We start from the raw sequence: 52799 nt of genomic DNA on the forward strand, positions 1-52799 counted from the left end.
TCACATCAAATTTATCTTCCATTTCTACCCTTTCAATAAATTTTTTCTAACCTTGCCAGTTGAAGTTTTAGGAAGTTTGTCGTAAAACTGCACTATACTTGGCACTTTAAACTTTGCAAGCCCCTTTTTACAATTCGATTGTGCCCTAAAATCGTAAATCGTAGGGAAATGATTGCTTAAATTTAGGCTAAATTTCCTAACTGCAAGGCTTGTTAAATTTAGCCTAACAACTGCCAATAGTTTTGCGGATAAAATAGCTACTCTACGTATTGTAGCTTTATCTCTTTTGCGCCCTTTGCTGGCGTGAGATAGCCAACGCCTTTGCTAAAAATAATCTTGATGCCATCTTTGCTTACAAGATATACTCCACTTGCATCACGCTTTAGGCTGTGCTTTTTGCCATTTGCATCGATCAAAACGGCAGTTTTAAACAGATCTTTTGATGTTAGCGTTATTTTATAAGATGCATCTTGTGTGGCGGTAAATAGTATTGTTTGAGGCTGTTGTAGCATCTTGGTGGCTACGCTATTTGTCTCTTGCTCGCTTGTGTCCATGGTGCAACCTGTTAAAAACGCAAGCGCACTTAACGCGATCAGAAATTTTTTCATACATTTTCCTTATTTTTATTTAAAATTATGTCAAAATATTATACATGAAGAGCAAATTTTGTCTAGGCTTGTTGTAAAATTTTTCTCACCGCAAGACTTGCAAGATTTAGCCCAAAAACTGCCAAGCTTTACACACCTTGGAAGTTCAGTGCTAAATACAACGTCAAAATCGCACAAAATTCAAGGTACACTGGAGTGCTTATTTGCTAAAATTATTTTAAAAATTTATTAAATTCTAAAATTATAAACTCGGATACATTATCCCATAATGTGATACTATCATTACGTATATTAAAAACTTTCCCATGATTTTTCTGTGATATATTTACCATTTGCGCAAAATTTTGTTTAAAAGTCTTTAGATTACAATGTTTTTCTAGTGTTGAAAACGAAACAGGTATTTGATTACAATTAGATAACCTCATAAATGTAATCAAAATTTTTGAGTTTATTTGGTTTGGATTTTTAAACCATTTTGGAATTCTGATATGTATTTTTTCTATTTCATCTTTCATGCTAAATCCTTTAATATCTAATTTTATTGGATTGTAAAAAATCTCTTAAGTCCTCGTATTCGCTTGTACTAAAGTATCGCCATTTGCCCTCTTTTAGCATGCCAAGCTCAACACGTCCAAATGCGACACGCTTTAGCTCGACAACTTCAAGGTCAAAATATCCAAAAAATCGCCTTAACTCGCGGTTTTGTCCTTCGTTTATTATCACGCGAAATTTAGTATATCCGCCACTTGAACCAAATATATCAAATGCAACAAATGGCTTAAAGTTCATCGACTTTATCTTGCTTTTTGCGTGAGCGCCCTTACTAGCATCAGCCGCAAAAAACCCCTCTCTCATCGCACTTTTTACCTCCTCGGTTATCTCACCCTTTACTTTTAAGTAATACTCTCGCTCGATGTCACTTTGCATAAGTGCCGTAGCAATCGCTGGAGCGTCAGTTAATAAAAGCAAACCTTCACTAGCAAAATCAAGTCGCCCAATGCTAATAAATTTTGAAAAACCACGTGGCAAGTTATCATATATCGTTTTTCGTCCGCGGTCGTCTTTTTTAGTTACTAGCTCGCCTTTTTGTTTGTTATAAACAATCATTGTAAAGTCCTTTTTAAGCTTTACAAATCGCCCATTTATCTTAACCTTGTCATCTTCACTAACACTAACACCCATGTCACTAACAACCCTGTTATTTAGCGTAACTTTGCCATTTTTTATAAGCTCGTCCGCTTCACGGCGTGAGTAGTTTGTGTTATGAGATATAAATTTATTTAGACGCATTTTTTGCATTATTTTAATCCTAACTCAAGTAGCTGATGAATGTGCAAATAGCCCTTGATTTTATTTTCATCATCGCATATTACAATGCTTTGAATTTTATATGTTTCTAGTAGTTTAAGAGCATCTATAGCAAGCATACTGTTATCTGTAATAACACGTGGATTTTTAGTAGCATATTTTAAAGCCACATCATCGATGCTAAAACTCTCACTTCCTAAAGCACGTCTTAAGTCTCCATCGCTTAATAATGCAGCTAACGTGTTAGTTTGCTTGTTAGTGATTAAAACAGAGCCTAATTTGCCATGAGTCATTGCATTTATCGCTATTTTTAAACTAACATCATCACTAACAATAGGCAGATTGTTAGTAAGCATTATATCTTTTACTTTTACAAATAATCTTTTACCCAAACTACCACCTGGATGGAAATTTGCAAAGTCTTCTACCTTGAAATTTCTCTTTTTCATCAAACAAACGGCTAACGCATCGCCTAACGCTAACGTTAGTGTTGTTGAGCTTGTCGGAGCCGCATTTAACGGACATGCCTCTTGCTTGATATTTAGCATGATAACGATATCACTAAAACTTGCTAAAGTGCTATTTTTATCTCTAGTCATACCTATTATTTTCACGCCAAATCTCTTAATATGTGGCAAAATTTTACTAAGCTCATCGCTCTCACCACTAAAACTTATAGCTAAAACAACATCATCTATACCTATCATACCAAGATCGCCATGCATGGCTTCTGTAGGGTGCAAAAAAAAGCTTGACGTGCCAGTACTTGCTAATGTCGCAGCTATCTTTGCTCCAATATGACCACTTTTGCCCACGCCAGTTACGACTACTTTACCTTTTGTAGCGTATATTAAATTTACCGCTTTTTCTATACTATCATCTAAATTTTGTGCATTTTGCAACAATTCGTTTGCCTCTAGCCTTAAAACATCTTGTGCAATTTTTATAAACTCACTCATTTTATTCCTTCAAGCCATAAAGGCTCTCGCTCAAACTTACATCTTATCACTATATTTTACTTTAATCAACCAACAAAAATAGTAAAAACTAAGTGAAATATAAAATTTCACCAAATTTAAATCCGCCAAACACTCTTTTACATTATGTATATTATCGGAACAATTGTTGGGTGTTTTTTAACTTTTCTAAAGATATGCTTACGTATCGCTTGTCTAATTTGACTTTCAAGCATTCTATTATCTTTTAAAAGCTCCTCTTTTACATTGCTTAAAAACTGAACTAAAATTTCTTGCATCTCACGACTAAACTCAGCATCTTGTCTATCTGCAACAAGTCCGTAGCTTATAACACGCGGTTTGCCAATTAGTTTATGTTCATGACTTGAAATTTGTGCGATTATCATCACGACACCAGCTTCGGCTAAATTTTGACGATCTATTACGACATCATCAGCGATTTGTTTGTTTATTTGATTATCTATAAATACCTTGCCAGTTTTTACAGTGCGAATGCGTTTTAGATATTTTTGACAAAGCTCCATCTGATCGCCATCGCTCATTAAATAGATATTTTTTTCATCCACACCACAGCTTATCGCTGTATCTTTATGCTTGGCTATGTGATTGTATTCACCATGAACTGGAAGGAAAAATTTCGGCTTTATTAGGCGAAGCATTAGCTTTTGCTCCTCTTGTGCAGCGTGTCCTGATACGTGAATCTCGCTAAATTCTTGATGTGCAACATTTGCACCTGATTTGATTAAGAAATTTAGCACTCTTGAAACGCTACTTTCATTACCAGGGATCGCTTTTGAGCTTATGATTATCTGATCGGTTGGCTTTATTTTTATATATTTATGCTCATCAGTTGCCATGCGATAAAGTGCTGACATTGTTTCGCCCTGAGAGCCAGTTGTCACGATAAGTACTTCATTATCTTTAAATTTACTAACTTCATTTGCATCGATAAAAATTTTCTTATCTAGTTTAATGTAGCCAAGCTCAATGGCTGTAAATAAATTTCGCTCCATCGATCTGCCTATGACACAGACTTTGCGATTATATTTTAAACCCCACTCGATAGCCTGATAAACTCTATGGATATTTGAGCTAAACGTACTCATTATCACACGCCCTTTAGACTTTGCAAATATCGTATCAAACGTCTTACCCACGCTACTTTCGCTTTTTGTAAAGCCATCTTTATAACTATTTGTGCTATCACTCATCAAGCACAATACGCCTTTTTCGCCATAGTGTGCCAAACGCCCCAAATCAGTCGGATAGCCATCTATTGGAGTGTGATCTATCTTAAAATCTCCCGTGTGAATTATCGTCCCAGCCTTTGTTGTGATAGCAAGTGCTGAGCTATCGATAACTGAGTGAGTTATATGTATCCACTCTATCTCAAAATCCCCTATTCTGTATGGCTTTCGTTTTTCAACTGAACGGAAAAAAGAGCGTTCGTTTTTTAAGCCATGCTCTTCAAATTTATTATTTATCATGCCAAGTGGAAGTGGCGTAGCATATATCGGAAATTTAAACTCTTTAAAAAAATATGGCACCGCACCGATGTGATCTTCGTGTGCATGAGTGATGATTATGCCATCAATTTTGTCTTTTATCTTTCTAACATAGTCAAAATCAGGTATAAGTATATCTACCCCATGCATTCCTTCACTTGGAAAACTCATACCGATATCTACTATGATGGCACTCGTATCTGTTTCAAACACAGTCATATTTCCGCCGATCTCGCCCAGTCCGCCAAGTGGTGTTATTCGGATTTTATGTTCGCTTGAGTTTAGATATTTTAGTGGCTCTAGTATTAGCTCGTGTGCCGCTTCGTTTGCTTTCATTGCACTTGCGATATCTTGTTGCCATGGTTCGTTGCCGTTTAGTTTGGCTGGCAGATTTCTCTTTGCTTTTTTGCTTTTCTTTTTTGACTCTTTTGTTTCACTGTTAGTTTCTGTGTTAGTTTGTTGTTTTGTGTTGTTAGTATTTTGATTTTTGTTATTTTGCTTATTGCCCTTGTTTTGATGATTTTGCTTATTTGAATTAGGTTTTTTGTTAGTGCTTGGTTTGTTAGTGTTAGTCTCTTGATTATCTGGTGCAAAAAAATTATCTATTACGCCAGATAAACTACTAGTATTAGCCATGTTTTTACTTTTATTTTTTGGACGAAATCTCTTTTTTTGTTTTTCACTATTATTTGATTTTGTCTCGTTGTTTTCGTTCATTGTCTTTCCTTATTAACTTATAAATTTCTAAATATAAGGCGACATTTGACTCATGTGGACGGATAGTGGCACTAAGATTTAGCTTTAAAAATATATCGCTTAATAAATTTTTATCAACACGTGAGCTTAAATTTTTAAACAATGTCTTTCTGGGACTACCAAAACAGACCTTTAAAAAGCTTTGAAATTTCTCATATTCGCTTAAACTATCAAACACTCCATCTTGTGCGATTAGCTTTTGCGTTTTGCTTATCTGAAAAACTGATGACACTACTTTTGGGGTCGGCTCAAAACACTCAGGGGCTACATCAAAAAGTAATTTGGCTAAGCCATTAAGATGTGCTAAAACACCAAGTGAGCTAAACTCACTCTCACCACCTTTACAGGTAAATTTAAGTGCAACCTCTTTTTGCACCATAGCTATCACACCGACACAAAGGTCATCTTTAAGTGCATTTAGCACCATTTTTGTCGCGACATAATACGGCAAATTTGCAACAATCATATAAGGCTTATCAAGCAAACTTCCCTGCTCTTGCCACGCTAAATTTGCATCTTTATGTATCAGTTTAAATCTCGCACCTTCTAGCTCATTTTTAAATTTTGCCTGAAGTTTTGGCACAAGCTCACCATCTATTTCGTAGCTTGTCAGTTCAAAACCGGCATTTAAAAGCCAAGAAGTCAAATCACCTAAGCCAGGCCCAATCTCCACAACTCGCCCACCAAAATCAGGCGTGGTTTGCTTGGGAATCGCTTGGATGATCTTTGCTAAGACGGAGCTATCTTTTAAGAAATTTTGCCCGAACTGCTTTTTTGCTTTTACTTTTTCCATGAAGCACGGATTGTATCTAAAAAATACTTACATAATAATTAGATAAGTGAAATTTGGATATTATAAAACCATAAAAGGATTAAAATGAACTATTTTGCAAAACGCATTATCCCCTGCCTTGATGTCAAAGACGGACGTGTCGTAAAGGGCGTAAATTTTGTAGGACTTGTCGATGCTGGTGATCCAGTCGAAGTTGCCAAACGCTACAACGCCGAGGGTGCTGATGAGCTGTGCTTCCTAGATATTACTGCCACGCACCTTGGAAACAAAACGATAGTCGATGTCGTGGCTCGTGTCGCAAAAGAGCTGTTTATACCACTAACCGTTGGTGGTGGCATACGCTCGGTCGATGATATCTCGGCTTTACTAAATGTCGGCTGCGATAAAGTAAGCCTAAACTCAGCCGCCATTCACAATCCAAAACTAATCGACGAAGCCGCGAAAAAATTTGGCTCTCAGTGCGTAGTTGTGGCTATCGATGCGAAAAAAATGGCTACGAAAAATTTAGCCCAAAATGCATTTGTAAAGCAAAATTTTACTGAAAATTCTGACTTTAAAATGGGATTTAATGAGTGTAAAAATTTAAATGAAAAAACCAGCAACTTAATAGCTAAAAGTGCCGTTTTAAATGGAGAAAATTCCGAAATTTTACTCACCCAAAATCTGGTAAAAAATTTAAGCAGTATGGACAGTAAAGCACAGCAAAAAAACAAACAAAATACCTATCACGTCTTCATAAACGGCGGTCGTGTAGATACTGGACTGGATGCCTTTGCGTGGGCAAAAGAGGTGCAAGAGCGAGGGGCTGGAGAGATCTTGCTAACCTCGATGGACGCAGACGGTACAAAGGCTGGATTTGAGCTAGAGCTTACAGGACAAATGAGCCGTGAGCTAAATATCCCAGTCATCGCAAGTGGTGGCGCTGGGAGTATGGTGCATTTTAAAGACGCATTTCTAGCTGGAGCCGACGCAGCTCTTGCGGCAAGTATATTTCACTTTAAAGAGATTGAAATTTTGGCTTTAAAGCGATATTTGAGCGAAAATGGCGTGAGTGTTAGGATTTAGCTTTGGGCTAGTTTTCGCATTTGAAACTTAAATTTCAGACGCTAAACGCCTAGGCAAAACTTCAACAAGGAAAAATATGAAAAAAATCGGACTTATCGCTGGAATGAGCTATGAATCAAGCGTGAGTTATTACATCGGCATAAACAGGCTTATAAACGAGCGTTTAGGCGGTTTAAATAGTGCTGAGATCTTGCTAAGTAGTCTGAATTTTGAACCTATAGAAAAAACCCAAAGGCAGAACGAGTGGCAAAAAGCAGGTGAAATTTTGGCAGGTCACGCGAAAATTTTAGAACTTGGCGGAGCGGATTTTATTCTTATATGCACCAACACGATGCATAAAGTCTATGACATAGTCCAAAACAGCGTAAAAATCCCCATCTTACATATCGCCGCAGCTACATTAACAGCCCTGCAAAATGCCAAAGTAAAAAGCGTTTTGCTACTTGGTACAAGCTATACTATGCGTGAAAATTTTTATAAAGAGGTGCTTATAAATGGCGGTGTAAATGTGGTAGTACCAAATGAAAATGATATGAAATTTATAAATGATACGATTTTTAATGGGCTTTGCAAAGGCGAGATCTCGCAAGTCGCCAAAAATCGCTTTTTGCAAATTATAAGATCTCACTCAAATGAGATTGGCGGAGTGATTTTGGGCTGCACTGAAATTGGACTTTTGATAGAGCAAAAAGACAGCGAAATCTTGCTTTTTGATACTACACAAATCCACATAGAGCAAGCTGTAAATTTGGCGTTGTCGTAAGTTTGGATTTATTTATACGATCCGCTTTTAGTTTTAGTTAAATTTCATAAAATGCCCTATTTTGCGAAATGAAAGACTAGCGCGCTCCTAGTGCGAGTATTTTTCACTTTAAGCAGATAGAATTTTTGGCTTTGAAGCGGTATTTGAGCGAAAATGGCGTGAGTGTTAGAGTGTGAAAATTTAGTGGATTTATAATTTTTTGGGCTAAAACTAGCCCAAAATCATTTTAGTATATCATACATATCGCAGACTTGTCTGCACTTATTTGCATCTGCTCCAAGGTCTAATACACTACCCATATCACATGCCTTTTTAAAGTATTCTTTTGCTCTTGTATTATCTTTGGCGAAGTAGTAATTTAAAATTATCACACACCAGCCACGCCTAATATCACACGCTCCACAAAAATAAGCAACATCTTTAACATGATTTATTTTACACTAAACCCATACTCATACATAATACCAATGTTACTACAAGCCACAGCATCTTTGCCATCACGCTTTGGCGTATAGCTCTAATGCCTTTTTATAGTCTTGTTTTACTCCTTGTTTATTATCATACATAAGTCCAAGATTAATACAAGCCTGAAATTTACCTTAATCATCTCGCTTTGCATTACACGCCTTTGTGAGATATTTAAAGTTTTTGCATAATATTCCAATACCTTGTTGATATACTAAACCAGCAAATAGGTATGGATGCGAAGTCACTCCATCCCATATTAAACATAAATTTTCTTAAAAAGGCAGCATATTGATTTGTACCAAAAATGCCAAAATAGGCAAAATAGCCAAACTCAAAAATATTTTTTCATTTTTTATCCTTATTGTTTTTTATTCATAATTAATAGTAATGCTTTTTATTTACTTTTCAGTCCTTTTCTCATTTAGTTTTTCTTTTTGATTTGTTACGAAAAATATAATCAATATACCAAACAAACACAAAATCATAAAAACCCATGTTATTATTTGCGTATCTTTTTCAGATATATAAATAGCAGTAACTATACTAGATAAACAACTCGTAAAAAACGATAATACATATTTTTCATACTTATCCATACGCTCTCCTTTATAAAATTTATAGTCTATATTTTACTCCCCCCCCCACTTAAAAATCACTAAATTTTTGTTTTTATTTTGTTTATGATTTGAGCTAAAAATTTGCGAAATTTATATTTAAATTTAGCCGCTTTCTATCATTTACAAAATAAATTAATAGCAAAAACCACTAGGTTGATAGCTAGAAGAGAGATAACTTTTAGTTTGTGTAACGTCAATCACACCAAAGTGATGTGTAATGCGATAAGACTGAGCGAAATTTTAATCTTAAAGTGATATTAAAATTAAGATTTAATTTAACAAAAAAATTTATACAAAATCGGACTTATAGGCGTAATGAGTTATGAATAAACCGTAAAATAAATGAACAATTAGGTGGGCTAAATAGTGCAGAAATTTTACTAAGTAGCGTGAATTTCGAAGAAATAGAGATATGTCAGTGAAAATAAATGGGATAGAGCTGGTAAATTTTTAGCTCATCATGTAAGGATTTTAGAGTTTGCTGGGACTAATTTTGTACTGATTTACACCAACACTATGCATAAGGTCTATGAAAATGTGAGCCAAGCTGTAAAAATCCAAATAATTCACATAGCTCGCTACACTAAAAGCATTACAAGCATAAGACGTCGATAAAGTCGGTCTTCTTGGCACAATACAATGAAAGGCGTTTTATAAAGATAGACTTACGCAAAACGGCATACAAGTTATTTTGCCAAATAAAAGCGAGATGAAATTTGTAAATGACATAATCTTTAATGAACTTTGTTTGGGCAAAATTTCAGCTACTTCGCGTGAAAATTTTTACAAATAATCTCAAATTTAAGCAAAAATGGTGCGAAGGGTGTGATATTAGGTTGCACTAAAATAAGGCTTGTGATAACACAAAACGACACTGACATAAAGCTTTTTGACACAACGATGATACATATAGACGAAGCGGTTAATTTGGCTTTGCTATCGGACTAAAATCATTTGCTTTATTCCTTAAAAATACGATGAATTTTACTTAGTTTTAGCCACTTTTTGCTATCATTGACTAAATTTAAGACGAAAGATAAAAATGAAAAGATTGATAGTGTGTGCTGGAGAGAGTGAGAGTTTTGATTTTGCTGTGCCAATCGGCATAGGGCTAGTGCAAAGTGGCATAAATCTGAGTGAAATTTTAACTAAACTCGCCCTTTTTGATGAGCTAAAAAGCTTTAAAAATAGTGATGAAAACTTAGCAAAAATAATACAAAGAGAGTGCGAAGCTGATACAAATATGGCTAAAATTTTAGCTGATTTTACCCCTAAAAACACAAAAAGTGAGCGAAATTTCTTGCCTAGTGAGATCATTTTCGTTGGCTCTGCTGGGCTGTATCAAAAGGGCGAGTTGTTTGAAATTTTTGAGAGCAAAAATGCTGCAAATATTGAAATTTCGCTACTTGACGATAAATCTTATGTGCCTGTTCCGCAAGATATTTTTAATGATGTTTCACAAGAAACATTCATAAACTCGTCAAATTTCATAACCAAAAACAAAGAGAGTGCCAAAAAGCTTTTTGAACTTGGTGCATATGCGGAAAATATGGAGTTTTTCGCTGTTCTTGCCACTGCACAGAAATTTGGTATAGATGCAAAAGGGATTTTTGTAGCGACAAATTTCTGTGACACAAACGCACATACCGAATTTGTGAAAAATCACGCCCTTGCAAAAGATATGCTACATAACTATCTTGAAGAGAAGGGCTTGATATGAAAAATATACTTGATCTTACTTTAAATGAGTTAGAAACGCTTGTAACGCCTAAATTTCGTGCAAAGCAAATTTATGAGTGGATATATAAAAAATACGCCGATAGCTTTGATGAGATGACAAATTTACCAAAAGAGTTGCGTGAAAATTTAAAAGAAAATTTCCACTTCGAGCCACTAAAATGTGTGCGAAGCGAAACTAGCCTAGATAAAAGCATAAAATATCTTTTCGAAGCGACCGATGGCTCACGCATAGAAAGTGTCCTGCTACCGATGAAAGAGGAGCTAACACACGAAGACGGCGGTATCAAACGCCACGCTCGTTACACTATATGCGTTAGCTCGCAGGTTGGCTGTCGCATGGGCTGTAGTTTTTGTCTGACGGCAAAGGGCGGACTTACGCGAAATCTAACTCCAGGCGAGATAGTAGGTCAAATTTTATGGATAAAAAAAGCAAACAACATACCATACGAACGCCGTATAAACATCGTCTATATGGGTATGGGTGAGCCACTTGACAACTTAGCAAATGTCGCAACAGCGATTAAAATTTTAAAAGAAAATGACGGGCTTGCTATCGCTGCGCGTCGCCAAACTATCTCTACAAGCGGTCTAGCCACGCAGATAAAAAAACTTGGAGAGCTAAACCTAGGTGTGCTTCTTGCCATCTCACTACATGCCACAACCGATGAACTACGCACAAAGCTAATGCCTGTGAATAAGGCGTATAACATCGAAGCCGTGATGCAAGCTGTGCGTGAGTTTCCAGTGGATATGCGTAAGCGAGTGCTGTTTGAGTATCTAGTCATAAAGGGGCTAAATGACAGCATAAGAGACGCCAAAACGCTTGTGAAGCTACTGCACGGTATCAAAGCTAAGGTAAATCTCATCTACTTTAACCCGCACGAAGGCAGTCCATACGCTCGTCCAGATACCCAAACGATGATAAAATTTCAAGACTATATGTCCGCTCATGGCGTTAGTTGCACAATCCGCCAAAGCAAAGGACTTGACATATCGGCGGCTTGCGGTCAGCTAAAAGAGCGAAGCAAGGAGCAGATAAACCCAAACGCTGTTAGTGCAAATCAAGCTAACATTAGTAAAAATGTTAGTAAAATTTCATCACAAAAAACTGCTAACAAAACAAGCCAAAAACAAAACTCACAAAAAGATAACTCCGTTAGTAAAAACTCAGCTAAAACATCTAAATTAACGCCAAACATTACTGCTAACAAAAAGTCTAACAAAGTCACTAGTGTTAGTAGTTTAAAAACAGCAAAAGATAAAATATCAAACAAAGCTAACACTAACAAAAGCGTAAGCAAAAGGAGCAAGGCGTGAGCGTTTTAGATATAGCACAGGTTGCGTTTTTAGCAGTTGTGGCGTTAGTAGGAGTTGGCTTTATAATAAAAGTCGTGCGAGATGAGAAAAAAGTTTAGCTACGCAAATTTAATCCTTATGAGTTAAACACAATTTTGTAGCCATAAAATAAAATGGCTACAAACCAAATCTACTAACATTTTCATGAACCATAAAATTATTTTACCAAACAAAAATACCAACAAAACCGATACAAATGAACTAAATTTATAATAGTGTCAAAAAACTACACCAAACAATAACCAGTAACAAGATACATCATGATGGTGTTTTACACAAAACTAAACGTTACTTTTTTGTTTTATCTCATCTAAACTATTTACAATAACAGCCACAATTAAATTTAACACAACAAAAGAAACTATAAAAATATAGCTAACAAACAATATCCATGCATATGGATAAAGCTTCATTATAGGTCTAACAACGCTCTCAGACCAACTTTCAAAAGTCATAATTTGAAAAAGTGTAAAAAAACTACTGCCTAAATCCCCAAAATACTCTGGAAACTCAGCTCCAAATAAATTTACGCACAATAATGCATACACGTAATAAAATACCATCAATACAATAATAACCGAAAACATAGCTGGTATAGTGTGTAAAATAGCACTGGTAACAAGTCGCATAGAAGTAAAATGAGAAAAGATTTGCAAGAGCCGTAAAACACGAAAACTTCGCAGTATTATATAACTTATAGAAAAAATACTAACACCAATAACAATTAAATCAAAAATATTCCAACCACGCTCTACTTTATCTGTAAAAAACTCAAGTCTATAAACATACAAACGTATAAAAATTTCAATCGTAAAAATAGTTAAACAAACATTATCTATCATGGCAAATAAAAACTCATATTTTCCAAGACTAGGTATGGTTTCAAGCCCAAAAACAACAGCATTTAGCATAATTACAGCAAAAATAAAGCTATTCCATAAATTTGATGATACGATTGTTTTAATATTTTGCATATAACCTCATTTTAATATTTATTTTTAATATTTTTATTTCCCAAAACAATAGCAAAAAGCATAATATATGGTATATTTTCTCCTTCAAAAGGTAAAATTTTATCGCCATATATACACTCACGCATATCAAGCGTAGCACACAATACACTAGAATTTCTCCGACCATCGAGCCAAGTAGCAATATTATCCAATAATTTTTTAGGCAAATTTGTATTATCAGTTTTTAATTTATCCAGTGATTTTTTGGATTTTTTGACCCATATGGGACAGATTACAAAAAGAATTTTAAAGTCATAGCTAAAACGAATGCTTTTTGTTTTTTGCATATCATAAAGTTGTAAAAAGCCATTAGATATAATATTTAAAGTGTTATTGCGTAAATTTTTATCATATTCTAAATCGATGCGTTTAACTTCCATGGCAATACTAAGATTTTCATTAAAAGCGACAAAATCGATAAATCTTTGATTAAATTTACAGTCTGATTTATATGCAAACTCACTAATCACGCAGTCAAATTGCTCGTATAACGCATATGAAATAGCACTATAATTGTATTTTTCACTAGGATATATAAGTGGAAAAACTATACTTTCTTCATTCATTTTATGAGATATTATGGCGGATTTTAGGTTTATTTTGAAAATTTTTTCAGTAAAAATAGTAAAAAATTTCTTAAAACTTCGCCCCTTATTTAATAAATCAGATGCAAATATCTATCATCTAGGATATATTTGGCTCCCCAAAAATCCTCCATAAAGCTCACCTAAAACAATCTTAATGCAACTTTACCAGCGATTATAGGTAGCGGAGCCCCATTTGCATCATAGGTATTTGATGAGTTAGCACCATTTTTTGGCTTAACCTTATCTCCCTGGACTATCCATGTGTTACTTAAGGTTGCTCCATTTTTTGGTTTTAGCTCATTTCTTTCATAAATCCAAGTATTGTTCGAGGTTGCACCATTTTTTGGCTTTAATGTTTTTCCATCATACACCCAAGTATTACTTGCATTTGCACCATTTTTTGGTTTCAATTCTCTACCATCCCACACCCAGCCGTCACACTCTCTACCATTCCAATTTATTTTTGGCATAACTTGCTCCTTTAAAAAGTTTTATAAGGAAATATTACATTCTATATCCTTAATAATTAATAAATATAAGTAATTATTACTTATATATTATATAAGTAAAGAAATATTTACTTTGTTGAGAGTTATAAATTCTTAGTCTAAAATCATACAAAAACAAGGTAAGTAAAATGGTAAATTTATCACAACGAGATATGGCTGGAATTTTGAAAATTGATACAAAAACTATCTATAATTGGCGAAAAAATAAACCGGAACTTTATCGTATTGTGATGTTAGGATTTAAATTTGACGAGCTTTTAAATCAAAATCGTAAAAATCTAGCAGAACTAGAAATAATAGCAGAAGAAAATAAAAATTTTAGGCTAAAATAAAAACTACTTTAAATTTTTATAAAAGTCCATTCTCACATCAACCGCACTTTTTATCAGAAATTTTTCGCCTTTAAACTCAAACGAAATTTCATCCGCATGAAGCAAAAGCCGACTTGCACCAGTGAGTTTTATCCGCTCATCTTCGCTCATCTCGCCGTCTAAAATTCTCACCACATCATCTCGCTCAAGCCCGTAAAGTGGTTCACCTAAAATGCAATGTTGCACGTGAAACAAATGCAACCTTATCTGATGTTGCCGTCCAGTTAGCGGATAGCACCGAAGCAAACTAGCGTCTGCCCTTTCATCATAACACAGCATTTCAAAGACCGTCACGGCACTCTTTCCGCCCTGAGTCACACTGCAAATCCGCATTCTAGTTTTTACATCATCGTAGTTTTTCGCAAGTCCCATACTTGCATTTACGATAAAAACTTCATTATCAAAATTTATCCTATCGCAGAGTAATGAGCTAAAACTACTTTTTAGAAATTCTCGCTCCGAATTTTCATCAAATTTTTCTGCTGATTTTTCGCCCTGCTTTAAAGCTAATTCATCGCCATTTTTAACACACTCAAGCTCATTGGTGTAAATTTTCTCATCATCACTTAAAGCCTTAAATTCCATTGCCAAACCTTGCCTTACAAGCTCACTCGCACACACCTTGCCTCGCACCATCGCTAGATAGCTCTTACTCACCGCCCTACTCTCAAACAGCCCTTTTAGCTTAATTTGCGAAGCCTTATTTTTTGCCACGACGATAAGTCCGCTAGTTTCTTTATCCAGCCGATGAGCCACGGCAGCCTCACGCCCAAAAAGCGAGTAAATTTCATCATTTAGCGAATATTCGCAGTGTCTGCCGTTTGGATGACTTAGCACTCCACTTGGCTTGTCAAACACCGCAAATTCCGCCGTTTCAAAAATAGGCTTTAACCAGCGTGGCTTGCACTCGTATTCTATCAGTGTTACATCGCCATGCAAGATAGCATTTTTCTCACGCACAACCTCGCCATTACACGCAAGTCTAGCTCTATCTATGAGGCGTTGTGCCGAGCGCATATCATATCCCAAATCTAGCAAAATTTCATACGCTTTTTTGCCGTTCGCGATGGCTATTTTTTTATTTATATAGGGCAAATTTTTCCTTTTATTTGTAGATTTTAACCAGCTTTTCAGAGCCATTTTTATATAATCAAGGCTTCAAAATTATACAAAATTTCAAATAAAGGGCATATTATGGTAGAGCGCTACTCTCGTGAGATAATGGCAAAAAATTGGAGCATACAGGCAAAATACGACGCATGGTTAAAGGTCGAAAAGGCAGCTGTAAAAGCATGGAATAAACTAGGCTTTATCAGCGATGAAGACTGCGAGAAAATTTGCAAAAATGCTAAATTTGATGTCGCCAGAATCGATGAGATCGAAAAGACAACAAAGCATGATGTAATCGCATTTTTAACAAGTGTGAGCGAAAGCCTTGGCGAGGAGAGTAGATTTGTACATTACGGTATGACTTCAAGCGATTGTATCGACACCGCTGTAGCACTTCAAATTCGCGATAGTATCGAGATAATCGAAGCTGACATAGACGAGCTGCTTGACGCACTAAAACTTCGTGCGATGGAGCATAAAAACACGCTTATGGTCGGTCGCAGCCACGGAATTCACGGCGAACCGATAACATTTGGTCTAGTTGTGGCGATATGGCACGATGAGATCAAACGTGCAAAAGAACTCATCTCACACGCAAAAAAAGTCATAAGTGTAGGCATGATAAGCGGAGCGATGGGAAATTTCGCTCATGCACCGCTCGAGCTTGAAGAGCTTGCTTGTGCGGAGCTAGGGCTTGGCGTAGCTCCAGCGTCAAATCAAGTCATACAACGCGACCGCTACGCACAGGTGATGAACGCTATAGCGATACTTGCGTCAAGCTGTGAAAAGATCGCGGTTGCCATTCGCCACTATCAACGCACTGAAGTTTATGAGTGCGAAGAGTATTTTAGCCCAGGACAAAAAGGCAGCTCAGCGATGCCACACAAACGAAATCCAGTGCTTAGCGAAAATATCACAGGACTTTGCAGAATGCTACGCTCATACGCCACTCCAGCGATGGAAAATGTCGCTCTGTGGCATGAGCGAGACATCAGCCACAGCTCGGTTGAAAGATTTATCCTGCCAGATGCCTTTGTGACGGCGGATTTTATGCTCGCACGCCTTACAAATTTAGTTAAAAACCTAGTCGTTTATCCAGAAAATATGATGAAAAATTTAAATCTAACTGGTGGTCTCGTGTTCTCTCAGCGTGTGCTTTTACAGCTTCCGATGCGTGGTATATCAAGGGAAGACGCATATAAGATCGTGCAAAGAAACGCGATGAAAGTCTGGGCGGACTTGCAAAGTGGGAAACCAGCACTTAATGCAAATGGCGAGAGCTTGTTCTTGCAAAATTTACTAGCCGATGAAGATCTATCAAAATCACTCTCGGCAGACGAGATAAAAGAGTGCTTTGACTATGCTTACTACACGAAAAACGTGGATAGAATTTTTGAAAGGGTGTTTGGGGGAGTAATAACTAAAGAATAAAAAATGAAACATTTTATTATAAAATTTGGTACTCAAATTTATATTTTTTCAGCAGTTTCTCCGATTATTATCGTTTTTTTGCTGAAAAATCATTTGCCTTGCTATGCCCTTGGTCTTTTTATTTTCTCTTTTATTTATTCAAATTTATTTTTAATACTACGCTTAAAAGATCATGGAAAAGAAAGCACCATGTGTGATTTTATTGAGATTGCAGAGCCAAAATTTGTGCCTATATATGTTGCATATTTTGTTATAGCTTTAAGCATAGATAATACGGACGTGGAGTTGTTTATGATAATTTTTACTGGGGTTTTTATTTTAATTCAAAGATGCAAATTTAGTTTTTTTAATCCATTTGTTCTTTTTGGTTTTAACTTTTATGAAGTTAGCATCAAAGGTGGAAATATCCCAGATGATCCAAAAAAAGAGTATTCTAATTATAGATTATTTTTAATGTCAAAACAGAAAATAAAAACAAGTGATAGGCAATTGAATAATTTAATAAAACTAAATGATTTTACATTTTTACAAAAGGATTAAAATGGGTGAAATTTCAATATTTGGTTCAGGTAAAAAGAAATTTTATAAGGTTGCAACTGCTAATATAAAAAATATTTGGAACTATAACAAAATAGACAATCTAAAAAAGATTGACTTTATGCAAGAAAAAGGAAGTTATAAACTAGAAGAAGATGAGATATTTTTTATTAAGCTAAATAAAGATGAAAGTCTTTCTGTAAGCAACCTATTAAACACAACAAGTGCTAATGATATTAGCAAAAAGTATCTTTTGGATTTAGAATATGTTTTTGTTATCAAACAAAATAAAATCTTTTTTCAAAGAATTTTTAAAACCAATCTGATAGACAAGCCATTTTGGATTTTTTCAGATACCGCAACACTGCATACAAAAGATACTGTGCTTGTATTACAGAATAGAACTGATATTGCTTTTATGAATGATAAAATTTACTTTTTTAAATTTAGTGACTTAACAGCGGTTTTTAAAAATTTATCACACTATTATAGAGAGGCAAGTAAAGAAGATTTGCAGATATTTAGAGCAAATAAAATAATAGATATTGATCCAATTTTGAATTTAGAAAAACTACCAAAGACCTCGCTTCAAAAAATCGCACAAATTATTGATAATCTACAAATCTTAAATGAAAATTTTAAAATTTATAAGCAATATGCTGATGAATATGTTGAAATTTTTGATGATAATAAAATTAAAATTGTAACCAAACAAGATATTGATAGTTTACATAATATTATATTTCAAAAATATTTTCAAACTACCATTAATACTGAAAAAAGGGTAGCTAATTCATTTCAGAAACTTTAATTTTTGACTATTTGAGCTTTGGACCCAAAATTTAGAAGCTATAACTATTGTCCCAGGTGAGTAGCATTTGTCTTTTGCCAAATATTTGACGACCTTTGTTTATGCTACTTGTAATGTTAAGAGCGTAGCTCATTGTGCTTAATATTACTTTAAGATAATTAAAAATTGAGCTAAAAATTATTTCATAAGGCAAATTTTGCTAAATTTTTCGCCACAAAAGACAAAATTCTAAGGACATCACTTGCTAAACGCCACCTACACCATCGCCCTACTCGTAGGTTCAAACATCTTTATGACCTTAGCGTGGTGTGGACACCTGAAATTTAGCACTAGCCACTTCACGCTTTTTAGTGTCATCGCCATCAGCTGGTGTGTGGCGTTTTTAGTATTGCTTTCAAGTTCCAGTCAATTGCGTAGGCTACACCGCAAACGGTGGGAGCTTCGATCTTTGGTAGTTAAAAGTCATGCAAAAGATCACATCGTTAAGCATTTTTACCATCTTTACATTTGTAGTTTTTTGCTACGAGAGTCTGCGACTAAATCACATCATCGGCTTTGTATTTTTGGTATTAGTAGTATCTTTTATATTAAAAAGTGAAAATTAATGGAATTAAATTTAAATAAATCAGATAATTTTGTTCAAAATCATAAAAAATTACAAGAAATTTTTGGCGACAACAAAGTTAAATTTAGAAATGAGATAGGAGTTGATTATACAAAACGAGTGCATATCGTGCAAGATGTTGATCAAATTAACATGGTAAAGAATGAGCAATTGCAAGATATTTTACAACAAGATATTATAGAATTTCATGAATGTAAAAACTTAGGCTATGTACTAATAAATGATTTTAAGAATATAGCATTTAAAAACTGCAAAATTGAAATATTTGAATCTCGTAAATCAGATACTGAAATAAAAGAGAATTTAACATTTTTAGATTGCGAATTTTACTCTATGAATGAAAATATAGTTTTGAATTCAACAAATTTTAAAAATATCATATTTAAAGATTGCATTTTTAATTCAAGCATAAAAATAAGCGGCTCTAAATTTGAAAATTTTATCTTTGAAAATTGCGATGTTAATGGTAAATTTATTGCTAATGATTGTATCTTTGAAAATGCAAATTTTAAAGATAGCCATTTTTATGATATTGTAAATTTAAAAAATAGTATTTTTAAAAACAATGTCTATTTTAATAACTCCATATTTAATAAATTTGCTGATTTTCATGAGTGTGAATTTAAAAATACAGCCTCTTTTTATGGGGTTACGTTTTGCCAAACACCGAATTTTAGCAGTGTATCTTTTGATAAAAAAGCGATTTTAATCAACATGGCTTTTAATTCAAAAACTTTTGATGATATTAAACGAGATTGTGACGAAGAAGCAAAAAATAGACTTAATGACGATAAACATACAAATAAACCAGAGCAAGAGATTTATACAAAAGTATATTCAGATTTTCGAAGTTCATTTGCCCTGCTTAAGCATACGCTAAATAGCAGCGGAAATTTAATAGATGCAAGTAATCACCACAAAGCCGAGTTATATTGCAAAGAGATGGAATTAGAATGCAGTCTAGGCATCAAAAAATACACCGCCAAACAACAAAATAAACAAGATATGTATATACAAAGAACAGATAAGCAAGATATAAATATAATTAGATTTTTTAAATTTATAAAGTTTATAATATTAGTATTAATATTAATATTAATATGGTCTATAAAATCAATGTTTAATATTTTCAGGAATACTGCAAAGTTTATATTATATCTTTTATTATTTACAATATTCACTATATTACTTTATCTGTTTTCTACAAAAAAATGTGCTTGGAAAAGAAAAATTTTAATTAGCATTAATAAATTAAAAATAAATAATTTCACGCTATGGTTTGATTATATGGTTTTATATTTATACCGCAATACCAGCAATCATCATACAAATTTAAATAAAATTTTTAATTTTACTATCTTAATGATAGCAACTTATGGATTAAATTTGCTATGCACTTATAATTTTAACTCTTTTGTCATACAACAAGGAATGGAAGCTATATATACTATTCTAAGTATTATCTTGATTGGTTGCCTTGCCATCCTAGTGGCATCTAATAAGAAAAAAATACATTTATTAAGTATTCGGGCAATTGTATTTTTAAGTCTTGTTTTTACAATGATCACTTTACCATTGCAACATATATCATATGTAACTTTCGGCATTTTGATGTATGGCTTATTTACCTTTTTGGCATTTTACTTGTTTATGCAAAAAAGCAAAATTGCAATCATAATCACAAAAACTGTTTCATATGTTATTTTGGTTTCTGTTTTACTTATTCATCCAGAGCTTATAAACCCAACGCTAAATATTTTTAACAAAGAAAATATGCAAAATCAACTTTTATTAGAAGAAATCAATAAAGCAAACTATGAAATTTTATCAAATTTAACAAGGCTATCCTTTAGAGATTGCGACTTAAAAAGCGAGACAAAATTTGATGAAGGTAGCATAATAAATCAAAGAGAAATTATCATAGCCAATAAAGAAACTTTAGAGAATATGTTTGATTTGCTATTTGCTCCAAAATCAATAGATAATTTTACAGGCAATAAAGATGATTTTATTAAAACAAAAACAATCGTAGAAAATCAAGACATTTATCTTAAAATTTACAATGCTATAAAACTAGACAAAATCAACTCACAAACATACAAATCCACATATATTTTATACATTCTCGTAATGATTTTGTGTTTGTATTCACTTACAAAAACGGCAAGGAAAAATTCTGTGATGTAAAATTAATAAATACGTATAAGTTGTTTAAAATATATCATAAGATACAATATATAAAAATTTAAATAAGGGCATATATTGAAAGTAGTAAAACGTAACGGCAGGACTGAATTATTAGACATTAGTAAGATCAAAAAATACACAAGCGAAGCGGTGGAGGGATTAGAAAACGTAAGCCTAAGTGAGCTTGAAGTCGATGCAAAAATCCAGTTTCGTGATATGATCACGACCGAAGAGATACAGCAAACTCTCATAAAAACAGCAGTCGAAAAGATCGACATCGATCGCCCAAACTGGACGTTTGTTGCGGCAAGGCTATTTTTGTATGATTTGTATCACAAAGTGACTGGATTTAGCGGCTACAATCACCTTCGCGAATACCTAGAAAAGGGCGAAAAAGCAGGTCGCATCGTGCCAGGACTAAAAGACAAATACGACCTTGATGACCTAAACTCTCACATCAAGCCTGAGCGAGATTTGCAGTTTGCCTATCTCGGGATCAAAACCCTTTACGATCGCTATCTTATCAAGGATCAAAATGGTGCACCAATCGAGCTTCCTCAGCATATGTTCATGGCGATTGCGATGTTTTTAGCACAAAACGAGCTTGATTCTCAGGGCTGGGCGAAGAAATTTTACGATCTTATTAGCAAATTTGAAGTCATGCTTGCCACGCCAACACTTTCAAACGCAAGAACTCCGCGCCACCAGCTAAGCTCATGCTACATAGGATCAACACCTGATAACATAGAAGGAATTTTTGATAGCTACAAAGAGATGGCGTTGCTGTCAAAATTTGGCGGAGGCATTGGCTGGGATTGGAGCAAGGTTCGTGCGATGGGCGGTAGCATCGACGGACACAAAAACGCAGCTGGTGGCATCATACCATTTTTAAAAGTAACCAACGACATAGCCGTTGCCGTCGATCAGCTAGGCACTAGAAAGGGTGCGATAGCCGTGTATATCGAGCCGTGGCATATGGATGTGGGTGACTTTATCGATCTACGCAAAAACTCAGGCGAAGAGCGTCGCCGTGCACACGAGCTTTTCCCAGCACTTTGGATAAATGATCTGTTTATGAAAAGAGTGCAAGAAAATGGGCTTTGGAGCTTGTTTGACCCAGCTCAAACGGCTGATTTGTGCGATCTATACGGTGAAGAGTTTGAAAAACGCTATGTTGAGTATGAAAACGATGAAAATATACAAAAAAATACATTAAGCGCAAAAGAACTTTGGAAGAAAATTCTTACAAGCTACTTTGAGACAGGCATGCCGTTTTTAACATTTAAAGATAATGCCAACCGTGCCAATCCAAACGACCATACAGGCATTATCAGAAGTTCAAATCTATGCACTGAAATTTTTCAAAATACCGATCCAAATTACTACAAAATCAAACTTACATTTAGCGACATGAGCGTAGCTTTGTATAACGAAGAAGACGACGTAACCACCGATGTTGGCATCACCAAAAAGGCTAAAAAACTATCCGCTCTTGATAGTGTTGGCGGCAAACAAATTTTCATAGTTGAAAAAGAACCGATTGAAGGCAAAACCGCCGTTTGCAACCTAGCAAGTATAAATTTAAGCAAGATAAATACACCGCAAGACATCGCACGTACCGTGCCTGTGGCCGTGCGTATGCTAGATAATGTAATTGATTTAAATTTCTATCCGCATATTAAAGTTAAACACACCAACCTTGACACTCGTGCGATAGGACTAGGCGTCATGGGCGAGGCTGAGATGTTAGCCACAAAACAAGTCAAATGGGGCAGCTACGATCACCTAGCACTCATCGATAGCATAATGGAAAACATCAGCTATCAAGCGATCTATGCAAGCTCAAATTTAGCCGTTGAAAAGGGCAAATATCCAACATTTGAAGGCTCAAAATGGAGTAAGGGAATTTTTCCGATAGATAGTGCAAATGAAAATGCAAAAGCTCTGGTAAATCGCGGTGGGCTTTTTGATGAAAACAGTTGTGACTGGGAAAAACTCCGCACCAAAGTAAAGGCTGATGGCATGAGAAACGGATATCTTATGGCTATCGCACCGACTAGCTCGATCTCTATCCTAGTTGGCACAACTCAGACCATCGAGCCTGTGTATAAACGCAAGTGGTTTGAACATAACCTAAGCGGTATGATACCAAACGTCGTGCCAAACCTAAGCCCTGACACATGGCAGTATTACACCCCAGCCTACGAGCTAGATCAGCGTGTGCTAATCAAAGCTGGTGCGATCCGCCAAAAGTGGATAGATCAAGGTCAGAGCTTAAATATATTTATGAGTCTTGATAAGGCAAGTGGTGGCTATCTAAGCGAAATTTACACCCTTGCGTGGCAGCTCGGACTAAAATCAACCTACTATCTAAGAAGCGAAAGCCCAGACAGCGAAAAGGTAAATAACGTAGCCGACAGAAGTATCGAATGCGAGGGTTGTCAGTAAAATTTAGAAATTTATTAAAAACTAGCCCGATTTTGGGCTAGAAATTTGATAAATTTAGAAACCTACATAAATGGCACAAAATTACAAAAGCCATGATTTTTCACAAAATAAAATTTAATTTTTGAAACATTTTAAACAAGTAAGCTATTAAAATTTAATCCACAAAAAGCATGTTATAGCAGGTTCAATCTCACAAAATTTCTATTATTTTAGGCTTACCTTTTGAGTAAGCCTAAATTTACAAGCACAAAATTACACGCTTAAAACTCGATTTTATCTCCATCATTTGGCACGATAGCGTTTTTTATACTCTCGGTTTTGATAAATTCTCTAAGCTCATCACGACTTAGCATTGCGTGATTTACAGCGTCCATATGAACGGAGATGATTAGCGAGTTTGGCATCAGTTCACTTGCCATTTTCACATCATTTTTGCCCATGATAATGCTCTCATTTTCAAAGCCAAGCACCTGAGCGTAGCCGGTGTTTAGCACGATGATTTCAGGCTTGTGCTTGATAAATGCCTTATTTACATCAGCCGTCCAGATCGTATCACCCACCACATAAAGGCTCTTGTGAGTATCTGCCTTAAACACCACACCCATTGCATCACCTAAAAGCTCACCAAGCCCAGCATTCGCATACATCTGCGTGCTACCGTGTGCTCCGCCCGTCTTATGAAGTTCTACACCCTTAAAATTTACGCTTTCAAAGATGATTGTAATATTTTTAAAGCCCTGAGTTTTGAGTAGTTTTTTATCCTCGCTGTGCTGAACAAATATCGGCATATCCTTTGGTATAAGCTCTTGTGCCGCCTTATCCCAGTGATCATCATGCGTGTGCGTAACAACAACTGCATCAACGCCTTTTAGTATCTCATCTGTGCTAAATGGCAAGTGCAGTCTTGGATTACGCAAGTGGCTATTTACCGTCCCCACAAAGCCCTCGTAAGCATCCTTTGGTGCAAGATATGGATCTAGCAAAAATGTAACTCCAGCGTAATTTATCTTTGCCGTGGCGTTTCTAATGTGCGTAAAGCTATCATTTGCAACTAAATTTAAGCCAAAAAATAGGGCAACCATGAGTAGAAATTTGTTTAATTTTATGCATTTTCCTTTAACATTTATAAGTTTAATTGTAAAGTATCAATCTAAATTTTAGCTTAAGCGTATTTAATCGAATAAACCTTAAGCACATCGAACTAATTTTAAGCTTACTAGGCTATAATTTAGCCAAAAACTTGGATAAAAATGGGAAAAATTTTAATCTCTTCGCTTGAGCCGTCAGCTAATTTACATCTAGCTGAAATTTTAAAACACCTAAGCAAAAATGACGAAATAATGGGAATTTTTGATGAGCGTTTTGGCACACCGTTTATGAAAAGCTCAGAATTTTCAGCGATGGGCTTTATAGGGGTAGCTAGATTATATCTCAAAGCCAAAAAGGCCATCACTCATATGACGCAACTTGCTAAAAAAGCCGATGCTGTGCTTCTTATAGATAGTCCAGCATTTAACCTACCTCTTGCCAAAGCAATAAAAAACGCAAACATAAAAACGCCAATCACCTACTACATACTACCAAAAGCATGGGCATGGAGACCAAGCAGAGCAAAAAAAGTACAGAAATTTTGCGACAATCTTGCTTCTATTTTTCCTTTTGAAAAGGATATTTATCCTAGTTCAATATACGTAGGCAACCCTCTCTTAGACGAGTTAAAATTTCAAAAAACAAGCTTTAAAGAGAGTGGGAAAATAGCCTTTTTGCCAGGCTCTAGAAAGGCTGAAATTTCAAGTTTAATGCCAATTTATCGCGATGTAGCCAAGCAAATAAAAGATAAACAAAAGCTTTTAGTTGTGCCGCCATTTTTAACAAACAATATAGATGAAATTTACGGCGATGTAAGCGATTTTGTGATAGTTCATGATACGCCAAAAGCACTCTATGAAAGCGAGTTTGCCTTCATATGCTCAGGCACCGCCACACTTGAGGCTGCACTCATTGGCACTGCGTTTGTGCTGTGTTTTAAAGCAAAAGCAATTGATATATGTATAGCCAGACAATTAGTGAGTGTAAAACATGCAGGTTTGGCAAATATAATATTTGATTTTACAGGGCAAGACGCCTTGCATACTGAGCTTATTCAAGAGCAAGTTACGCCAAAAGCATTGCTTGATGATTATTATAATTGTGATAAGGAAAAATTTTTAAAAAGTTGCATAAATTTAAGAGAATATTTAGGCAGTGGCAGCAGTAAAAATGTGGCTGAAATTTTAAAAAATAACAAATTGCTTTAAATTTCTTAAACGACTAAATGCTGAGATTGTTATTTAAGAAATTTAAAGTCGTGTTTTAGGCTTATATTTAGTGATTGTAAGTTGTGAAGCCAAAAAGCACAACAAAGCACATAAAAATAGCCTAATTAATAGCAAGACAAATGAGTAAATTTAACCACAACAAAGGATGATTAATGAGTGAACCAATGACAATATATGGCTTTGAAAAAATCGAAGCAGAACTAAAAGATTTAAAGCAAAACCAACGTCCAGCTATCGTAATAGAAATAGACGTAGCAAGAAGTTATGGGGACTTAAAAGAAAATGCCGAGTACCACGCAGCCAAAGAAAAACAAGCATTTATCGATGCAAGAATAGCCGAGCTATCAGCACTACTGGCCAATGCCGAGGTAATAGATCCATCTGCTTATAATCATGATAGAGTGAGATTTGGCTCGACCGTGACCATCTTAGACGTAGATACAGAGCTTGAAAGCACATACACAATAGTCGGCGTAAGCGAGAGCGATTTAGAGCGTGGATTAATTTCTATAAGCTCACCACTTGCAAAGCAACTAATTGGCAAAACCGAAGGCGATGAAATACGCCTAACACTACCAAATGGTGTTAAGGATGTCGAAATTTCAGAAGTTTGTTATAAGCCAATAAATTTTGGAAATTAAAATGAATGTAGGCATAATTGGCGTTAGTGGCTATACTGGATTTGAGCTTATTAGGCTGATTTTATCTCATCCTTATTTTAAGCTTACATATGTCGCCGCATCTAATCAAGCAAGCCTTTCAGATATATTTGAATCATTAAAAGACGTGCTAGATATAGATGTTAGCAAAGCCGATGCAAATGAAGCTGCGAAAAAATGCGATTTAGTATTTTTGGCACTACCTCATCAAGAAGCAATGGGATATGCAAAAATTTTAATACAAAATGGCGTTAAGGTTGTTGATTTATCGGCTGATTATCGTTTAAGCAAAGAACTTTACGAAAAAAACTACTGCCCACATCTTGATACCACAAACCTATCTCACGCCATTTATGGACTACCAGAACTAAACCGACAACGCATCAAAACAGCATCATTGGTGGCAAATCCAGGCTGTTATCCAACAGCTTCAATTTTAGCAATTTTGCCATTTTTGGAGTATATTGATACAAAATTTGGCGTAATGATAGATGCAAAAAGTGGCGTAAGCGGTGCTGGTAAAAAACTAAGCGCAAGTAGCCATTTTGTGAGTGTAAATGAGAATGTAAATGCCTATAGTCCAATATCGCACCGCCACGCTGATGAGATAAAATTCCACCTGCAAAATGTAAAAAACGATGCCATATCAGTGCTTTTTGTCCCGCATTTAGTGCCAATTACACGTGGTATGCTAGTTAGTGTTTATGCAAAAATCAATAAAAAAATAGATCCGCTTGAAATTTTAAGCCAATATTACAAAAATGAAAAATTTATAAGAGTTAGAGATAAAGCCGTTAGCGTAAAAAACGTTGCTGGTTCGCATTTTTGTGATATTTTTGCAAAAGCACATGAAGGCAAAATTTTCATAAACTCAGCCATCGATAATCTACTCAGAGGTGCTAGTAGTCAAGCCGTAGCAAATGCAAACTTAATGTGCGGATATGACGAAACACTAAGCCTACCAAGGATAACGCAGTTTTGCTAACAGATACGATTAAAGATAAAGCGATATTTGTTTCAGACGCACATGTTAATGAAAACAGAGCGGAGTTTTTAACTCTACTAAATGATATAAATAGTGGCAAAATCGCAACACCGCAGCTATTTTTAATGGGTGATATTTTTGATTTTTTAGTTGGATATGGCGAGTATTGTCAAAATTTTTATGCCCAATACATAGAGTTAATAAATGAAATAAGCCAAAAAATACAAGTTTATTTTATAGAAGGCAATCACGACTTTAGAGTAGGCAAAATTTTCCCAAACGCAAAAGTTTATGAGATATCAAAGCAGCCAGTAAGCTTTAATATCGCCAACAAAACATTACAAATTGCACATGGCGATATTTTTTTGCCATTCGTTAGTAAATACGCCTTATTATTTTTACGATTGATTTGGTTCTTAAAACTTATGAATTTTATCGATAAAATGATTAATTTTAAAATTTCAAAATGGATTTTAAATCGCCTTAAATATAAAAAACTAGACTATAAAATTAAAAATTTTAAAGACTATATTGCACCAAAACTCAAGCATTATGATGCCGACATTGTTATAGAAGGACACTATCATCAAGGCAAAATTTTAAACATAAAAGAAAAACTCTATGTTAATCTTCCTTGTTTTGCGTTTGAGCAAAGTTATTTTATAGTAGAATGCTACGAAAATGAAATAAAATTTGTAAAAATAAATCAGAAAGGACATTGATGTTTGGAGACGACATATTAAAGACGGGTTCAAACGAGATGGAATTAGTTGATTTTCGTATCTTTAAAAAAAGCGATAGCAAAGTATATGAAGGAATATACGGCGTAAATGTGGCTAAAGTGCGTGAAATCATCAAAATGCCAAATCTCACAGAATTGCCCGGTGTGCCAGAGTATATCGAAGGTATATTTGATTTACGCGGTGTCGTAATACCGGTGATAAATCTTGCTAGATGGATGAATATAGTTGAACCAACAACTGAAATCAGTATAAAGCCACGTGTTATTATAGCTGAATTTAGCGGAATTTTAATTGGATTTATAGTCCATGAAGCAAAACGAATCCGACGAATAAATTGGAAAGATATAGAACCGGCAAATTTTGCTTCTGGTAGTGGAACTGGAACGCTTGACAAAGGCAAAATCACAGGTGTAACTCGCATCGAAAATGATGAAGTTTTACTGATTTTAGATCTTGAAAGCATAGTTGAAGAGCTTGGAATTTACTCGCCTAAAATTGAAGTTGATATCGATGAAAATAAAAAATTAAAAGGACTAGCATTAGTTCTTGATGATAGTGCAACAGCCAGGAAACTTGTAAAAGATGCTCTAGAAAAGATGGGTTTAACTATAACTGAAGCCAAAAATGGTGTTGAGGGTATAGAAAAAATGAACGAACTATATGAGCGTCTAGGCGATAATATCACAAAAGAATTAAGAGTAATATTAAGCGATATTGAAATGCCACAAATGGACGGATACCATTTCGCTTCTATAATCAAAAATGACGATAGATTTAAGTCTATCCCAATTATATTTAACTCATCACTAAGCAATGAATTTAGCGAATCGCAGAGCAAGGATGCAGGAGGTGCTGCATATCTTACTAAATTTGACGCTAGTGTATTTTATCAAGAGGTGCTTAAAGTCATTGAAGCACACTCAAAACCAGCAAAATGAGGTGAAACATGGATGATATGAAAGAAATAACGCAAGACTTCTTAGTTGAGGCCTTTGAACTTATAGAGCAAATTGACCATGACCTTGTTGAACTTGAGGCAAATCCAGAAGATTTAGAGCTACTAAATAGAATTTTCCGTGTTGCGCACACAGTCAAGGGAAGCTCAAGCTTCTTAAATTTTGATGTGCTTACAAAATTAACGCATCATATGGAAGATGTTTTAAATAAAGCCAGAAAAGATGAACTAAAAATCACTCCTGATATTATGGATGTCGTTCTTGAATCGGTTGATATGATGAAAGGACTTTTGCATGGCATCCGTGATCATGGAAATGACACAGATGTTGGCATAGAGATATCTGATATATGCGCTAGACTCATAGCCATTTCAGAAGGCGACGAAATACCAGCAGCATCTACGCCTGCTGAGCAAGTTGCAACACCAGAACCAGAGCCAACACAAACACCAACAGAGCCAGAGCCAGAAATCAGCGACGAAGCCTTGTCAAACCTAAGCGACGATGAAGTTGAAGCCGAAATCGAAAGATTGCTTAAAGTTAGAAAAGCAGAAGATCAAGCACGTAGAGCAAGCAAAGGTACATCACCATCTGCATCCGCACCAAAGCCAGCTGCTAGTCCTAGTCCAAAACCAGTTGCTAAAAAGGATGATGATGGCGACAAAAAAGTCCCTGCTCAAAGTGGTAGTGCAGTCGCACAAGAGCAAACTATACGCGTCGAAGTAAAAAGACTTGATCACTTAATGAACCTTATTGGTGAGCTTGTGCTTGGCAAAAACCGTTTGCTTAAAATTTATGATGACGTTGAAGAAAGATATGAAGGCGAGAAATTCTTAGAAGAACTAAACCAAGTTGTTTCTAGTCTAAGCCTTGTTACAACTGACATTCAGCTTGCTGTTATGAAAACAAGAATGCTTCCAGTTGCAAAAGTGTTTAATAAATTCCCACGTATGATACGTGACCTTAGCCGTGAGCTTGGCAAACAAATAGATCTTGAAATTTCAGGCGAAGAGACAGAACTTGATAAATCTATCGTTGAAGAGATAGGTGATCCATTGGTGCATATAATCAGAAATTCATGCGATCACGGTATCGAAGATCCAGAAACAAGAAGATTGGCTGGCAAACCTGAAAAGGGCACAGTCGAGCTTAAAGCCTACAATGAAGGTAATCACATCGTTATTGAAATTGTAGATGATGGCAAGGGTCTTGATGCAACAATGCTTAAAATGAAATCAATCGAAAAAGGCATCATAACTGAGCGTGAAGCTGACGCTATGAGCGACAAAGAAGCATTCACATTGATATTTAAACCAGGTTTCTCAACTGCTGCAAAAGTTACAAATGTAAGCGGTCGTGGTGTTGGCATGGATGTTGTTAAGACAAATATCGAAAAACTAAACGGCATAATCGATATAGAAAGCGAAGTAGGAAAAGGCACAGTAATGAAGCTGAAAATCCCACTAACACTTGCGATTATTCAGTCATTGCTTGTTGGAACACAAGAAGAATTTTACGCTATACCGCTTGCAAGCGTTCTTGAAACGGTTCGTGTGCCAATCGATGATATTTATACAATTGACGGCAAAAATGTTCTTAGACTTCGTGATGAAGTTCTTTCGCTTGTTCGCCTATCAGACGTATTTGGTGTCAATAAAGTCTTTGATGGCGGAGATCAAACCTATGTCGTTATCATCGGTGTTGCAGAAGCCAAACTAGGCATCATAGTTGATACGCTTGTCGGTCAAGAAGAGATCGTTATAAAATCGATGGGCGATTACTTGCAAAATATCCCAGGAATAGCTGGTGCTACTATACGTGGCGATGGACGCGTTACATTAATCATCGATGTAGCAGCCATGATGGAGATGGCAAAAGAGATTAAAGTAAATATCAGAGCCGAGATGGATGCTGAATCTAAAAATGTCAAAGAAAAGCCAAGTGATTATAAGGTATTGATTGTTGATGATTCAAAAATGGATAGAACAATCATGCAAAAATCACTAGAGCCAACTGGCGTAACGGTCGTTGAAGCGACAAACGGCGTTGAAGCACTAAATGTAATTAAATCTGGCGAACATAGTTTTGACGCGATATTAATCGACATCGAAATGCCAAGAATGGACGGCTACACACTAGCTGGTGAGATTCGCAAGTATTCAAAATACAGAAATTTACCACTCATAGCTGTTACATCTAGAACGTCAAAAACAGATAGATTGCGTGGTGTTGAAGTAGGCATGACTGAGTATATCACAAAACCATACTCATCAGAATACCTAGAAAACGTTGTACGCAAAAATATAAAGCTACCATAGGCAAATAGGAGCAAATATGAGCAATGATAAACTAAATGAAGTTTTGCAAAAACAAAAAAAACAGATACAAGAGCCGATAAAAAGTAGCGAAGATATAATCCAGCTTGTCGGATTTGTAGTTGGTGAAGAGGAGTATGCGATACCTATTTTAAATATCCAAGAGATAATCAAGCCGATAGAATTCACGCGTGTGCCTAGTGTGCCTGATTACGTGCTTGGCGTATTTAACCTACGTGGTAACGTAATACCATTAATAGATTTAAGAAAGCGTTTTTCACTAAATGCTACAAAGCAAAGTGCAAGCACTCGCTATATCGTCATGAAAGACGAAGAAAATATCGCTGGTTTTGTGATTGACCGTTTAACAGAGGCTATTCGTATAAATAGAAATAGGATCGATCCGCCACCTGAGACTTTAGTAAAAGATAAAGGTATGATTTATGGTATCGGCAAACGCGATCAAAATATCCTTACAATTTTAAAAGTAGAAGCACTTTTAAAACGTGATTTTTAATCGAGATTTTAAAATTTGGGCGACTTTATAACTATGAAGCAAGATAGCAAACAAGAGATAAAGTCTCGCCCAAACTCCAAGATAAAGCTTTGTGTTTTTGATTTTGATTCTACACTAATGGATGGTGAGACTATAGATGAACTCGCCGTTTCTTTTGGTGTCGGAGATGAGGTTAAACATATCACACAAAAGGCTATGGCTGGTGAGCTTGACTTTTTTGAGAGCTTAACTCGCCGAGTCGCCCTTTTAAAAGGTCTATCGCTTCAAAAAGCTACTGAAATTTGTAAAAACTTACCTCTGATGAACGGTGCAAAAGAGCTTATAGCAGAGCTAAAATCACGCGAGATAAAGGTCATTGTTTTTAGCGGCGGTTTTCACTTAGCAACCGACAATATGCGTGAAATTTTAGGCTACGATGAGAGCTTTGCAAATATCTTGCACCAAAAAGATGGCGTTTTAACTGGGCTTGTAGGTGGAGAGATGATGTTTTCAAGCTCAAAGGGCGAGATGCTTTTGCGCATGCAAAAAATTTTAAATATCAGCAAAGATGAGACGATGTGCGTTGGAGATGGGGCGAACGATATCTCGATGTTTAAACATTCTAGCGTCAAGGTTGCATTTTGTGCTAAACCAGTTTTAAAAGCCGCTGCCACGCATTGTATCGACACAAAAGACCTGCGAGAGATTATTAAAATTTTAGACTAAACAAAGCCCTATTTTATACTTTCACCCCATTATTTAAATTTTAAAAAGCCAATTTTTGTTAAAACAAGACATAACCTGTCTAAAAATTATGCTATGATTTCACCAAGTGCAAAAAATGTATCGGCACAAAACACAAAAGGATAATCAATGCAAAAATTCACACTCATTCAAACACTTTTGCGTGAAGCAAAAAGACCGTTGCTTTTTAAAGAGCTTAACTATGTAAATATAGCCAACTTTGAAAAAGCCAAAAGCAAACTCTTAACAAGCCAAAATCTAGCAGAGTTCTTGTGGCGTGGGCATTATGACGGTGTTTATAGCTCACTTACACTTGTTGAAAAACTAGCAGAAATTTTTGGACTAGAGCTTGATGTTGAGATAGCGTTAGCACAAATTTACAACGCTAAACGCCAAATTTTCAGCGACGCATATCTTTACATAGACACAAACTTCACCAAAGGATCAACCCCACTTTTTGCCATCGCTATGATGAGCGAGCAAAGATACATAAGCCTAAGTGGCTACGAAAAGCTCTATTTTAAGAGTAAAAAAGAGCAGTTAAGGCTTATAGGCGAGATTGTAAAAGCCCAGTATCAAGCTCGTCCAAGACTTGAGCTATTTGGCGAAGTTACAGGCTACAAACTGCACTTATGCAAAGAAAACTACTCATTTGACACAAACGGCAAGCTAACAGATAAAGTCATAAACGAACAAATCGCAACGATAAAATTTTAAAGGATAAAAGATGAAAGCACTTGATATTTTTACGCAATACATTTGGGATAAAAATTTAGACAAACAAACAGCCAAAATAGCCATAGAAAAGATGAAAGAGGTGGCGAGTGATTTTGAGGACTATACCGCACTTGCGGTAGCTGAGTATAACGCAAAAATCGAAAACAACAGCATAGAAAGCTACCTAAAAAAATCATACGAGTTAGCGTGCAGCAAGGTAGATTTGCTTGAGTTGGCTGATTATGTAAAAACTATGCTTAGTGATGATAAATTTACATCCAAAGTATATAACAAAGCCCTAAAATGTGGTATCAAAGAGATAAAAAAAGAGCATGATGAGACGATGGAGCTTATCGTTGGTTTTTGTGAGTTAGGTTATGGAAAAAGGCTATCAAAAGGTCTAAGCAACGTAAAAAGTGATAAAAACTCAAACACACTAAAGCTTTTGGGTATCTTACGTCTTGCACCAAAAAATTGCAAGGTAAAAGAGAAAAATAAAGCACTTCAAAAGATTTATCTATTTGTGGCTAGACTTGCGATACGTGAAAAAAATGAAAATATAAAAGAACTAAAAGAGAGCATCGCAAGGTATAAAAATGGCGTTGCTTAGCGTCGCGTTGTCCTTTTTTGCGTTAAATATAAATTTGACAAAGCTTGATAAAAGCCATACAATAAGCAAATTTATAAAAGCAAAGGCAGTGTTATAAGGATAAAAATGAGATCAAAAAATGTAGCAAAATTTATAAAACTCTACGATGAAATGCGTGAGGAAAATTTCAAACAATGGGAGTATTTTTACCCGCCTAGCGATTATGCTGAGTTTGAGAAAGAGAACGATGAAATTTTTAAAAAATATCTAAAAGATGAGACAAATCCCGTCTTAAAAACCAAGCTTTATATTTCATTGCTAAGAGAAATTAAATATTTTGCGTTCTTGATCGCCTTTGAAAAGCAAGACTTTGCGCTTTTAAACAATGCCATTTTTCAGACATCACGCCAAAATTTACTAGAAAACGCCATGACTGCAAGTAGCACAGATCACGCATATGCATTTTTTGACCTGCTTGGTGCCTTTGCATGCAATGATTTTGATATTATTCAGAGTTTTTGCCGCAGGATTTGCCACTGAGTGCTGGGCAATTTTATACCAAAAATGGTGCAAATTTAGTAAAAATTTTATACTTTAAACAAACCGAGCTAGAATAAACAGCAGTCCAAATGGCACAGAAATTTCTGGCCAAAAAGCTTACAATTTGGGAGCGTAAAGTGGTGGAGTTTTTGCTAGCAGTTATAGACAAAAACGTTAGTAAATGCAGTGAAATTTTGCAAGAGCTTTGCACGGCGTATCAGAGATTTGGCTATCCGACTCAAAAGATAGATAAGTGCTTTGCTATCCATATTCACGGACTTTATCGCTTTGTAAGATGTGTTATGAAAGGCTGTTTGATGAAATTTCTATGCCAAAACACAACTGCTTTTTTGCTGATTTTGAGCAGTGGCAAAGTAAAAACAACTATCCAAAAGGCGAGATTTTTTACAAATATCCACCAAAACTTGGACTTATGAATAAAATTCTCGCAACCAAAATACCAAAAGTCTCACTTCATAAGCCATACGAAAATGACAAAAAACTTTACAAAGATAGTGAAAAATTTGCTAAAGATTTAAGCTTTGAGGCTATGAAATGATGACTTACTCATTTTGTCTTAAGGAGTGCAGATCTTAGATGATAGCATATGCTTAGCCGCGGACAAATTTCCTTTAGATCAAAATTGCGACTATTTAGAAATTTGCAAAAATGAGCTTAAATTCTGGTATGATGATGGCACTGCTCTTGCTGTATATTCTAGTTTAAAAAGGGTTTTGTTTGATAATCAAAAATGCAAATACACTTTGTCATTTCGCCTAAAAATTTAGACAATGAACGTGAAAAAGTAAATTTTGAGATGATTTGTATTGAGTTTGAAAGCAAGGAGCTGTTTTTTAATAGTTTTAGATACTTTAAAAAGGTAAAAATTTGATAGCCAAAGATACAAAAATAAAAAACGAGATAAGTTTTGCTATCAACAAGACAAAAATCACTCTTTTGTGCCTACTTTAGCTTGGTTTTGTTGCTATTGGATTTTATATGTTTAGTGCTAAGCCAAGCTGGAAGTATCCTGAGCGGAGCCTAAAGACTTTTGGAGCTGCTAGTATAATATTTTTTGGTTGATGAAATATATAAAGCCCTAAACATCCAAAATTTTTTTATAATTGCTCCATATAGCATTTGTCTCATCAAAATAGTTTGCTATGCCTTTTGCATATCTATCAAAAGGATTTTTTTCACGATGCAGACTTAAACGACTCTTTAATCCAAGATCGTAACTATTATAAACCGCAGAATATGGCACTGGAAAATCTGAGCCAAAAAGTAGCTTTTCATGCACGGCAGTTTCAAGGCTAAGATGTCTAAGCACCTTTGCACGAAATGGCGTAAGCAGTGCAGAAACATCAGCATAAAGATTATTATGTGTTTTTAAAAGCTCTAAAAGTGCAAAGTATTCTTTATTAAAATTTCGCTCGTTTTTTGACATCGCAAGAAATGGATGAGAGCCATCATATCCCAATGCCATATGAGCACAAATGGTATTAACACCTATTTTTAACGGATGATAAAGCATGTCTATACTCTCGCATCTTTTGTTTGAACTAATTGTATTTTCGTTGCCAACATGCACAATAAGTGGCAAATTAAGCTCTTTTAATGCACTAAAATACTCCGAAAATCTCGCTTGAGTTGTATCTACTTCCCAATAATTTTGTAAAAATTTTGCCCCTTTAAAGCCAAGTTTATGATATTTTTGTATCAAGCTTAATGCATCTTTTCGTAGCGGATTTATAGAGAAAAATGGCACAATAACATCTGGATTTGCCTCATATACAGCCAAAACATCGTCATTGGAAGCGCATACGGTTTTGTCTTTGTGTATCATAGTGCCATCTTTGTCATATTTTGCATCTACACCAAAAAGAACGCACTTTTTCACGTGTTTTGATGCTCTTAAATTTGCGATATATCCACTCACATACGCTTTGTATGGATTTTTGACTAACTCTTTTGGATCAAACCCAAATTTTCTTGCAAAAAATCGCACCGCAAATTTGTCAAACATCCTATCAAATTTCACATCTTGGCTCATCAAGTGAGTGTGTATATCTACAGTTTGCATTGATATCTCCTAATTTTGCATAAGCATCATAGCCATGGCTTTGGCACCTTTAAAATCAACTTTGCCACTAGCTAAAATCGGCACCTCATCTATCAAAATCACTTGACTTGGCTGCATAAGTGGCGATATATCACTAGATCGTATCAAAGCCAAAATCTCAGACTCACTCATATGACTTTTTGCTAACAACACGATCTTTTTGCCCTTTTTCTCATCAGGCACATTTACCGCAACAAAACTCATATCTTTTAGCACCACAGCCAATTGCTCTTCGACACTTCCTAGGCTTATCATCTCTGCACCTATTTTAGCAAAACGCGAGTAGCGATCAGTTATCGTTACAAAGCCATTTTCATCGATATGCCCCTTATCGCCTGTTTTGTAATATCTTACACCATCTATTTCACAAATGACTTCAGCACTCTTAACTTCGTCATTTAAATAACCTTTCATAACCTGACCACCGCCTATAATTATAAGACCATCTTCACCTGTATTTAGCTCATTTAGCGTATCTGGATCTACTATTTTTATAATGGTGCCAGGAAGTGCCATGCCAACAGAACCAAGCTTATTAAAGCGTAGCTCTTTTAGACTTTCTTGCTCTAAAATATTTGGCATATTTACAGCTGCCACTGGTGCAGTCTCGGTCGTGCCATATCCTTCGTAAATTTCAAGCCCAAATTTCATCCTAAACGACTCTTTTACCTCGCTTTTTAGCTTCTCTGCTCCTGCTACAACCATACGAACATTTTGAAACATTAATGCATTTAGTTTTTTATTTTTTGCATAAAGTCTAAAAAATGTCGATGTGCCAAACAATATACTAACGCCATGTCTAGCTGAAATTTTACCCACTGCCACAGCATCTGTTGGGTCTGGCACACTTACCATTTTTACACCTTCAACAAGTGGCATAAGCGTTGTGACCGTTAGTCCAAATGAGTGAAATATCGGAAGCGAGTTTAACACCACGTCATCTTTTTTGAAATTTAAAAGTTCGCTAATTTGCTTGATATTAGTTAGTAGGTTTTTATGGCTTAGCTCAATACCTTTTGGCTCGCCCTCGCTTCCACTACTAAATAAAATCGCCGCCGTATCATCAAGGCTAACACTCTTAAAATAAAGTAGCTTTATTAGCCATTTTGGAGCCAAAATAGCCGTCAAAAATGCCATAAATTTATCTTTTTTATTAATTTGCTTTGCGATATCTTCTGCGGTTATTAGCTTGTCAAAGAGTAAATTGTTAAAATCAAAACCTTTTGCACTAAGCTTGTCGATAAATTTTTCAGACGATATAACATACTTAATATCTGCTTTTTTTATCGCCTTTTGCATACTTTCTTGACTTAGCGTGTAGTTTAAATTTACAGGGATTTTACCCATCATCAAAAGCGTCATATTTACTATCGCACCAACAGATGAGCTAGGCAACATAACGCCGATATTTTTACTATCATTAAGTTTAGCAGATAAAATTTTACTAAATGCAATCACAGCGGTTAAAAACTTAGCATTGTTTAAATTTGCTCCCATGCTATCTGCAACGCACTCCTTAAAAAGTGAGCTTTTTGCTTGATTAAGCCATACATGGGTGAGCGGGGCTTGACGTGAGATAAAGCTCTCCCACGACGAAAACGATAGCTCAATAACTTTTTGCTTCATTGCAGTTTTATCTATAAAATTGCGTATTGGCTTACCAAAAGCTACAATAATATCACGTTTGCCACGCTTTTTAGTAAGCATTTTGTAGTGGCTATCGGCACGCGAAAAGCTCGAGCCCCACAACCCACGCAAGTAAAACGGAACAATACAAATTTCATCAAGCCCCTTAATAATCAGCTCAAATCCACGCTGAAATTCATTTATCTGACCATTATAACTAATATGCCCTTCTGGAAAAAGTGCGACAACCTCACCATTTAACAACAACTCTCTTATTTTTTCTATGCTCTGTTTGCTAGCTCCTGCACCTATTGGAATAACTTTGAAAAATTTTAAAAACCAGTTTAGATACCATTTATTATAAATACTTCGAAACATCACAAACTTTATCGCTCTTGGACTTGCAACTTGAAGCACAAGCCAATCTATCCAGCTTATGTGATTTCCAAGCAAAAGCACGCCACCACTTTGAGGCAAATTTTTAAGTCCTTCTACATTAAATTTATAGCTAGTTTTTAAAAATGGCAAAAGCAAAAGACGTGCAAAAAGATGTGGTAACTGAAAGATTGCATAAAAAAATCCAACCAAACACACTACAAAAGACACAATAAATATACCAGTAGTTGAGACACTAAAATAAACAAGCAATACACTAACACTCAAAAATAAAACCATTGCAATGTTTTGAATGAAATTGTTTCCAGCCATGATTTTGCCACTCATTGTATCTAAAGCAAAATACTGAATAGTAGCATTTAATGGGACAATCAAAAGCCCACCAAAAAATCCAAATCCAAACGAGCAAACTGTCATAAAAACAATATCTGCTGTGTTAGCGATGGCAAAGATACACATAGCTACACCAAGTGCTCCAAGCACAACAATGCCTAGTTCAATGTGTGCCTTTGACATCATTGCAGCAACATATGAACCAATCACCAACCCTACGCCACTTGTGGCTAAAATCGCTTGAATAATGAGCGCATTATCATCGGCTAAAACAGCTTTGTAATGTGCTGGAAAAACTGCAACAACAACCTGTGAAATACCCCAAAATACACTAAGTCCAATGATGCTAAGCCATATATTTTTATCACTTTTTAAAATGCATAAATTCTCTTTTAAATAACCAAGCGTGGCATATTTTTTAAAATTAAATTGATCATGCATTGATTTAGTTTGCACAAAAGATGGAATTTTAAACGCAAAAAACGCCTCTGCTATACTTAATGCAACTAGTGCAAGTGCGATAATATAAATATTTGCTAAAATTTCAGACGGAGTATTGGCTCCAACATAAAACGTCTCAAACACAAATGAAAATGTAAATGAGCTAAACAAAATCGCTACTATTGTAAGTGCTTGAATGATGCCATTTGCCGTGCCTAAATTTTCGGCACCAACAAGTTGCTTTATAATGCTGTATTTAGCTGGTGAATAAATTGCACTTTGTGTTGCCATTACTAAAGTTAGAGCAAAGGCGAGTTCAAATTTGCCTAAAACATAACTTAAAAATATACAAAAAGTGATAGCAATATTTGCCATAGTAGCTATTCTTATAACTTTAGTTTGCGAAAATTTATCATTTATAAAACCTGATGGCGAAAAGAAAAATATAAATGGAAGTAAAATCATGGCATTGACAGCGGCAGTTAGCACGATTAGCGTTGTGCCATCAAAGCTCTTAAGCAACGTGTTTTGAATGGTTATCTTATGCGCCAGATCAACACTTGCGTTTAAAAATGAAATCGCAAGATATGGCAAAAAACCATTTAGTTTTAAAATTTCGCTCATTGATTTTCCCTTTTGTATGCATTTAGAGTTTGCATGTTAAAAATATATGGTCTTAATAGCAAAATGATGTCAAAAAGTCTCTTGTGTGATTTTGTTGTTTTTGCTAAATTTATCTCATCTTTGCTTAGTTTGGTGGCAATTTTGGCATAAGTTTTGACTAGTTTTAGCTCGTCTTTGTTTAGCGTGACAAGAATGGCTAAAATTTCTCTCTCTTTGGCTGTAAATACTCCGTTTCGCGGTGAAATTAAGCCACTTTTAACAAACCCTTCAAGTATGTCTTTGCTAATGCCAAACTCCATGCAAAGCTCGTCTTTGTCGTAAATTTTAGTATGAGCGTAACCCATGATAATATCAAGACAAGAAAGCAACGAACAATACGGCTGATGGATATTAAGAAACAACGCCTTTATTTCAGCTATACTAGCGTTGAAATTTGTCTGTAAATATTTGATAAATTTTACAATCTCAACAACACTCTCATCATAAAGATACAAGTTTGGCTTTGGTTTATCTGGCTCTGGAAGCAACCCCTCTTTTACATAATACAATATAGTAGATTTTGGTGTATCACTAAGTCTGCTAAGCTCGTTCATTTTTATCATTTTTGCTCCTTTGTTTTCCTGCTTGTAGTTTTACTTGTTATAAAACTACAAAGTAATTGCATTGTTTAAATTTGCGAAAGTTTAACACATTTTTTCTTAAAAAGTGATAAGTAACACTTTACACTTTTTAAAATTTTATAAATTAAAAAATTACAATTGTTTATTATTGCAGTTTTTATACAATGGTGTTATTTTAAGGCTTAATTTACCTAAATCAAACAAAATAGGCTTTGCAAAGGTGTAAAACAAACATCACTTTGTGAGCGTTACACTTGTTGTGCCTTACTTAATGCTTTTAGATAGCCAAAAGCTGTTTTACAAACAAACTTTAGTGATTTTAAAACTCTAAATTTACACAGAGCCTATAATAGACTTGAGTACAAACGCCCATTATAAAACACTAAAATAATAAATTTGCTTTAATAAACAAACGATAAAATCATATTAATAAATAGATGGTTGCTTTGCAAGGCTTAGATTAGATAAATTTCTTAGCTTACACTAAAATCTTATTAAAATTAAGAATAAAATATGACTGGGTTAAATTAGGCATAATTTTATCTTGGCATACTTTATTTTGTGGTTTTATTAAGCTAAAATTTTAAACATCTTTAATCCCTAAGATTTTATAAATCAATGCAAGACAAGCTACTAAGTATAGTTTGTTTAGCGAGTGTGGTATTTAAGCTTGTTTTTTGCGTTTTAATGCTCTCTTTAAAAAACAAGCATAAATTTTGTATTACTAAAATATTTATCTAAATTTGGTTTAACTTAACCCTATTTTTTCTTATTGATTTTAGTAAAATTTGATAAGAGATTTTCGCAAGTTTTAAAATTCTTTAAATTTCGCTTCTGAAATTTTTGGGATTTTCATCGGTAAAATCGTAACTTAAAGCTTCTTTTATTTGCTTTAGGTTAAATTGAGTCTTTATTTTGCCCTTATGTGCTTGTATTGAATTTAAGGGCATGGCTATGCGTAATAAAAGGCTTTTTTGTTGTGTTGTTAAGTTTTATTATTTTAAAGCCATGATTAAAGCAAATTTTAAAATTTAGCAAAAAGTGCAAACTAAACGTTAGCTATAATCAGCGATAAACATCACTCAACAGCACTATAACCAAGAGCTATCTCACCAACATCACTTTCGACTTCAATTATCGCATGAGTAGTTGAACGCCCTAGACTTTCTATTTTATATTTAAAGCTTAAACTTCTTAAATTTTGAACGTTTTTATTCGCCATTATATCCAGACATCTTTTTGTGCTTTTATCTGGCGAAGGTCCCTCTTCTATTTTGATATGAGCTGGTTTGCGTGTAAATACATTTTCATCTTTTACGATTACTTTTATACATTTTTTACCAGCCGAAACTATATAACCACTATTTTTATCTCCAGCATCATCTAAATAAACATTTGTCATAGTTCGTATATCATCTGCCAATTTAGCGTTTGCAACATAATACATCCCTACATCACTTATAATAGTGCTTAGATTTTTTGACGCTTTTAAGATGTCAGCATCGTTGGTTCCAAGCATAAATTTAGGAATTGACACAACAGCAAGTATGGAGATTATCGTAACAACAAAAATAATCTCAATAAGTGTAAATGCACTCTTCATAATCTACCAATTTACACACAAATCATCGCATAAAAATGCCTGTTTAATACTGCTTGATTTTACACGATTATTAAGTTTATTTGCATAACAAAATTTTATATTCATATTTTTACAATTTAATCTCTTTTGACACATTTTCCTACCCTTATATTGAGTATTAAATAGTCTTAGATTATAGTCTTGTATTTGTTGTTGCTATCACCATATAAGATTAATTGTTTGTAATGTTTATATAACTAATCGCTTTGCCGTATAAAACATTAAAACTTGTTATATCTACTAAACTTGCTCGTAGTAGATATGTTAATTTGACTATATCGATCGCACAAGCAACTAGCACAATCTATGAATGTCAAGCAACTGCAGATATCGCAACAACAAGCTTAAAATAGCAAACTCTTTTTGCAATAAAAATGACTACAAAAGACTATTTAATAACCTAGACCGAGCCTTAAGCTCGGCTAGTGCTTGTTAAAATTTTACGCTTAAGCCACTAATTGCTGTTTCTCCAGCATCACTAGGTGTCTCTTTGCCTTGAGAGTCTGTGTATTTAAATTTAGCTTCTAGTAAATTTTTTACACCTTTATTGGCTAAAATTTTAGAGCATATGGCATTAGTGTTGTCTGTGCCTTTCTCTACTTTTAACACAGCAGGCTTACCAGCATTCTCTCCTTCGGTTATAGCATCTTTTAAACTAACTTTTATACACTTTTTGCCAGCTGCAACCAACTCCACATTCTCTTTGCCATCACCTTCAACTTGCACATTTGTCATTGACTTTATATCAGTGGCAAACTCAGCTTGTGATGTGTAGTAAGCACTAATATCACTAACTAATGTTGATAGGTTTGTAGCAGCTTTTGCTATCTCTGCATCGTCGCGAGTAGCTGTAAGTCTTGGCACTGCAACAGCTGCAAGTATGCCTAGTATAACGATCACAAAGATCAACTCTATCATAGTAAAACCTTTTTTCATGGTTCTTCTCCTTATTTTTTTATCTCTCATACACTTATGAAAAATGTCTTGTGGATTATAGTATAATTCCTAGTTTTTTACAACATAAAATAAAAATATTTTTATTTTATTATTACAAAATTTTAATAATAATTGCAAAATTACTCAATTTTAAGTTTATTTTTTAAGGTTCAAAGTAGAAATTAAAAGAGATTTACAGGGATTACCCCTGTAAATTATGCTTGTTTGGATTTGCGTTTTCTTTCAGTTGGGTCAAGATAGCGTTTTCTAACACGGATATTTATCGGTGTAACTTCGACTAATTCATCATCTTCTATCCATTCTAAAGCCCTTTCTAGGCTTAGCTTACGTGGCGGAACAAGCTTAATGGCATCATCTGAACCACTTGCACGAACGTTTGTAAGGTTTTTGCCTTTGATTGGATTTACATCAAGATCATTTGGACGGCTATGTTCGCCAATAATCATACCAACATAAACTTTTGTCTGCGGATCAATAAAAAGCACACCGCGATCTTGAAGATTAAACAGCGAATACGCTAATGCTACGCCATTTTCCATACTACAAAGTGAGCCGTTTGTGCGGTGTTCAACGTGTCCTGTTAGCGGACGAAATTCCAAAAAGCTGTGATTCATCACGCCTTCACCCTTTGTATCGGTTAAAAACTGGCTTCTAAAGCCTATGAGCCCACGTGCTGGTATCTCAAACTCGATACGTGTCTGACCGTCTCCAGTTGGACTCATGCTTGTCATTTCAGCTTTGCGTTTGCCAAGCTTTTCTATAACTGTGCCAGTGCAATCATCTGGAGCGTCAATCACAAGTAGCTCGTATGGCTCACATTTTACACCATCAATCTCTTTTATGATGACTTCTGGACGACCAAGTAAAAACTCAAAGCCCTCTCTACGCATATTTTCAGCCAAGATTGTAATTTGTAGCTCACCACGACCGCTAACTTTAAATTTACCCTCGCCGATATTTTCGTATTTCATGGCAATGTTAGTTTTCATCTCGTTTGACAAACGCTCATCGATTTTATTTGAAGTCACGTGTTTGCCCTCCGTTCCTGCCAAAGGTCCGTCATTTACGCTAAATACAACGCTTAGCGTTGGCTCTTCGATATGAAGTGGATCAAGTGGCATAGGGTTGGCTGGATCGACTACGCTATCGCCAACATCAAGTGCATCAAAACCAGCAATCGCCACAATATCGCCAGTTGATGCTTCGTTTATGTCGGCTCTTTCTAGCCCCATAAAACCGATAAGCTTTGAAATTCTGCCAGTTGTTTTAGAACCGTCAGCCTTTGCAAGCATAACGTTTTGGTTTTTAGAAATTTTGCCATTAAAAATTCTAGCAATGCCGATTTTGCCGACGTAGTTATCATAATCAAGCGTAAAAACTTGAAGTTGAAGTGGATTTGTATCATCGCCACTAGGAGCTGGAACGTGAGATAAAATAGTCTCAAAAAGTGGCTTCATATCAACGTTTTCATCATCTAAATTTAGCTTTGCATAGCCATTTTTAGCCGCAGCATAAACTACTGGGAAATCAAGCTGCTCGTCATTTGCATCAAGTGCTACAAAAAGGTCAAAAATTTCATTTATCACACGCTCAGGATCGCCTGCTGGTTTATCGATTTTATTTACAACAACTATCGGACGAAGCCCTAAACTAAGAGCCTTTTTAACAACAAATTTTGTTTGAGGCATGACTCCTTCTTGTGCATCAACCAAAAGCAAAACGCCATCTACCATCTTAAGCACACGCTCAACCTCACCACCAAAATCGGCGTGTCCTGGGGTGTCGATGATGTTAATTTTTGTATCTTTGTAGCGAATTGCTGTGTTTTTTGATAGTATCGTGATGCCACGCTCACGCTCAATATCATTGCTATCCATGACACGTTCGCCTACGCTTTGGTGTTCATTAAATGTGCCTGATTGTTTTAGTAGTTCATCAACCATTGTAGTTTTTCCGTGATCGACGTGTGCGATAACGGCGATATTTCGTATATTTTCCAAAATTTTATCCTTGAGTTTATTAAGGGGCAGATTATACTATAAAATTTCTTGTATAACTTTAAACTTATTTTGGAACGATATTTGCTGAAAGCATCCTAGATAAAATTTAAAGGATTTGTATGCAAACTCACAACAAAGCAAATACCGCGATAGATTTGCTATCTACAAGCAAAAAGCAAACCCCAAAAAAAGGCAACTCTAGCAATAACGGCGAGTTTTTAAATATGGTTTTAAGCGTAGCTAGTGAGAAATCAAATAGCGGCAAAAGCATAACTGAAAAAGAGATTAAAGATATAGTAAAATCGGTAAGTATGCAAAGTGAATCTCTAAAAAAAGCACAAAGTGATGCAAGTGCAAAAATCGCAAATGAGATCGTTTCAAAACTAGATGACGCAACCAAAAATGAGCTGTATGAAAATGCAAATTTTATGCAGCTTTTGCAAGTTTTAGAAATTTTAAATGGCGGCGAACAGGTTAGTAAATTTCCAAACTTCACAGATAAAATTGCGAATTTCTTATCAAACGTAAATAACGTAGTTCAACTAAGCGAAGTAAAAAGCGTAAGTGAGTTGATTGATTTAGCAAAAGAGTTTGATTTGGGGCTAGAAAACATCACTATAACGCAAGAAGATGTTGAAAATTTAGGCAAAATGTTTAAAAATTTAGGCAAAAATGAATTTTTTACACCAGTCATGCCTGAGGCTAAAATCCTATCAAACGAGCTAAAAATACAAGTTGAAACGATAATCTCGGCACAAAATGAGAGTGAAGAAGAGCCATTAAATTTAAATAATTTATTAAAAGAGATATCAAAACCTCAAAACAATGAAAAAGTTGCCACACAGATAAAACCACAAATCAAACAAGAACCAACACAAAGTGCAACAGATTTGATTGTCGATACAAACGAGAACGCAGATGAAAACACAAAGCCAATACAGGTAAAAACCAATCTCTTGCAACCAAAAGAGCAAAAGATAAATTTGCAATCTTTGCTATATCCAGAACGTGAAAAAGCACAAAATTTAACCCAACAATCAGAGCCCAAAACAGATGAAAACGAGCTAAATTTGCTTGTTCGAGATATTGCTAAAAACGCACAGTCTCAAGTGCTAAACAAAACAGCCGTGCGTGAAACTCTAAGTAATTTTTCTCAAAATTTAGCCGATCAAATTGCAAACTATAAAGCCCCTTTTACTAGATTTAACATTACGCTAAATCCGCTAAATTTAGGCGAAGTTGAGATAACCATGCTAAATCGTGGTAATAACTTGCATATAAATTTTAACTCAACCACAACAACGATGAATTTATTCTTACAAAATCAAGCTGAGTTTAAAAATAGCCTTGTAAATATGGGCTTTACCGAGCTTGAGATGAACTTCTCAGATCAAAGCCAAAAACAAGAGCAAGGTCGCAAAACATACCAAAATAACGCAAAAAGCAACATATTAAGTGATGAGCAAAATGAAGAAATGGCAAGTTTAGAGCTTGTGATTCCAAGATATATATAGTGGAACTAAAATTGCTTATTAACACAATAAAGCTAAAATAAAAGGATAAAAAATGGCAAATATAGTTGATTCTGCTACCCAATTTACAGCTGATAAACTGGCTTCACAAAAGGCCAAATCAAAAAGTGACGCAGCTGGTGTAACCAACCCAAACGCACAGCTTGATAAAGATGCATTTATGAAACTTTTACTAACTGAGCTTCAATACCAAGACCCAACAAGCCCAATGGATACCGAAAAAATGCTAACACAAACAAGCCAACTAGCAACATTAGAAATGCAGCAAAATACAAACGACACAATGAAAACTCTAGTGCAACAGCTAAAAACAACAGGCTCAATGTATGCACTATCATCACTTGGTAAAATGGCAACCTTAAACACAAATACAATAAGCGTTAAAGATGATACCATAAGCCTTGATGTGCCAATGTATTTTAAAAATAGTGCCGTAACAGGTATGCTTGAAATTTTAGATAGCACAAACAATGTCGTAAGGACAGTAAATTTAGAAAATATAAGCTCAGGCACACAAACGCTAAAATGGGATTTGCTAAATGACAATGGTGTGAGAGTAAATAATGGCGGATATACAGTGCGTGCAACATATCTAGACGAAAATGGCAAAACAAACACAACAACGCTTGGCACATATCCTGTTGAGGCGGTTAAATTTGTCGATGGTAAAGCCATGGTTAAAATTGCTGGAGAGTATAGATCAACTGACGATATAGCTGAGTTTTATGACAATCCACAAAACGTAATCATACAGTCTCAAAATGCACCACAAACTAGCACAAACAACGATACAAATAAGCCAAGCGACAACTCATCAAACACAAATACATCTAATAATAGCACAAATGTAAATATACCAAAAGATGTATTAGAAGCTATGACTGACGCTATCTTGCACGAGACAAACAACAATATCTCGATAGAAGAAGCAAGGCAAAGAGCATATGAAAAACTAACAAATCAAGGATAATTGCTATGATGAGAGGATTTTACAACGGCATAAGTGGCGTAAAAACACAAAGTTTTAGCATGGATGTTGTCTCAAACAACATCTCAAACGTCAATACTGTCGGCTTTAAATCATCGCGTCCTGAGTTTGCAAGTATATTTTATCAGACAAATATAGCTGCTGGTAACAATCCTACAACAGATCAAGTCGGACTTGGTGCTAGAGCTCAAACAACTGCACTAAATATGAATATGGGTAGCTTTGTAAATACAGATAATAAGTTTGATTTTGCAATACAGGGAAATGGCTATTTTGCTGTCACAGATAGCTATGGTGCTACATATTATACTAGAAATGGCGGTTTTGATATAGATGCGGCCGGAAATTTAGTAGATATAAATGGGCGTTTTGTGCAAGGCACTATAAATCCAATCTCGCCAATCACACCAACAAATACGGCAATGGCGACTTATGGAAGCAAAACGGCACAAGCCTTTACGCTAAATCAAATAAACTCACTAGAACTAGCAAACGAAAATGAACAACAAAACATCGTTTTGCCACATTTTTTATATCAGCCAGCAAATCCAACAAAAAATGTAGATATCAGGGGCAATCTAGACTCAAGCAAACTAACACAAACGCAATATATAGAGCTAGAAAACACATCATTTAGCCACGAAGTAGATGAGAATGCAAAGACAATCAAGCTAAGTGGCAATGTAAAAAATAGCCAAAATGTGCTTGAATATAAAGCCGGTGATAGCGTGGTTGTAAAAGTCACAAGTGGGGATAAATTTAGCGAAATAACCACTCAAATAGATGGCGATGGTAATTGGCAAATAGATGATTATGCACTAAGATACATGGATGTATCAAATCTAGCAGTGACTTCAACACTAATTACACAACAAGAAGTTGCAAATAAACAAAAGATGAGCACAGATTTATTTACTGCAAATGGAACAAAAAATCTACTTACACTAGAATATACAAAACAACTTCCACAAGCTAAAGACTCAACCACTTGGGATTTAGTGGCAACCATAACAGATGCAAACGGCAATATTGTTGCTAAAAATGAGGGCGTTATGACATTTGGACCAAATGCAACACTTATAAGCTCAACTATAACAAGTGTTGGTGGGGTAAATTTAAACTTTGGCAAGGTAGCACCAGATGGTACTAGCACAGGGCTTGTAAGCTCAAATCAAACCGCAAGAAGCGAAATTAAACGCGACGGATATGCAGAGGGCATTTTAAAAAGCTACGAAACAACTGATAATGGGGTAATTTTAGCAAATTTTAATAACGGTATGATGTTTCCTATCGCAAGAGTTGCACTCTATCACTTTCAAAACGAGCAGGGACTAGCAAAAATGGGCGATAACGTATATACCAAAACACCAAATTCTGGTGAGCCGTTTTTTTATAGAAACGACAACAACGAAATAATACTGGGTGCTAGTATAGTCTCAAATCGCCTTGAAAACAGCAATGTGGATTTAGGTGATGAATTTACGCAGATGATCGTAACACAAAAAGCTTACGACGCTAGTGCAAAATCAATCACAACAAGCGATGAGATGATACAAACCGCCATCAATATGAAACAATAATTATTTAGTCAAGCAAGATACTTGGCTAAATTTTACTTAAAGCATAACTTAAAATTTACACATGTGTAAATTTTACAATTCCAAAATAGACTATTTTAATCAAAAAATACAATAAAGCACTAAAATTTAGTAAAGTTTAAAAATTTATCCATTATAATTACAAACATATGAGCATATATTCATATGTAAAAATATTTTAATTGTGTAAGACCAAACATAAACATACCAACACAAAAAGGACAAAAATGAGTGACAATTTAGAAGTTTGCGAGATAGATTGCATACATGATGAAATTTTATCAACCGTAAAATCTGAAATGCCAGATGATGAAAGCTTGATAAATTTAGCCGATTTTTTTAAAAATTTTGGCGACACTACAAGAGTTAAAATTTTATGGGCTTTAAGCGTATCGCAGATGTGTGTATGCGATATAGCCGTGCTTTTAAACATGTCTCAATCATCTATCTCGCATCAATTAAGAGTGCTAAAATCAAACAAAATAGTAAAAAATCGTCGTGATGGCAAAATAGTTTATTACTCACTAACAGATGAGCATATAACGCAAATTTTCAAACAAGGTTTAAGTCACATAAGGGAGCAAAAATGAGAAAAAAATATGAAATTTCAGGCATGTGTTGTGCCAATTGTGCTAGTAAAATCGAAGAAAGCATAGCCAAGATTAAAGGGGTAAATGAAGTAAGTATCAGCCATATGAATGGGAAAATTTTACTTGATTTTGACGAAAGCAAAGCAGATGAAATTTTAACAGCTTCTCAAAAAGCAATGAGCAAAATAGAGCCAGATATGAAAATTTTAATCTAAAAGGCAATGAATGCACATAGACAAAAAAGAGCTAAGTATTATAGCTACAAGCTTTGCGTTTGTAACTATAAGCTATCTTGTAAGCAATCAAACAAATAAAACAATCATTTTAGCTATGGCCTTGATAATTGCAGGGCATGAGATAATACTTAAGGCTTATAAGAGCCTAAAAAATAAGCTTAGTTTGGATGAAAATTTTCTAATGAGTATCGCTAGTATAGCAGCATTTAGCATAGGCGAGATGGTTGAAGCAGTGGCTATTTTGCTATTTTATAGAGTTGGCGAGGCGTTTGAAAACTACTCTGTAAAACGCTCAAGAAAATCAGTCTCACAGCTTATGGATTTAGCACCAAACTATGCAAATGTAAAACGTGAAGACAAAGTCATTAAAGTAAATCCAAGCGAAGTAAAAATAGGCGAAACGATACTAATAAAACCGGGCGAAAAGGTACCAATTGATGGCGTAATAACAAGTGGCGAAACCATGCTAAACACAGCCTCAATAAATGGCGAACCTGTGCCACTTGAAGTTGGTGTGGGCGATAAAATCGTAAGCGGATACATCAACATAAATGCTTTAATTGAAGTAAAAACTACAAAAGATTACGAAAACTCAACCGCCACTCAAATCCTAGAAATGGTCGAAAATGCCACATTTAAAAAATCAAAAAGCGAGAGATTTATCACAAAATTTGCGCGTATTTACACACCGATAGTTGTTGGATTTGCTTTTTGTTTGGCGTTTGTCGCTCCATTTTTGTTTAATGGCGATTTTAGCCAATGGCTTGAACGTGCAATTATATTTTTAGTGGTTTCTTGCCCTTGTGCCTTGGTTGTATCAGTGCCACTTAGCTTTTTTGGTGGCATAGGCGGAGCTAGCAAAAATGGAATTTTAATAAAAGGTAGTAACTATATCGAAGCACTATCAAAAGTAAAATCAATAGCATTTGATAAAACAGGCACAATTAGCAAAGGCGAACTTGTCATAGACAAGATAGTTGCACTAAACGGTCACGATAAAAATGAAATTTTATCTTTTGCAGCATTAGCAGAAAAAAACAGCATTCATCCAATTGCATTATCATTAAACAAGGCTTATAAAAACGATAAAAAGGCTAAAATTTCAAATGTTATAGAAAGTGCTGGACTTGGCGTAAGTGCAGTTATAAACGAACATAAAATAAAAGTTGGTAGTGCGAAATTTTTACAAGAATTTAATCCACAAAACATTGATAAAACCGCCATTCATGTCGCTATAAACAACAAATACGCTGGATATATCACACTAAAAGACGAACTAAGAAGCGAGAGTAGGGAGTGCATAAAGTGGCTAACAAATGCTGGGATTACCACCGCCTTAATCACAGGCGATAAGAAAAATACAGCTTTACAAGTTGGCAAATCAATTGGTATTGATAGGGTGCATTATGAGTTGTTACCAAATGAGAAAGTAAGCACACTAGAAGCCATCATGGATAAAACAGATGGCACAACAGCATATGTAGGCGACGGCATAAACGATGCTCCAGTCATTGCTAGAGCTGACGTTGGCATAGCAATGCTAGGCTCAGATGCAGCCATACAAACGGCAGACATAGTGCTAATGCATAATAATCTAGCAAAGCTAACAACTGCTATAAAAATCGCCAAAAAAACCATCGCAATAGCTAAATTTAACATCGCTTTTAGCATTGGCTTTAAGCTTGGAGTGCTTATTTTGGCAATTTTTGGATATGCAAATATACCACTTGCGATATTTGCCGATGTTGGTGTAACAATCATAGCTATATTAAATGCGTTTAGAGCTTTTAAAATCTAGTGTTTTGAGAAAAAAGGAAAAGGGTTGCAAATTTGATATCAAAGGCACAAAATGGCAGTATAAAAAGCATAAATGTTGCATACTATAGATTTATCTAAGCCAAATTTCACAACTCATTATGTAAAATATTAATATTCATTTACTCAAGGATTTTAATGCCAAAATTTCTCTCTTTATTATTGTTTGTTATTTTATCTGTATATGCAGATGAATTAAACATCTTACAAAGAGAGTTTAAAAACGAACAAACAAGACTAAAAGAGCTTCAAGATAACACTCCTAAATCAAATATAAGCCTTCAAAGTAGCTTTAGTGATACACAAAGTAAAATCATTCAAGGCGAGATGCCTTGCTTTGAGATAGATACTATAACACTTGATGATAAGGGCAATAGCAAATTTCAAACCTACCTAGCAGATGCTTTAAACAAAGTAGGCTTTAAAAGTGGCGAGTGTCTAGGACAAAAGAGCATAAACGCTATAATCTTAGCCATCAATAACGAAATAATCCTTAATGGTTATATCACAAGTCTAGTAAGCATAAAACCCCTTAATCTAAAATCAAGAAAGATTAACTTAGATCTAAACCTAGGGGTCATAGATAAAATTTCAATCAACAATGATGATAACCAAAGACACAGAGCTATGCT

Annotated in this window: 49 protein-coding genes and 4 pseudogenes; 33 read left to right on the forward strand and 20 right to left on the reverse strand. The window is 35.1% G+C overall.

Annotated features, from left to right (window positions below; all coding sequences use genetic code 11):
* Window positions 1–257 precede the first annotated feature (257 nt).
* From LQU93_RS07165 to rsmA, 6 genes are all read right to left on the reverse strand, one after another.
* Entirely contained in the window at window positions 258–608 is a 351-nt protein-coding gene (locus tag LQU93_RS07165; RefSeq protein ID WP_229933206.1) for a lipoprotein, read from the reverse strand.
* 212 nt (window positions 609–820) lie between these two features.
* The gene (locus tag LQU93_RS07170) at window positions 821–1123 is read right to left on the reverse strand and encodes a hypothetical protein (RefSeq protein ID WP_229933207.1); all 303 of its coding nucleotides are present in this window, start codon (window positions 1121–1123) and stop codon (window positions 821–823) included.
* 10 nt (window positions 1124–1133) lie between these two features.
* Window positions 1134–1898: a pseudouridine synthase gene (locus LQU93_RS07175; RefSeq protein WP_229933250.1), complete on the reverse strand. Its 765-nt coding sequence runs from the start codon at window positions 1896–1898 to the stop codon at window positions 1134–1136.
* An 8-nt stretch (window positions 1899–1906) separates the two neighbouring features.
* Complete coding sequence (locus LQU93_RS07180) at window positions 1907–2875, reverse strand: KpsF/GutQ family sugar-phosphate isomerase (protein ID WP_229933208.1); 969 nt, start codon at window positions 2873–2875, stop codon at window positions 1907–1909.
* Between the two features lie 137 nt (window positions 2876–3012).
* Window positions 3013–5115 carry a ribonuclease J gene (locus LQU93_RS07185; protein ID WP_418884076.1) on the reverse strand — a complete coding sequence of 701 codons (2103 nt, stop codon included), beginning with the start codon at window positions 5113–5115 and terminating at the stop codon, window positions 3013–3015.
* Complete coding sequence (gene rsmA, locus LQU93_RS07190) at window positions 5084–5947, reverse strand: 16S rRNA (adenine(1518)-N(6)/adenine(1519)-N(6))-dimethyltransferase RsmA (RefSeq protein WP_229933209.1); 864 nt, start codon at window positions 5945–5947, stop codon at window positions 5084–5086. Before rsmA ends, LQU93_RS07185 begins: the two co-directional genes overlap by 32 nt.
* Before the next feature lie 84 nt (window positions 5948–6031).
* Here rsmA and hisF point away from each other — a divergent pair.
* The 4 genes and pseudogenes from hisF to LQU93_RS07205 all read left to right on the forward strand — a co-directional run.
* Window positions 6032–6565, forward strand: a pseudogene (gene hisF / locus LQU93_RS10040) (imidazole glycerol phosphate synthase subunit HisF); the annotation flags it as partial.
* A gap of 12 nt (window positions 6566–6577) precedes the next feature.
* Window positions 6578–7012, forward strand: a pseudogene (locus LQU93_RS10045) (HisA/HisF-related TIM barrel protein); the annotation flags it as partial.
* A gap of 76 nt (window positions 7013–7088) precedes the next feature.
* Window positions 7089–7775, forward strand: coding sequence for an aspartate/glutamate racemase family protein (locus LQU93_RS07200; protein ID WP_229933211.1), 687 nt, complete (start codon window positions 7089–7091; stop codon window positions 7773–7775).
* Between the two features lie 89 nt (window positions 7776–7864).
* A pseudogene (locus LQU93_RS07205) lies at window positions 7865–7951 on the forward strand (imidazole glycerol phosphate synthase subunit HisF); the annotation flags it as partial.
* Between the two features lie 45 nt (window positions 7952–7996).
* Here LQU93_RS07205 and LQU93_RS07210 read toward each other — a convergent pair.
* From LQU93_RS07210 to LQU93_RS07215, 3 genes are all read right to left on the reverse strand, one after another.
* A complete protein-coding gene (locus LQU93_RS07210; RefSeq protein WP_229933212.1) occupies window positions 7997–8146 on the reverse strand; it encodes a hypothetical protein in 150 nt (49 codons plus the stop codon).
* A gap of 126 nt (window positions 8147–8272) precedes the next feature.
* Entirely contained in the window at window positions 8273–8356 is an 84-nt protein-coding gene (locus LQU93_RS10120; protein ID WP_418884077.1) for an SEL1-like repeat protein, read from the reverse strand.
* Between the two features lie 285 nt (window positions 8357–8641).
* Window positions 8642–8839, reverse strand: coding sequence for a hypothetical protein (locus LQU93_RS07215; RefSeq protein ID WP_229933213.1), 198 nt, complete (start codon window positions 8837–8839; stop codon window positions 8642–8644).
* Between the two features lie 846 nt (window positions 8840–9685).
* Here LQU93_RS07215 and LQU93_RS09970 point away from each other — a divergent pair.
* From LQU93_RS09970 to rlmN, 3 genes and pseudogenes are all read left to right on the forward strand, one after another.
* Window positions 9686–9808 carry a hypothetical protein gene (locus LQU93_RS09970; RefSeq protein WP_268250057.1) on the forward strand — a complete coding sequence of 41 codons (123 nt, stop codon included), beginning with the start codon at window positions 9686–9688 and terminating at the stop codon, window positions 9806–9808.
* Window positions 9809–9902: 94 nt separating this feature from the next.
* The gene (locus LQU93_RS07220; RefSeq protein WP_229933214.1) at window positions 9903–10580 is read left to right on the forward strand and encodes a purine-nucleoside phosphorylase; all 678 of its coding nucleotides are present in this window, start codon (window positions 9903–9905) and stop codon (window positions 10578–10580) included.
* A pseudogene (gene rlmN / locus LQU93_RS07225) lies at window positions 10577–11689 on the forward strand (dual-specificity RNA methyltransferase RlmN); the annotation flags it as partial. The gene LQU93_RS07220 and the pseudogene rlmN, both read left to right, overlap by 4 nt.
* A gap of 548 nt (window positions 11690–12237) precedes the next feature.
* Here the strand turns inward: rlmN and LQU93_RS07230 are convergent.
* The 3 genes from LQU93_RS07230 to LQU93_RS07240 all read right to left on the reverse strand — a co-directional run bounded on the left by LQU93_RS07230 (window position 12238) and on the right by LQU93_RS07240 (window position 14026).
* Window positions 12238–12930 carry an ion transporter gene (locus LQU93_RS07230; RefSeq protein ID WP_229933215.1) on the reverse strand — a complete coding sequence of 231 codons (693 nt, stop codon included), beginning with the start codon at window positions 12928–12930 and terminating at the stop codon, window positions 12238–12240.
* 11 nt (window positions 12931–12941) lie between these two features.
* Window positions 12942–13535, reverse strand: a complete 594-nt coding sequence (locus LQU93_RS07235) for a hypothetical protein (RefSeq protein WP_229933216.1) — start codon at window positions 13533–13535, stop codon at window positions 12942–12944.
* 161 nt (window positions 13536–13696) lie between these two features.
* The gene (locus tag LQU93_RS07240) at window positions 13697–14026 is read right to left on the reverse strand and encodes a hypothetical protein (RefSeq protein WP_229933217.1); all 330 of its coding nucleotides are present in this window, start codon (window positions 14024–14026) and stop codon (window positions 13697–13699) included.
* A 167-nt stretch (window positions 14027–14193) separates the two neighbouring features.
* Here LQU93_RS07240 and LQU93_RS07245 point away from each other — a divergent pair, with 167 nt between their 5' ends.
* A complete protein-coding gene (locus tag LQU93_RS07245) occupies window positions 14194–14397 on the forward strand; it encodes a transcriptional regulator (RefSeq protein WP_229933218.1) in 204 nt (67 codons plus the stop codon).
* A 3-nt stretch (window positions 14398–14400) separates the two neighbouring features.
* Here the strand turns inward: LQU93_RS07245 and LQU93_RS07250 are convergent, their stop codons facing one another.
* Window positions 14401–15531 (reverse strand): RluA family pseudouridine synthase, encoded by a 1131-nt coding sequence (locus LQU93_RS07250; RefSeq protein ID WP_229933219.1) that lies wholly within the window; start codon window positions 15529–15531, stop codon window positions 14401–14403.
* Between the two features lie 99 nt (window positions 15532–15630).
* On the opposite strand from LQU93_RS07250, the gene purB reads away from it, so the two are divergent.
* From purB to LQU93_RS07275, 6 genes are all read left to right on the forward strand, one after another.
* Window positions 15631–16977 (forward strand): adenylosuccinate lyase, encoded by a 1347-nt coding sequence (gene purB / locus LQU93_RS07255; RefSeq protein WP_229933220.1) that lies wholly within the window; start codon window positions 15631–15633, stop codon window positions 16975–16977.
* Between the two features lie 3 nt (window positions 16978–16980).
* On the forward strand, window positions 16981–17517 hold the full coding sequence (locus LQU93_RS07260) for a hypothetical protein (RefSeq protein ID WP_229933221.1): 537 nt from the start codon (window positions 16981–16983) through the stop codon (window positions 17515–17517).
* A 1-nt stretch (window position 17518) separates the two neighbouring features.
* Window positions 17519–18325 carry a hypothetical protein gene (locus LQU93_RS07265; RefSeq protein ID WP_229933222.1) on the forward strand — a complete coding sequence of 269 codons (807 nt, stop codon included), beginning with the start codon at window positions 17519–17521 and terminating at the stop codon, window positions 18323–18325.
* Window positions 18326–18789: 464 nt separating this feature from the next.
* A complete protein-coding gene (locus LQU93_RS09980; protein WP_268250059.1) occupies window positions 18790–18930 on the forward strand; it encodes a hypothetical protein in 141 nt (46 codons plus the stop codon).
* Window positions 18930–21137: a pentapeptide repeat-containing protein gene (locus LQU93_RS07270; protein ID WP_229933223.1), complete on the forward strand. Its 2208-nt coding sequence runs from the start codon at window positions 18930–18932 to the stop codon at window positions 21135–21137. The genes LQU93_RS09980 and LQU93_RS07270 overlap by 1 nt, the downstream gene beginning before the upstream one ends.
* A 75-nt stretch (window positions 21138–21212) precedes the next feature.
* Window positions 21213–23585 (forward strand): ribonucleoside-diphosphate reductase subunit alpha, encoded by a 2373-nt coding sequence (locus tag LQU93_RS07275; protein ID WP_229933224.1) that lies wholly within the window; start codon window positions 21213–21215, stop codon window positions 23583–23585.
* Window positions 23586–23845: 260 nt separating this feature from the next.
* On the opposite strand, the gene LQU93_RS07280 is transcribed toward LQU93_RS07275, so the two are convergent.
* Window positions 23846–24667 (reverse strand): MBL fold metallo-hydrolase, encoded by an 822-nt coding sequence (locus LQU93_RS07280; RefSeq protein WP_229933225.1) that lies wholly within the window; start codon window positions 24665–24667, stop codon window positions 23846–23848.
* Between the two features lie 168 nt (window positions 24668–24835).
* On the opposite strand from LQU93_RS07280, the gene lpxB reads away from it, so the two are divergent.
* The 12 genes from lpxB (at window position 24836) to LQU93_RS07340 (ending at window position 35206) form a co-directional block, all read left to right on the forward strand.
* Window positions 24836–25882, forward strand: coding sequence for a lipid-A-disaccharide synthase (lpxB, locus tag LQU93_RS07285; RefSeq protein ID WP_229933226.1), 1047 nt, complete (start codon window positions 24836–24838; stop codon window positions 25880–25882).
* Between the two features lie 173 nt (window positions 25883–26055).
* On the forward strand, window positions 26056–26544 hold the full coding sequence (greA, locus tag LQU93_RS07290) for a transcription elongation factor GreA (RefSeq protein ID WP_229933227.1): 489 nt from the start codon (window positions 26056–26058) through the stop codon (window positions 26542–26544).
* A gap of 1 nt (window position 26545) precedes the next feature.
* Window positions 26546–27547: an N-acetyl-gamma-glutamyl-phosphate reductase gene (gene argC, locus LQU93_RS07295; RefSeq protein WP_229933228.1), complete on the forward strand. Its 1002-nt coding sequence runs from the start codon at window positions 26546–26548 to the stop codon at window positions 27545–27547.
* The gene (locus LQU93_RS07300) at window positions 27541–28269 is read left to right on the forward strand and encodes a UDP-2,3-diacylglucosamine diphosphatase (RefSeq protein WP_229933229.1); all 729 of its coding nucleotides are present in this window, start codon (window positions 27541–27543) and stop codon (window positions 28267–28269) included. The genes argC and LQU93_RS07300 overlap by 7 nt, the downstream gene beginning before the upstream one ends.
* The gene (locus LQU93_RS07305) at window positions 28269–29228 is read left to right on the forward strand and encodes a chemotaxis protein (protein WP_229933230.1); all 960 of its coding nucleotides are present in this window, start codon (window positions 28269–28271) and stop codon (window positions 29226–29228) included. Before LQU93_RS07300 ends, LQU93_RS07305 begins: the two co-directional genes overlap by 1 nt.
* Before the next feature lie 8 nt (window positions 29229–29236).
* Window positions 29237–31564, forward strand: a complete 2328-nt coding sequence (locus LQU93_RS07310) for a hybrid sensor histidine kinase/response regulator (protein ID WP_229933231.1) — start codon at window positions 29237–29239, stop codon at window positions 31562–31564.
* Between the two features lie 16 nt (window positions 31565–31580).
* On the forward strand, window positions 31581–32078 hold the full coding sequence (locus LQU93_RS07315) for a chemotaxis protein CheW (protein ID WP_229933232.1): 498 nt from the start codon (window positions 31581–31583) through the stop codon (window positions 32076–32078).
* Between the two features lie 33 nt (window positions 32079–32111).
* Window positions 32112–32783 carry a phosphoserine phosphatase SerB gene (gene serB, locus LQU93_RS07320; RefSeq protein ID WP_229933233.1) on the forward strand — a complete coding sequence of 224 codons (672 nt, stop codon included), beginning with the start codon at window positions 32112–32114 and terminating at the stop codon, window positions 32781–32783.
* Between the two features lie 147 nt (window positions 32784–32930).
* Complete coding sequence (locus LQU93_RS07325) at window positions 32931–33518, forward strand: hypothetical protein (RefSeq protein ID WP_229933234.1); 588 nt, start codon at window positions 32931–32933, stop codon at window positions 33516–33518.
* Between the two features lie 10 nt (window positions 33519–33528).
* On the forward strand, window positions 33529–34128 hold the full coding sequence (locus LQU93_RS07330; RefSeq protein WP_229933235.1) for a hypothetical protein: 600 nt from the start codon (window positions 33529–33531) through the stop codon (window positions 34126–34128).
* A gap of 105 nt (window positions 34129–34233) precedes the next feature.
* Window positions 34234–34647, forward strand: a complete 414-nt coding sequence (locus LQU93_RS07335) for a hypothetical protein (RefSeq protein ID WP_229933236.1) — start codon at window positions 34234–34236, stop codon at window positions 34645–34647.
* 253 nt (window positions 34648–34900) lie between these two features.
* On the forward strand, window positions 34901–35206 hold the full coding sequence (locus LQU93_RS07340; protein ID WP_229933237.1) for a hypothetical protein: 306 nt from the start codon (window positions 34901–34903) through the stop codon (window positions 35204–35206).
* A 540-nt stretch (window positions 35207–35746) separates the two neighbouring features.
* Here LQU93_RS07340 and LQU93_RS07345 read toward each other — a convergent pair.
* The 6 genes from LQU93_RS07345 to typA all read right to left on the reverse strand — a co-directional run bounded on the left by LQU93_RS07345 (window position 35747) and on the right by typA (window position 45408).
* Window positions 35747–36730, reverse strand: a complete 984-nt coding sequence (locus LQU93_RS07345) for an amidohydrolase family protein (RefSeq protein ID WP_229933238.1) — start codon at window positions 36728–36730, stop codon at window positions 35747–35749.
* Between the two features lie 9 nt (window positions 36731–36739).
* Window positions 36740–40189: an acyl-[ACP]--phospholipid O-acyltransferase gene (locus LQU93_RS07350; RefSeq protein ID WP_229933239.1), complete on the reverse strand. Its 3450-nt coding sequence runs from the start codon at window positions 40187–40189 to the stop codon at window positions 36740–36742.
* A complete protein-coding gene (locus tag LQU93_RS07355) occupies window positions 40186–40791 on the reverse strand; it encodes a MerR family transcriptional regulator (RefSeq protein WP_229933240.1) in 606 nt (201 codons plus the stop codon). Before LQU93_RS07355 ends, LQU93_RS07350 begins: the two co-directional genes overlap by 4 nt.
* A gap of 1096 nt (window positions 40792–41887) precedes the next feature.
* The gene (locus tag LQU93_RS07360) at window positions 41888–42412 is read right to left on the reverse strand and encodes a type II secretion system protein (protein ID WP_229933241.1); all 525 of its coding nucleotides are present in this window, start codon (window positions 42410–42412) and stop codon (window positions 41888–41890) included.
* Between the two features lie 471 nt (window positions 42413–42883).
* Complete coding sequence (locus LQU93_RS07365; RefSeq protein ID WP_229933242.1) at window positions 42884–43387, reverse strand: type II secretion system protein; 504 nt, start codon at window positions 43385–43387, stop codon at window positions 42884–42886.
* 215 nt (window positions 43388–43602) lie between these two features.
* A complete protein-coding gene (gene typA / locus LQU93_RS07370; RefSeq protein WP_229933243.1) occupies window positions 43603–45408 on the reverse strand; it encodes a translational GTPase TypA in 1806 nt (601 codons plus the stop codon).
* Between the two features lie 119 nt (window positions 45409–45527).
* Here typA and fliK point away from each other — a divergent pair, with 119 nt between their 5' ends.
* The 7 genes from fliK to LQU93_RS07405 all read left to right on the forward strand — a co-directional run.
* A complete protein-coding gene (fliK, locus tag LQU93_RS07375; protein WP_229933244.1) occupies window positions 45528–46922 on the forward strand; it encodes a flagellar hook-length control protein FliK in 1395 nt (464 codons plus the stop codon).
* Between the two features lie 52 nt (window positions 46923–46974).
* The gene (locus tag LQU93_RS07380; RefSeq protein ID WP_229933245.1) at window positions 46975–47910 is read left to right on the forward strand and encodes a flagellar basal body rod modification protein; all 936 of its coding nucleotides are present in this window, start codon (window positions 46975–46977) and stop codon (window positions 47908–47910) included.
* A gap of 5 nt (window positions 47911–47915) precedes the next feature.
* Window positions 47916–49508, forward strand: a complete 1593-nt coding sequence (locus LQU93_RS07385; RefSeq protein ID WP_229933246.1) for a flagellar hook protein FlgE — start codon at window positions 47916–47918, stop codon at window positions 49506–49508.
* A gap of 245 nt (window positions 49509–49753) precedes the next feature.
* Entirely contained in the window at window positions 49754–50116 is a 363-nt protein-coding gene (locus tag LQU93_RS07390; RefSeq protein WP_229933247.1) for an ArsR/SmtB family transcription factor, read from the forward strand.
* Window positions 50113–50331, forward strand: coding sequence for a heavy-metal-associated domain-containing protein (locus LQU93_RS07395; RefSeq protein WP_229933248.1), 219 nt, complete (start codon window positions 50113–50115; stop codon window positions 50329–50331). The genes LQU93_RS07390 and LQU93_RS07395 overlap by 4 nt, the downstream gene beginning before the upstream one ends.
* Window positions 50332–50341: 10 nt before the next feature.
* Window positions 50342–52150, forward strand: a complete 1809-nt coding sequence (locus tag LQU93_RS07400; protein ID WP_229933249.1) for a heavy metal translocating P-type ATPase — start codon at window positions 50342–50344, stop codon at window positions 52148–52150.
* Between the two features lie 155 nt (window positions 52151–52305).
* Window positions 52306–52799, forward strand: a 494-nt coding sequence (locus tag LQU93_RS07405) for a POTRA domain-containing protein (RefSeq protein WP_272695066.1), incomplete at its 3' end; no start/stop codon positions are given.

Source organism: Campylobacter majalis, from assembly GCF_905120465.1.
Lineage (GTDB): Bacteria > Campylobacterota > Campylobacteria > Campylobacterales > Campylobacteraceae > Campylobacter_A > Campylobacter_A majalis.

Excerpts from the sequence above, each read along its gene's own strand:
- LQU93_RS07365 (WP_229933242.1), bottom strand. The coding sequence starts at position 43,387 with ATGAAAAAAGGTTTTACTATGATAGAGTTGATCTTTGTGATCGTTATA.
- lpxB (WP_229933226.1), top strand. The coding sequence starts at position 24,836 with ATGGGAAAAATTTTAATCTCTTCGCTTGAGCCGTCAGCTAATTTACAT.
- LQU93_RS07240 (WP_229933217.1), bottom strand. The coding sequence starts at position 14,026 with ATGCCAAAAATAAATTGGAATGGTAGAGAGTGTGACGGCTGGGTGTGG.
- LQU93_RS07380 (WP_229933245.1), top strand. The coding sequence starts at position 46,975 with ATGGCAAATATAGTTGATTCTGCTACCCAATTTACAGCTGATAAACTG.
- LQU93_RS07235 (WP_229933216.1), bottom strand. The coding sequence starts at position 13,535 with ATGAATGAAGAAAGTATAGTTTTTCCACTTATATATCCTAGTGAAAAA.
- LQU93_RS07310 (WP_229933231.1), top strand. The coding sequence starts at position 29,237 with ATGGATGATATGAAAGAAATAACGCAAGACTTCTTAGTTGAGGCCTTT.
- LQU93_RS07400 (WP_229933249.1), top strand. The coding sequence starts at position 50,342 with ATGCACATAGACAAAAAAGAGCTAAGTATTATAGCTACAAGCTTTGCG.
- LQU93_RS07335 (WP_229933236.1), top strand. The coding sequence starts at position 34,234 with ATGAGATCAAAAAATGTAGCAAAATTTATAAAACTCTACGATGAAATG.
- LQU93_RS07220 (WP_229933214.1), top strand. The coding sequence starts at position 9,903 with ATGAAAAGATTGATAGTGTGTGCTGGAGAGAGTGAGAGTTTTGATTTT.
- LQU93_RS07175 (WP_229933250.1), bottom strand. The coding sequence starts at position 1,898 with ATGCGTCTAAATAAATTTATATCTCATAACACAAACTACTCACGCCGT.
- LQU93_RS07180 (WP_229933208.1), bottom strand. The coding sequence starts at position 2,875 with ATGAGTGAGTTTATAAAAATTGCACAAGATGTTTTAAGGCTAGAGGCA.
- LQU93_RS07350 (WP_229933239.1), bottom strand. The coding sequence starts at position 40,189 with ATGAGCGAAATTTTAAAACTAAATGGTTTTTTGCCATATCTTGCGATT.
- LQU93_RS07390 (WP_229933247.1), top strand. The coding sequence starts at position 49,754 with ATGAGTGACAATTTAGAAGTTTGCGAGATAGATTGCATACATGATGAA.
- LQU93_RS07170 (WP_229933207.1), bottom strand. The coding sequence starts at position 1,123 with ATGAAAGATGAAATAGAAAAAATACATATCAGAATTCCAAAATGGTTT.
- LQU93_RS07245 (WP_229933218.1), top strand. The coding sequence starts at position 14,194 with ATGGTAAATTTATCACAACGAGATATGGCTGGAATTTTGAAAATTGAT.
- LQU93_RS07305 (WP_229933230.1), top strand. The coding sequence starts at position 28,269 with ATGTTTGGAGACGACATATTAAAGACGGGTTCAAACGAGATGGAATTA.
- LQU93_RS07315 (WP_229933232.1), top strand. The coding sequence starts at position 31,581 with ATGAGCAATGATAAACTAAATGAAGTTTTGCAAAAACAAAAAAAACAG.
- LQU93_RS07345 (WP_229933238.1), bottom strand. The coding sequence starts at position 36,730 with ATGCAAACTGTAGATATACACACTCACTTGATGAGCCAAGATGTGAAA.
- LQU93_RS07165 (WP_229933206.1), bottom strand. The coding sequence starts at position 608 with ATGAAAAAATTTCTGATCGCGTTAAGTGCGCTTGCGTTTTTAACAGGT.
- argC (WP_229933228.1), top strand. The coding sequence starts at position 26,546 with ATGAATGTAGGCATAATTGGCGTTAGTGGCTATACTGGATTTGAGCTT.
- serB (WP_229933233.1), top strand. The coding sequence starts at position 32,112 with ATGAAGCAAGATAGCAAACAAGAGATAAAGTCTCGCCCAAACTCCAAG.
- greA (WP_229933227.1), top strand. The coding sequence starts at position 26,056 with ATGAGTGAACCAATGACAATATATGGCTTTGAAAAAATCGAAGCAGAA.
- LQU93_RS07360 (WP_229933241.1), bottom strand. The coding sequence starts at position 42,412 with ATGAAGAGTGCATTTACACTTATTGAGATTATTTTTGTTGTTACGATA.
- LQU93_RS07215 (WP_229933213.1), bottom strand. The coding sequence starts at position 8,839 with ATGGATAAGTATGAAAAATATGTATTATCGTTTTTTACGAGTTGTTTA.
- LQU93_RS09980 (WP_268250059.1), top strand. The coding sequence starts at position 18,790 with ATGCAAAAGATCACATCGTTAAGCATTTTTACCATCTTTACATTTGTA.
- fliK (WP_229933244.1), top strand. The coding sequence starts at position 45,528 with ATGCAAACTCACAACAAAGCAAATACCGCGATAGATTTGCTATCTACA.
- rsmA (WP_229933209.1), bottom strand. The coding sequence starts at position 5,947 with ATGGAAAAAGTAAAAGCAAAAAAGCAGTTCGGGCAAAATTTCTTAAAA.
- LQU93_RS07265 (WP_229933222.1), top strand. The coding sequence starts at position 17,519 with ATGGGTGAAATTTCAATATTTGGTTCAGGTAAAAAGAAATTTTATAAG.
- LQU93_RS07330 (WP_229933235.1), top strand. The coding sequence starts at position 33,529 with ATGAAAGCACTTGATATTTTTACGCAATACATTTGGGATAAAAATTTA.
- LQU93_RS07230 (WP_229933215.1), bottom strand. The coding sequence starts at position 12,930 with ATGCAAAATATTAAAACAATCGTATCATCAAATTTATGGAATAGCTTT.
- LQU93_RS07325 (WP_229933234.1), top strand. The coding sequence starts at position 32,931 with ATGCAAAAATTCACACTCATTCAAACACTTTTGCGTGAAGCAAAAAGA.
- LQU93_RS07200 (WP_229933211.1), top strand. The coding sequence starts at position 7,089 with ATGAAAAAAATCGGACTTATCGCTGGAATGAGCTATGAATCAAGCGTG.
- LQU93_RS07280 (WP_229933225.1), bottom strand. The coding sequence starts at position 24,667 with ATGGTTGCCCTATTTTTTGGCTTAAATTTAGTTGCAAATGATAGCTTT.
- LQU93_RS07355 (WP_229933240.1), bottom strand. The coding sequence starts at position 40,791 with ATGATAAAAATGAACGAGCTTAGCAGACTTAGTGATACACCAAAATCT.
- LQU93_RS07395 (WP_229933248.1), top strand. The coding sequence starts at position 50,113 with ATGAGAAAAAAATATGAAATTTCAGGCATGTGTTGTGCCAATTGTGCT.
- LQU93_RS07385 (WP_229933246.1), top strand. The coding sequence starts at position 47,916 with ATGATGAGAGGATTTTACAACGGCATAAGTGGCGTAAAAACACAAAGT.
- LQU93_RS07270 (WP_229933223.1), top strand. The coding sequence starts at position 18,930 with ATGGAATTAAATTTAAATAAATCAGATAATTTTGTTCAAAATCATAAA.
- LQU93_RS07260 (WP_229933221.1), top strand. The coding sequence starts at position 16,981 with ATGAAACATTTTATTATAAAATTTGGTACTCAAATTTATATTTTTTCA.
- LQU93_RS07185 (WP_418884076.1), bottom strand. The coding sequence starts at position 5,115 with ATGAACGAAAACAACGAGACAAAATCAAATAATAGTGAAAAACAAAAA.
- purB (WP_229933220.1), top strand. The coding sequence starts at position 15,631 with ATGGTAGAGCGCTACTCTCGTGAGATAATGGCAAAAAATTGGAGCATA.